The organism is Pirellulaceae bacterium, from assembly GCA_019636385.1.
Lineage (GTDB): Bacteria > Planctomycetota > Planctomycetia > Pirellulales > Pirellulaceae > Aureliella.
On sequence record JAHBXT010000001.1, the window covers coordinates 230,687 to 288,357 of the forward strand.

The following is a 57,671-nucleotide window of genomic DNA, read 5'->3' on the forward strand; positions in this document are numbered from 1 at the left end:
TTCGAGCTAATTCGATTCAAAACGCAGGTAATCAAACGTTGTATCGACGCGGATCACTGTGGATAGCCGACAATGCCACCGATATCGACCCGGAGCGCGAGCAGTCCAAGATTCAGACGGTTGAGCGTTTCAGCGACGACTACTTCAAGTTGGTTGCTGCCAACAGCCCCGATGAAAATGCTGTACTGGCTCGCCAGCTTCCCGGCGAGGAAATGCTGATTAAACTTCGAGGTCAGTATTTTAGGATTCGATAGCTGCTCACATGAGATTTCGGTAGACGCTGATGGCCGTTTACGGACAGGACTTAGCCTATGCTCACGACACCGGCTTTGGCCAGTTGGCCAAAGCCGGTGGCCAAGTGTCGGTCGATTTACTGCGGCGCGGCGGTCAGCAGCCAAGCATGGTGCTGGACATTGGCTGCGGTAGTAGCATTGCCAGCCAGGTGCTGTCTCAGAACACCCATGCGGTGTGCGGCGTTGATCTCTCCGAGGCACCGACGAGATGGCTCGTCGGGCGTGTTCCTGCTGGCCGGAGTTGTCGTAGGCCGAAACGCTAGAGCTTCTTTAAGCGGACATGCTTGAACTGAATGACCATGGGAGGACCGGTGTGAATCTGGAAAGCCAGTACACCGCGTTCGGCCGCCTTGGTTGCTTGATCATCGATCGTTTCTGACATGAGTACGTCGTTAATGTAGTGGCTCAGTTGGTTGCCTTTGGCCACGATGCGATATCGATTCCATTGACCAGCGTGAATCTTTTTTCCGAGTTCAGCCGCATCACCAATCGACTCGACAGTCTTCTCGCCATCGGAAGCGATCCGAACTCGCTCGCCGCGTTGAGCCAGAATACCGCGGCCGCGCTCCTCGTAGTTGATGCCCGAGTAAGTCAAATTGAGGTCAATGTCGGCCTGATATCCGCCAACAATGAATTTCTCTTCATTCACGACGCGGCTGCGGTACTGGATGCCCGAATTGCCGCCGGGATTTTTTTCGTCGCCAGCGGTCAGTCGATATTCGAGTTCCAATTGAAAATCGGCTACTTCGCCAGCCTTCCAAATCAGAAATGTATTGGACTTGATCGGTTGCTCAGCCGAAGTACGACCCGTGATGGCACCATCTTCTACGCTCCATAGGCTCGGGTCGCCCGCCCAACCGCTGAGGTCTTTTCCGTTGAACAGTTCACGAAATGCTTCTTGACCTCGTAGAACTGGACATAAGCACAATGCAAGTAATGTGGAAGGCAGTACCCGTCGCATTAATAAAAATCCTTAAGCTAGTTTAGCCAAAAAGGTGATGTCGGCTTCGGAAATCTGGTCGCATATCCAGTCTGCTCATTGTAAACCAGCGAAGGCGGTTTCCAAGCCAGCCAATGTCGTTACGGGATGAATTGTCGCGGCATTTGACAGTCGTGACACGCGGCAGCCGGTTTGCACAGTTGTCGTGAGAATCTTAGAATAGAGGGTTAAGCGTTCTATGGTTGGCTCGCAATGTGCCTTGCCGTGTGCCGTATGCAGCAGCGGATGGTGATTGCAGGCATGGCACAGAGAGGAGCTGTGCTGCAAACCGCTAGCGGAGCGAATACGCGCAGCCTTTAGTGCAACTTAAGAGAGTAAGTAGGTAGCTTCATGTCGGATCACTGCGAAATTGACTCGGTCATGGTGGAGAAGCGGCTGTTCGCACCGTCTGCGGAATTCAGCGCTCGGGCACGTATCAAGAGCAGTCAGGAATACCAACTGCTTTACGATCGCGCGGCGGCCGATATCGAACTGTTCTGGGCCGAGGAAGCCAAGCAATATCTACACTGGTTCAAGCCGTTCACGCAAACATTGGATTGGCAGATTCCGCTGGCCAAGTGGTTTGTGGATGGGAAGACCAATGCCAGCTTCAACTGTTTGGACGCCAACTTGGCGGCGGGCAAAGGTGATAAGATCGCCATCCTATATGAAGGAGAACCGGGCGACACGCGGCAACTGACCTATCGCCAACTGCACGCTGAAGTGTGTCGTTTTGCCAATGTGCTCAAGGGGTTAGGCGTTGGCCAGGGCGATGTCGTCAGCATTTACATGCCGATGACGCCCGAGTTAGTCATTGCCATGCTGGCCTGCGCGCGCATCGGCGCGGTTCACTCGGTGATCTTCGCCGGGTTTTCTGCCGAAGCTATCGCCGATCGCAATAATGATGCGCAGGCCAAAATACAGTTGACCAGCGATGGCTTGTATCGCCGTGGCAAAGTGCTACCGCTGAAGGAGACGGTAGACGAGGCCCTGGCCAAGAGTCCTACGGTGGAAAAATGTGTCGTGCTGCGCCGCGTAGGCAACACGGTCAGCATGCAGTCGGGTCGCGACTTATGGTGGCATGACTTAATTCGCCAGGCCAGCGACAATTGCCCTGCCTCCGAACTGGATAGCGAAACGCCGTTGTTCATTCTATACACCTCAGGATCGACGGGAAAACCGAAAGGCATTCGTCATACGACCGCTGGATATAACCTCTACGCGCGGCGCACATTCGAATGGGTCTTTGATCATCGTGACGAAGATATCTTTTGGTGTACGGCTGATTGTGGTTGGATTACTGGACACAGCTACGTGGTCTACGGACCATTGACGGCAGGTGCCACGATTCTGATGTACGAAGGGGCTCCCAACTTTCCTGCCGAGGATCGCTTTTGGGCGTTGATCGAAAAATATCGCGTGACCATCTTGTACACCGCACCCACCGCCATTCGCGCCTTCATTAAATGGGGCGACCAGCACGTGGACAAGCATGACCTGAGCAGTCTGCGCTTGCTGGGCAGTGTTGGAGAGGGTATTAATCCCGAGGCGTGGATGTGGTATCACGAAAAGATTGGCGGTGGACGGTGCCCAATCGTCGATACGTGGTGGCAGACAGAGACCGGCGGCATCATGATGTCGCCGTTGCCAGGTGCGATTGCAACCAAGCCCGGCAGTTGTACCAAGCCACTGCCGGGCATTAGTCCCAAGATCGTTTCCGAAGATGGTCAAGCGCTGCCACAGGGTCGAGGCGGGATGTTGTGCATCGATCAACCATGGCCCGGAATGTTGCGCGGCATTTGGGGCGACGAAGAGCGCTATCAACAGCAATACTGGAGCAAGGTTCCCGGCATGTATCTGACCGGCGATAACGCCAGGCTGGATAGCGACGGTTACTACTGGATCATGGGGCGTATTGACGATGTAATTAATGTCTCTGGCCATCGTCTTAGCACAATTGAAGTCGAAAGCGCGCTGGTCTCGCACCCCGCTGTTGCTGAAGCTGCCGTGGTGGGCAAGCCCGACGAAATTAAGGGACAAGCCATCGCGGCTTTTGTAACCCTGCGCGGCCAAGCGTCCGAAGAGATTCGTGCTGAACTAAAGAGACACGTTCGCAAAGAGATCGGAGCCTTGGCACAGCCAGACGACATTCGCTTTACCAATGCGCTTCCCAAAACCCGCAGCGGCAAAATCATGCGGCGATTGTTACGCGATATTGCTGCTGGCAAGACGCAGACCGGTGACACATCGACGCTCGAGGATTACACGGTACTAGCTAAGCTGCGCGGCGATGAAGGCTGACGGCACGGTCGTGCGGTCCTGTCGGCGAATCGTTTGCCAACCAGCGGATTGTCACCATGGGATACGAAAGACGGAGTAGAAAGTGAAGAATCGCGGTTGGATTGCTGTTTTGATTTGGCTGGTTGCCTGTAGCAGTGGCCAGGGCGATGAGGTCAGTCAAGCTCGGGCGCTGTCGCGCGCGTTTCGTGCTTCCGCAGAGAAGGCCTTGCCCAGCGTGGTGACTATATTGACGCGCTCACGGTCAAGCGGTGGCGAGGACAGTCCGCTGCTAAACCTGATCGGTGGCGCGGATGCCCAAGTATACGACTCAGTGGGGTCTGGCGTGATCATCAGTCCCGACGGCTGGATACTTACCAATCATCACGTGATCGCTGACGCCATACGATTGGAAGTACGATTGCCCGACGGACGCCGTTTTTTTCCTGAGAAGACTTTATCGGATGAAAGCAGCGATGTGGCCTTGGTAAAGATCGAGTCGACCGAAGATGTTCCGGCTGCGGAGATAGGCAATTCCAATGAACTGGCAGTCGGGGATTGGGTGATCGCGATTGGCAGCCCGTTCACGTTGGAGTCTTCGGTCAGTGCTGGCATCATTTCCGGCATCAATCGTCGTCGCAGTTTGTCGCGCGGCGTCGAAGGTCAATTCTTGCAGACCGACGCCGCCGTGAATCCCGGCAACTCGGGCGGTCCGCTGTTGGATTTGGAAGGGCGCGTAGTAGGAATCAATACAGCCATCTCCTCGCTGTCTGGGGGCTTTCAAGGTATCGGCTTTGCCATCCCCATCGCGCGGGCCATGTGGATCAAACAAGAGCTGCAGACGTACGGCAAGGTTCGGCAAGCACTGGCCGGCATCCGCGTGGCGACAGTGTCTTACGACGATGCCAAACAGTTGAATTTACCACAATTGTCCGGCGTGACTGTCGTTTCAACGGTGCCGGGGCGCCCCGGCGAGGCGGCCGGCATTTTGGCTGGCGACGTGATTTTGACTTTCGCTGGTCACAAAGTGGGCAGCGATACGGAGTTTGCCAGTTTGGTCCAGCAGTCGCCCATCGACCAACCGCTGACGCTTGAAGTATTTCGCAACGGCGAGAAGTTGGAATTGACCATTCAATTGCAAGAAAAACCATAGATGCTCACAAATCTAGCGCGGCAGAGGCGAACTTCAGTTGAGTGCCTGGTGGGTCTACTGTTCCTGCTGGGCAGTACGATCTGTGGCACCGGCGCTTATGGACAATTCCAAGCGCGCGCCGTGACGGAAGACTTGTTTCTGACCGCACCGCGATCGCTGCAGCGTTTGCTGGCCGAGGGACGCTCAGCCATCGCCGACGGACGCTATGCCGAGGGCATCGGTGCTTTGGGAGCCATCCTGCAAGATGACGACCAAACGCTGCCCGAAGACTTGCGCGGGCGCGATTTTTTTCTGGGTCGAGCCACCAATGGCATCTACGCGCAAAGCCTGAAGGGCGAGGTGATTCGAGAATTAAACAAGCTGTCCCCAGAAGCGCGCCAAATCCTGGAGGTGCAGTTTGGCGTGCAGGCACGACAATTATTAGATGCTGGAGTCGCAGCCGGTGATCTGGTGGCGATTGCCAGTGTGGCACGGCGGTTCGTGCATACCCAGGCCGGCTACGACGCGATGGTCTTGCTGGCTCAGTTCAATCTCAGCCACGGATTTCCATTGGCAGCGGCCGATACGCTGCAATCACTGTTGGATTATCCTGCCGCGCGAGAACGCTACGGAGTTCGATTGGCCTTTCATGCCGCTTTGGCTTGGCAACAGTCGGGCAAGACGAGTCGCGCCGAAAAAACACTGGAGTTGGCCGGGCGTGATTTTGCTGGCCAAAGTCTTCAACTGGCCGGGCGGCAAATTCCCATTGAAAACGTTGGCGAAATTATCAAGGTCATCGGCAACGATGGCCAAACTGGAATTACCGACAATAGCACCCCGGATTGGCTTACCACTGGCGGTTCGGCGGCTCGCAACGCTACATCAAAGATCGGGTTGCCACTGCCCAACGAGCGCTGGGAGTGGTTTATCCACAGTAGCCGTCCTGAAGGCCAAGCGCTGCGGGAAGCGGAAGAGACGATGCGCAAGGCCGGTGCCGTATTGCTGCCCAAGCTGGAATTGCGAGCCCTGGATAATACTATCGTATGTCGGAACAATGACGCAACAATCGTTGGGCTGGATTTTGAATCGGGATTGTTGGTTTGGAGACGTCCTTCCAGCGCCGGTGTCGCGCCGCTGAAGCGCGGAGCTTGGGAGAGCGGTGATCAATCGCTGTCAACCGATTTACTGAGCCGAGTTTGGGGAGCCACTTCTTTCGGCAGAATCACCTGCGATGCTCATCGATGCTATCACGTGGTACATCTGCAAGACGAAATGGAATCGACCCGTGGCATGGGCGGCATGATGAGCCTGGCGACCAGTCGCCTAGAAGGCATTAGCTTGGCGCGACAAGGAGCGATCTTGTGGAGTATCGGGGGCAGCGATAGCGACGAACCGCAGTTGTCGACGGCATTCTTTTTGGGGCCTCCGCTACCCTATGCTGGCCAGTTGTACTCGATCGTCGAAAACAATGGTGAAACGGAGCTTGTCGTGCTCGACCCTGAGACAGGCAAGTTGCAGTGGCGGCAACAATTGGCAAGCGCTGCCATGATGCCCATCGGCTTGGACCGCGCACGCCAATCACAAGCACTGACTCCCAGTATTGCCGATGGAGTCATCATCTGCCCCACCGGCGTGGGAGGCATCGTAGCTATCGACTTGCTGACCCGCAGCCTGCGCTGGGGAGCGACTTACGCGGTGCGTGGTGCAATGGGCAATTTTAATAGTCCACTGCTCGGGCAAGATTACCAGCCTCTGCAAAGCCGCTGGTTCGACGAAGGGTTGATCATCGAAAATGGCTTAGTGGTCTTCACTCCGCCCGAATCTGATCTGGTAGTGTGCTACGACCTGCTGACTGGCGAAAAGCTGCTGGAGCGCAAACGCGGCAATGCCTGCTATGCGGCCGGCGTGGATAGCAACAACTTGATTATCGTTGGACCAGATCGCACCGTGGCTTATGACATTCGCAAACGCGAGCCGCGTTGGGAGGTCGCCTACCCCGATGGATTGACTTTGGCGGGTAGAGGCATCTGGCAGGACGGGCAATTGATGCTGCCGCTTACCGGTCAGCGCGTGATCGAGTTGGATCTGCGACAGGGCAAAATCTCAGGCGCCTCCACGGTGGCGCAGCCGCTAGGCAATCTGTTCGCGCATCGGGGCCAGTTGCTGTCCATTGGTCCCAGTAGCGTTGTTGCCTACTATACGCGAGAAGCGCTCGAGCAACAGATCGAGCAACGTCTTGCCCAAAATCCACAAGACGTTTGGGGGCTGAACTACCGTTCCCAGCTCTTACTGTCGCAAGGCGACACGCTCGCAGCCCTGCAACAACTGCTTGACGCCTACGCCGTCAATCCGGAGGACGATGAAACGCGATACTTTTTGGCTGATGCGATGCTAACAGGCTTGCAACATGACTTTGAACAGTTTGCCGCCTATGCCGAACAACTGGATCGTGTCCTGCTAACCGCACCACAACGCATGCGCTACCTGCAACTGCTAGCGCAGGGTTTGTCGCGACGAGGAGATTTCCCAGCAGCCTTTAAGCGACTGTGGGAGATCATGCGTGAGCAGCAGTCGGCATACATCGCAGGTGTCCTGTCGCGCTCGGATCGCATCGAGTTGTCATGGCAACACTGGGTAAATCTGGATACTTGGCTGGCCACTGAATTGGCGCGTTGTTATCAATCGTGTAACGACCAACAACGACAGGAAGTCCAGTCGCTAATCGACGCTGAAATTGGTCGCATCCGCGGAACTGTTTTGCCGGTACGACGGCAGTTGCTGCGCAACATGGCTCAGTTGCCTATGACGGACAACGATAACCTTGAATTGGCTCGAGCCTTGCTTAACCGCGGTGAACAGACGCAAGCCGAACAGTTGCTGTGTTGGTTGGCCCGCAGCCAGGATGCCGATAGTCGCCGGTCTGCTCTCGAACTGCTCGGCCTTAAAAACCAATACGACCAAGCTCTTGTGCGCTCGCCGTCTGGCGACTTCACAAATTCGGATTGGCGGACAGGTGTTGTGCAACGAGATGTCGAAAGGGTTGACACGGCCATCTATTCTGTTGGCCGCCCGATCGAAATGATTGCCAGGCGTTTTGGAAGACCGCCGGTGGCGATTGGTGTATCCGAGGGTGCTCTAGCGCTGTCAGATGTGGATGGAAATCCTTTAGTCAACTTGGTCTATCGAGCCGCGACCTCTGATTTAACCGGCAACTTCATGACAGCGGAGCTGCGTGGCGGATTGCTGTTACTGGAAACAATGTCCGAACTGATGGCCTTCGATATCTATCGCGGCTTTCAGCGTTCGCCGGGACAGGCGTTGCTGTGGCGCAGCTCGTTGGACACGGCCGGTCCTCAGGAAGCATTTCAGCCAGCCCAAATGATGGTATCTGCCGACGAACCACTAGGAATTCAAACTAGGCGGCGCAAAGGCGATGGCCGCAAGTACGTGGAACTAGGTCCGTGGCTGGCGACGGTCAAGATTATGCAGAATGGTCAATCGGTAATAGGATTGGACCCCTACACGGGACGGCAACTCTGGTCGCGCGATGGTTACTCCGATCAGGTGCGATTTGCCGGACATTGGGAGAGCGATCAATTGGCAGTGGTCAATCCGGCCAACGGTAAGACCGATGTACTGGACGCACGCGATGGCACGCTGCTACGACAAAGTGAATTTTTGGTCGGCGAGATGCACCAGCGGCTACTCGATGATCGCCTCGGTCGCTGGAATGCTTGGTTTGACTCTGGCAACTGGCTGGTCGACTATCGTAGCGATGATGCCAGTTCGCGTGTTTGGCTTCGTGTGTGGAACCCGCTGACCGAGACGGTGTTACTGGAAAGCAAGCTTCCTAAGTCTGCGCGTGCTACACACTGTGATCGACGGCTGTTGGTCGTTTTGGAACCACCCGAAAGCCTGGTTGTCGTCGACTTGGAATCGGGAACTGTCCAACGGCATCAAGTTCCTATTGAGCGCGATTTGGCCAGCGTCGGTGTGATGCGATTTGCCGATCAGTGGGTTGTCATATCCAGTCGCAATGCACTGTCTCAACGGGTTCACCTGGGCCAGCCTGAGTTGCAGGCCAATGGCAGCCTGTATGCTCTTAATGCCGACGATTTACAGCTCAGTTGGAACCAGCCCGGGCGGCTGATGAATTTTGCGATACCATTGCAACAACCGCGCAATTCTCCGTTCCTGGTTGCCTATCGCTTTGCAGCTCAACAGGAAGCACCAATGTCGGCCGCTCTGGTTTTATTGGACCTGCGCAGCGGCCAGCTAGCACAGGTTGTGGATGGACTTAACGTCAGTGGCAGAACATTCGGCATGCGGCTTCGACCCGAAGAACAACAGATTGTCGTAGCAGTTGGCGAGCAAAACTTACGATTTCATGTTACTGACCAGCCGCCGCCACCCGAGCCTGTAGCGCACTTCGGCGGCGTCTACGAAAAGCCTCGGATCATCAAACGCGACGAGGCCACGTTGTTCAAATAGCAGACGTGCATCCTTGATGCGCTAGTTTGCCAAACAGCGTCGCACCGTCTGGCAAATGGTAGGCTACATCCAGCATGAGATACCAAGAACCTCAGCGAATAGTCGTCGCTTTCTTGGCGGTTTTGTGCGTCGCGGCTAAGTAGCGGTTTTGAACTACCGAGCCAGGAGCCTCCTGGAGCCACATGCCGGAATCGCTCGGGCTAGGTTCAATCTCGATCAGCTCACCTTCGCCTATCTGCTCTGACGACGGTGCCTCAGGCGGACGTGTTTCCAGATAAGGCCTGATCCAGGCTGGAGGCGGTGCAACAGGTTTCGCAGGTGGTGGCTTTCGAACGACTTCTGGTTTGTTTTGGTTCTTGGTTGGCTCCACGTCGGTGGGCGAGGCCTGTCCAGCTCCTTGCAGCGAACGATTCAGAATGCTTTCAGAATGAGGCACGCCTGGAGTCAGTTGCAGAAACTGTGCTCGCTGATGAACAGATTCCGGAGGATGGTTGACATAGTCTGCCGCATAGGGATACAGCAGTCCTTGGCTGGGATAGCGACTGGACGGATGACGGTGCGCGACAATACTGAACCTAGCGTCATGATGACTGTGATAGCTATGGTGTGACCAACCAACGCCCCAATACCTGCCAATAGTATTGGCCATTGGGAAACCATAATCCACCGCTTGGGCCGTAGCGCCATGCATGGCAAGACCCAACGCAATTACCTTGACAAGCTTGTTATACATGGAATCCATTCCCATATGACAGCGACTTGGTGACACACGCAGCGCATTGAGAATCCATCGACCAGCGCCCCTGCCATCCAGCAGAAAATTGCTGGAACTCGGGTAACGAATCCTGTGCTGGTTGCTTGAACTCAGCAGGCACATTGGTTTGTTTGGGAGTTTTGTATCGGTTGTAATGGCCACAACGCACTAATACCCCGCTACGCCAATTGACCAATCTGCTGAAATGTCTGACGCAGCGCGGGATAAAGTCCCTGATAGATCGGGAACAATTGATCGTACGTCCGCACCGCAGATTTTTTTGGCGGAGTTCGTTTGACAACTTCGATAGTCGCCTTACAGGCTTCTTCAATATTCTTGAATCTGCCAATTCCCACTGCCGCTAGCAAGGCGACGCCATAGGCCGGACCTTGTTCGGCGTTGATGGAACACGCCGGTTGGTCCATCACATCAGCAAATATCTGTCGCCACAATTGGCTTTTTGCTCCGCCACCGCTGAGCCGCATTTCTTTGATAGGCACGCCCAATTGCTGAATGATCTCCAGGCTCTCCCGCAGGCTCATTGCCACACCTTCCATGACGGCCCGGGCCAGATGTCCGCGATGATGTTTGCTCGTCAGTCCCACAAAACAGCCGCGTGCCAATGGATCGGCATGTGGTGTTCGCTCACCTGCCAGGTAGGGCGCGAACAACAAACCTTCACTTCCTGGTGGCACCGACAGTGCTTCAGCGCTGATGGTTTGATAGGCATCGCTGCCACGTCGCGTGGCTAATTCGCGACATACATTTTCTACCAGCCATTGCAGCGACCCCGCAGCCGACAGAGTCACTCCCATCAGATGCCACTTGCCATTTACTGCGTGACAGAAGGTATGCAACCGACCGAGCTGATCAAATTGCGGCTGGTCCGAGTGCACGAACATCACCCCGGAGGTACCCAATGAAGCCGTCATGATGCCGCGTTGCACGATACCGTTTCCGATGGCTCCGGCTGCACAGTCACCAGCACCGCCAACCACTTGGCAGTCGCTAGTCAAACCTAGCTTCTCGGCTACTTCTGGAAGTAGACTGCCCGTAACCTGCTCCGATTCGTAAACTGTACCCAACATACCGACATCTAGTTGTAATTTCCCCAACAGCTCTTGTGACCATTTTCGATTGCGAACATCTAGCAGCAACATTCCGCTGGCATCGCTGACGTCGGTTGCCAATTCTCCAGTTAGTCGCCGACGAATCTCGTCCTTCGGCAACAGCACGTGCGTTAGCTTTTCGTACTTGCGCGGCTCGTGATTGCGTAACCAAAGGATCTTGGGGGCGGTGAAGCCGGTCAGTGCCGGATTGGCCACCATGCGAATGAGTTCGTCACGGCCCCCGGCCAGCGTGGTAATTTGGTCGCACTCACTAGCGGTGCGCTGGTCGTTCCATAGCAGAGCCGGACGCAATACTTTGCCGGCCTTGTCCAAGAACACCGAGCCGTGCATTTGCCCGGACAGCCCGATACACTTGACCTGTCCACGAGCGACTCTGGCTTGCTTGATAACCGCGCGAATGGTCTTTTGCGTTGCCAGCCACCAGTCTTCTGGATCTTGTTCGGTCCACAGCGGCTTAGGCATGGATAGACCATAGCTGGCGGAGGCTTCAGCTAGAATATTTCCGTCGGGGTCGATCAACAGACTCTTCGTCCCGGACGTACCAATATCCACGCCAATGGTAAAACTCATCGCCGTATCTCCGCTGAAGTTTTCCGACTGAATCTTAGTTCGGAGCGTACAGCGCATCCTCACCCTGCATTCCCCGCCTGATTATGACAGTTTTCTCGTACGTCTACTACCGGCCTGACTACCCACGCGGGTCAAGGAATTGAAAAGCCGCTGGAGTCTGCTGCGGTGCGCTGGCTAGAAGTTTGACGTCGAGTAGAATATCGTTCTACCAACTGAGCCAACCATCAGTCCGTCCAGCTGAAGTCTGTCGTCAAATGTCTATCACTCGCAATCCCACTCGATCCGTTCGCATCGGTAGCATCCACGTTGGTGCTGCCCACCCGATAGCGGTGCAAAGCATGACTGCCACCTCCACGCAAGATGTCGCTGCCACTGCGGCGCAAGTCAACGATTTGCATGCCGCTGGAGCTGACATTGTGCGGATTGCCGTAGATAGCGAGCGCGACGCGCTGGCCTTGGCAGAAATTCGCCGTATGACAAAGGCTAACTTGAGCATCGATCTGCAAGAGAATTATCGGCTGGCCGAAAAAGTTGCTGCCCACGTAGACAAAGTTCGTTACAACCCAGGGCACTTGTACCATCACGAAAAGAACCGAACCTGGCAAGACAAAATCAAGTATCTGGCGGATGTTGTGGGCCAACATGATTGTGCAATTCGCATTGGTGTGAACTGCGGCAGTGTCGATCCTGCCGTGAAGGCCCGTTTTGATCGCCATGACGATGTCGGCCCTATTCTGGCTAGCGGCCTGGAGCATGCCGAGCAATGGGAGCGGCTGGGGTTTACCCGATTTGTGGTTTCGCTAAAGGACAGTAACCCCTCAACCGTCGTGAAAATCAATCAAGCCTTCGCTGCGCAGCGCCCAGATATTCCGCTGCACTTGGGAGTCACCGAGGCCGGCTTGCCGCCAGATGGAGTCATCAAGACGCGCATTGCCTTCGAGCAACTGATTGGTCGTGGCATTGGCGATACACTGCGTGTATCGTTGACCGTTCCCAACTCGCGCAAGTCGGAAGAGATTCAGGCTGGTCGGCAGATCATCGAAGACATCTACGCTGGTCGCCTGCGAAGCGTGGTGGCTCTGGACCCAACGAAGCTCAACATCATCTCTTGTCCGAGTTGTTCGCGCGTCGAAAATGAAGCTTTCGTCGAACTGGCCCAACAGGTGAAGGAGATGACACGCTATGCACAAGACTACGCGATCACCATTGCGGTCATGGGATGCCGGGTTAATGGTCCTGGCGAAACCGACGAAGCCGACTTGGGACTGTGGTGCGGTCCAACGCGAGTCAACTTAAAGAGAGGAGAAGAGTCATTGGGTTCATTTGCCTACGATGAAATTCTCGGGCGCTTGCGCAGCGAATTGGACGCACTGATTGCACAAAACTCGTGACTCAACTTGCCTGCAATTTCTAGGATGCCTCAGGCGCGCCCGAGGCAACTTGTTTGCTAATGCCAACATCATGCAGCAGGCGACCAAGATCGTTTAACAGCAAATTGTATGAGCCCGCGCCAGCCCTCGACTTGTGTAAGCAGAGCAAGGCCTGAGCGGCTGCAATCTTACATCTACCAGTATCAATGCCTGTACCGAATGAAATCAACATGAGCAAACAATTCAGCACAATTCCCAGCGATGCAGAGTTACAAAGTTTAAACCGCGACCTGAGCTTTCACCCGGTCCACAACGACCGACCTGTTCGACTGACCGCCCAGCAGATCGACACTTACAATAGGTTGGGCTACGTGGCACCGCTGACAGCCTTTGGCTCCTCAGAAATCGCTGCGATTCGTAGCTATTTCGATCAACTCTTACAGCGCGTTGTCCAGCAAGGGGGAAACAGTTACTCGATTAGTTCAGCGCATCTCAAATATGGCCCGGTGTACGACATTTTGACCAACAAACAGATTGTCGATCACGTAGCGGATTTATTGGGCCAGTCGGTGATCGCATGGGGCTCACATTTCTTTTGTAAGATGCCGCATGATGGCCAGTCGGTTGCCTGGCACCAAGACGCCAGTTACTGGCCGTTGTCACCCTCCAAAGCGTTGACCGTCTGGCTGGCGATTGATGATGCCGATCAAGAGAATGCCTGCATGAAATTTGTGACCGGTTCGCATCATTTTGGTCACATGACCTTCCGCCCGAGTTCTCCTGACGAACACAACGTGCTCAATCAGACGATTGACAACCCTGAGCAGTACGGCAGCATCGTCTTAGACGAACTGCAGGCCGGGCAGTTTTCGATTCACAGCGACTTATTGCTGCACGGCTCTGAGGCCAACAACTCGGATCGCCGCCGCTGTGGGCTCACGCTGCGCTACTGCAGCGCCGATGTTCGCGCGGCCCTGGGTTGGAATGAAAAGGGAGTCCACGTTCGAGGGTCCGACCCCAGCGGCCACTGGAGCAACAACCCCAGGCCAACTGCTTCGTAAAACATGATTCGCGGCTGACCACCCCGCCCGGCCTACCCGACGATCTGGCGCTATAAGCGACAATTGCCGATGGAGGTTTCCAAGATAGCCGAGGCGCCGATGGCTTCTAAGCGTTCCATAGCTTCAATGACTTCTTTGCGACGGACCATGACGCGGACGCTGCACCACTGTGGATCCTCCAGCGCGCTGATGGTCGGTGATTTGAAACCGGGTGTGACCTGTTCGGCGTCGGCCAAACGCTGCCGCGGCACGTTGTATTCCAGCAATGAATAGTCTCTGGCGATGACCACACCTTCCAAACGGCGAATGATGCGCTCGGCCATTTCCGGCTGACGTCGTTGACGGTTCTGAATCAGTACTGTTTCGTAGGATCCGATATCGGCCAACACTCTCAACCGATTAGCGGCTAACGTACTGCCGGTCTCGACTAGGTCAACGATGGCTTCGGCCACTCCCAGCGAAATCATGATTTCGACTGAACCTGACAATTCCACCAGGTGCGCTGCGACGCCGTGACCTTTCAAATACTCGCGCGTGACATTCGGAAAGCTCGTAGCGACTCGCTTACCTGCCAGATCACTGAGCGAGCGCGTTGGGCCTCCATCCGGTACACACAGACTGAGCTTACATCGGCCAACGCCTAACGTCATCCGAACTTCATTGTCTGTCTGGCTCTCCTGGACCAAATCGCTGCCGGTAATGCCCAAATCAATCGCACCTTCGGCGCACAGCACAGGAATGTCGTCGGTCCGCAGGAAGATGATATCGATTGGCAATTGCTTCACAAGCGCGAATAGTGTTCGTTCTTGGCGGCGGAATTGAAGTCCGGCTTGGTTGAGCAATTCCGAGGCCTGCTCGCTCAATCGTCCTTTACTAGGAATGCCAATTCGCAAATTCTGGTTCATCGTGGAATCTGTCAATGAAAAAAACGCAAAATGAATTCAAGAGCGGTGGTCAGGAGGTTGTTGTGGGCAAATCTGCGGGTGTTCGCTGCACAGCTAACTTGTCACCCGTGACTCGATTTGGTGCGTTGACGCTTTTCTTCCAGTCCGGATTTCCCCTCACGGCGGGCCAACTCGGTGCGCAGCTGGTCCAGGGTAATGCCACGACTGGCAAGAAGAACCCACACATGGTAGATCAAATCGCATGCCTCGTAAATCAAATGACCATTGTCTGGGGGAGTGGTTCGCTGAGCAGCATCGACAACTTCCGTCGCCTCCTCGGTGATCTTGGCCCCCATTTTTGCGACGCCGCCTTGGACCAGCGTGGTTGTATAAGAACCTTGTGGCAGTTCATGCACTCGACGGTGAAGCTCCGCCATCAGCCGATCTAACACGTCCCGATCCGTAGTTTCTGTCATCGCCCAACCAGCACCTTGCCTACGTGAATGAAAGCATAGATTATAACCTCACAAGCCAACTTTGACACTTCGCTCCAAGCAAGATATCTTTTCTAGCCCAAACGCGAGATCGCGTGACACGCGCAAACAACCTCCCTGGCCAGTCCAACCCGCAGTTCTATGAAAACGCCATCGTCTGACTCCTCGACTACAGCTGCATCGGCAGCCCAAGAATTTCGGCATTGGGTATTACCTCGGCTGGCCAATTGTTGGTATTTGACTGGACCGACTTCCAGTGGCAAGAGTTCGTTGGCTGTGGCCATTGCCCAGCGTTTAAACGCAGAAATCATCTCCATGGATTCGATGGCCATCTACTGTGGCATGGATATTGGGACCGCTAAACCGTCGCCGGAACAGCGTCGGGCTGTGCCTCACCATCAGCTTGATATCGTCGCTCCAACCGAGATGTTCAGCGTCTCGAGCTACGTATCCAGCACGCATCAAGTGGCCTCACAAATCCACGCTCGCGGTCGCAACGTATTGATATGTGGCGGAACGCCGCTGTACCTCAAAAGTCTACTACGCGGATTATTTCTGGGGCCCGCAGCCGACTGGCAGTTTCGTCAGGCCATCGAGGACGACTTGGCCATTCACGGAATGGAAGCTCTTCGCGATCGCTTAAAGCAAGTCGATCCGCTGATGGTATACAAACTGCATCCGAACGACAAACGACGGATGATCCGCGCCTTAGAGGTTGCTCGAACCACCGGCCAGCCCCTGAGCCACTGGCAGCAGCAGTTTGATATCCCGGCGCCGGTCCAACAGTGCCCCACATTGGTACTTCGATTAGAACGGAGCTGGCTGCATGAGTTGATTAACCAACGCGTGCAGCGGATGATTGACGGGGGTTTACAGGCCGAAGTCGATGGGCTGTTGGATCGCTACGGCCAACTAAGTCGCACCGCCGCTCAGGCGGTTGGCTATCGCGAAATGCTGGATCGGCGAGAAGTTCCCGTGCCGATCGACGAAACGATCCAGCAGATTCGCGCGCATACTCGACAGTTCGCGCGGCGACAAGAAATCTGGTTTCGCGGGCTCAGCGAACTCCAGTCACTGCCGGTCACGCCCGAAAGTCAGCTTGAAGAACTCGTACAACAAGCCGTACAGTTCTATACCAGTTTTCCTCAACAGCCCACGTGACGACTCAGCGGGCAGAGTGTCACTACGCCCGTCAAAACGTGGAGGATAAGGCTACCCAGGCAATTCCAGCGTTTCTATGTTCCACAATTCACTCGCCGACTGGCGGCTCAGTTGTTCAATGGCTTGGCTTGTCCGCCACAACGGGTCACCGGCCAACCGCCAGTATTCGGGGACAGGTGCTGTGCCAGACGTGTGCACGGCGGATTGTGGATGCCGAAACTCGATGCGCACAGCATGCAGACCAAGCGGTTGTTGGCGTCGTTGGTTCAAATTCTGTGATTGGACTTCATCAAATTTCGCTTCGGCCCAATGCAGTGGACGCTCACACAGGTGACCGACGCTGGACGTTGCTCCATAGAGCCAGTCCCCAGCGACCGGCCAGCCGCGTTGCGACAGCTGCAGGCGAATTTGATGCATCCTGCCGGTCAATAAGTGGATCAACGCCAAACTGTGGCCATTGCTGCTCACCATCGGCCTGATGGTGAGTTCGGCCAATCGTGCCCCGTCCGAACCAGCAGCCACTATCTGTCCGCGCGGTTCGTCTTTAACTTTGGTTACGTAATCAGACCAACGCTGTACTGGCCCCGTCAGGTCGCCTTCGACCCACGCTAAATAGTACTTTTGTACCAACCGATGCTGGAACTGCGTGCCGAAACGCTTTAGTGCCCTTTGGTTACGGGCCACCAAGACCACTCCGGAAGTCCCACGATCCAGGCGGTGGGGCAGCCCGACAAATGGAACCCCCGCATGGCAGTCTCGGGCTTTGATTTGTGCTTCAAGCAACGATTGCAACGACTCAATCCCCTCGACAGCCTGTGTCAGCAAACCAGCCGGCTTGCTTACCAGCATAAAATGTTGCTCGTCGTGGAGGATCGGAATCATAGCTTGGATCGTCGGCGCGATTCGAAAATGGTCGCGATAGCTGACTGACTAGGTTGCAACGCCTGGCGATTGAATGAGCGCGAAAAAAAACGAGGAGCCCCGGCCATGAGAACAAAAAGGACGACGACTTGTTCTCAGTGAGCTCCTCGTTAACCATGGTTTTAGTATGCTGATCGAATCGGTCAAGTCGCTCTCAAGATTTTTTTGCAAGTCGTTGCCGCTGCCAGTAAGCCAGCGGACGCGATTCGTGTCGACAACCTGGCGCGCTACGACACATTAAACTATGATGATGGTTGTGGAGACATGGTCGCCAACGCGTGAGAGCAGCATGTAATTTGTCGTGCATGTCGCTTGATGTTTGTGCGTCATCCGTTGTCAGTGGAATCGTTGCAAGAGGTTGAACCGTTAGTGACAGAATTCGATGCAGATTCTGAAGCCGCTGCTGAGGCCAGCTTGGACCCAGCGCAGCACGCAGCACTGTCGCTTGGATTTCGGCGAGCTGCCGAGAAGGTCCGGTCGTTTCCGACCTCGCCCGGTGTGTATTTGATGAAGAATCATTCGGGAACCGTCATTTACGTCGGCAAAGCCAAGAATTTGCGGAGTCGGGCGGGGAGCTATTTTCTAAAAGCTGCGCAGCTCGAAGCGCGCACCGCCGACTGGATTCACGAAATCTGTGATATCGACTACTTGGAGTGCGATAGCGAGGTCGATGCCCTCATGGCCGAAAGCCGACTGATTAAGGATATTCAGCCTAAGCACAACAAGGAGCAGAAGGACGACAAGAGCTTCCCGTACCTGATGATTACGACTCGCGAGGACTTCCCGCGCGTCGAGATTACTCGGCAACCACCGCCGAGCGGCGTGAAGTTGTATGGGCCGTTCGCGAGTGCTGGGGCGCTGCGTGGTGCTGTTCAGGTATTACAAAGAATCTTCAAATTCCGCACCTGCTCGCTGGATATTGAAGCGGCAGACCCGCGTTGGGAATGGTTTCGGCCCTGCCTACTGGCTTCGATCGCACAGTGTACTGCCCCCTGCAATCTGCGCATCACCAAAGACGAATATCGCCAAGACATTCGCCGTTTGCAGACGTTTTTAGAGGGCGGCAAACGCAAATTGCTGAAAGAGTTACTGAACGACATGCAAGCGGCGGCTGCGTCACTACATTTCGAGCAGGCGGCGCGATTACGTGACGAAATTCAGATGTTGGAACGACTAGACGAACGTGGTGAGCTGGACACGCATGCTCAGCCCCAAGTGTTCTACATCGACCCCAAGAAAGGCTTAATTGGACTACAAAAGATACTAAAACTGCCCAATCCACCACGGGTCATTGAAGGTGTGGACATCGCGCATTTGGGGGGACAAGATACGGTGGCCAGTCTGGTTCAATTCCTGGACGGCCTGCCTTTCAAACCGGGATACCGCCGCTACAAAATCCGCGAAGTTCAAGGCGTAGACGACTACAAGTCGATTCATGAAGTTGTCTCGCGACGATTTCGGCGTTTGAGCGACGCTCAGGAGGTGTTTCCTGATCTGCTGTTGATCGATGGCGGCAAAGGTCAACTGGCTGCCGCTCTGGCCGCATTCCGCGATCAAAATATCGAGCCGCCGGTGCTGCTGTCGTTGGCCAAGCAGGACGAAGAACTGTACCTGCCCGGCGACCGCCAACCGCTACGGCTGAGCCGCCATGCCTTCGCGCTGCGGCTGCTACAATATGTCCGTGACGAAGCACATCGCTTCGCACAGCATTATCATCACATCTTGCGGCATAAGAACCAGTTTGACTCTTAACAGTCTATTCACTACGGTTGGCAATACTTTGCTGGCGATTGGCTTGTGCCTGGCGATTGCTATTCCCCTGGGGCTCGGACTGGCCATGCTGATCGGGCGCAGTGACGTATGCGGACGTCGATGGGCGACGATCTGTCTGGCTAGTCAGTTGGCGGTTCCGCTGTACGTGGTAGCCGGTGGATGGAGTGCTGGAGTTGGCTTGCAAGGCTGGCTGCGTCTGGCTGATTGGTTGGGTCCCACCGGGGTAGGTTGGATGCAGGGTTGGTTGGGCAGTCTACTAGCGGTAGCCATCATTCATGCTCTGGCCGCTGTGCCAGGTGTGTGCTTGATTCTGCTACTTGGATTATCGACCAGCGATTCCAGCCAAGAGCAGGTCGCTCTGTTGGAAGGTGGCCCGCTGACGGTAGTTCGTCACGTGTGGCTGCCGAAGATCAGAGTTTGGATAGCTGTGGCAGCCGCCTGGTGTGGGCTGGGGTTGCTGACAGAAATGGTAGTTTCCAATCTGTATATGTTTCCCACGGTGACCGAGCAGGTCTACTTGGACTTTAGTCGCGATACGATTTCGCCTGTGACCTACGTTGCCTCCGTCGGACTGTGCATGTTGCCGTTGCTGCTGGCCGGGCTGGCAATTGGGCGGCGCTTACCGGCTTTGAACGATGTGCTGCAACGTCCACAATACTTCCCAGCCATGACGATAGCCCTCAGGCACTGGAGACTACCGCTAAGCCTGCTGATGTGGGGCACGTTGTTGGGATTGGTTGGAATTCCGCTGTTGAATCTGGCGATCAAAGCCGGCTGGCAACCTAGAACGTCGCCCAATGGGCTAGTGAGCTATGGTTGGAGCGGTGTGCGGTTTTGGCAGACCGTAGTAGAGTCGGTGACACTATTTCGTAGCGAATTCTATTGGTCCATACTTTTGGCCACTGCGTCAACACTCATGGCCGCCAGCGTCGCCTGTTCGCTGTATCTGCTGACCAGTTATTTGGACAATCCTGTGGCGGAGAGTGCCGCCGGTGGTCGCCGGTGGACCTCGCGCGTGATCGTGCATGGAATCATGTTGTTACTGATCACGATTCCTGGACCCTTGGTCGGCGTTTTGGTTACCCAGTCCCTGAACGGCTCGTCCTGGCCGTGGCTCGGACAGCTCTACAGTACGACGCTGATTGCACCCATTTTAGCGCAACAGTTCCGATTGTTGCCCGTAGCTTGGCTGATGATCTGCGGGCTGGTTGGCAGCACGGCGCGACGCACCTGGGAACTGGCTGGCAGCGACGGACTGGGCTCAATGGCAACACTGCGCCGTGTGGTTTGGCCGCATGCGCGCCGTCCGGCGCTTGCACTGGGATTGTTGCTGGCTCTACTGAGCATTGGTGAACTGAGTTGTTCGATTGGCGTTTTGCCGCCTGGCGTTAGCACGCTGTCGATGCGTCTATTCGAGATTTTGCACTTTGGCATGCGCCATCAAGATTCAGGACTATGCGGAATTCTGATACTGTTGGGCTGGCTGTCCGCCACGGTGATTGCCCGAACGGTGTTGCGAACACCAGCATAGTATTGGGCTTGTGCCTGGCAGTGGATTCTGAATGACTATTGCATGCCGCTGATCGTGGCGGTGACTCATGATTCGACAAGCTGACTATTGAAAATCGCTGCAACATGGTATCTTAGCTGCGCCCAATTCGCGCCAGGGCAAGTAGACGCGGCCTCATCGAAGCTACGGACGCCAGATGGAGGAATTTGGCTCACCCACCGTCTGGCCACGGTGGCTACGGGAGTGATAGTATTGGCCACGCGTCACTGGCCTTGGACATCATCTAACCGATTAGCGCATTGATGCAACATTCGATTGACATTCGCGTCCAGTACCACGAAACCGATGGCCAAGGTCGAGTGCATCACGCTCAGTATTTGAACTATTTGGAGCGCGGGCGCGTTGAGTTTTTGCGCAGCGTGGGCTACAGCTATCGCGACTTTGAGGCAAGTGGATTGATGTTGGTAGTCAGCGAACTGAACATTCGCTACCACGGAGCTGCGTGCTTTGACGACCTGCTAAGATTAACCATTCGACTCGTGCGTTCGCGAGGTGTCAGAATCGATCATGCATATGAGTTAAAGCGAGTGGAACCGGCAGAAGCAGTGGAGCCGATGATTATTGCGGCAACAACGACTGTAGCCTGCGTTGATCGACAGGGCAAAGTAGCTCGACTACCCCATTTTTTACGAGCGTTTTCCAAATAACCCTGCGGTGACTGGTCGTCGGCGTCGCGGGTTCAGTCCTAGGCAATTCATGGCACAGGAAGTACCAGTATGAAACGTCCGCGACCGCACCTCAACGATGCCCGCTCGAAAATCGTAGCTACCATTGGCCCAGCCTGCAATAGCGTTGAAGTTCTGAGCGAATTGGTTAATAGTGGAGCGGATATCTTTCGCATCAATGCAGCTCATGGTGGTCAAGCTGACTTCGAGCAAACGATGCAGAAAATCCGGCAAGTTCGCGAGTCTACCGGGTTTCAAGTAGCTACGCTGCTGGACTTGGCTGGTCCTAAAATCCGACTTGGCAAAATCGCCCAAGATCCGTTGGAAGTCGAACCGGGTATGGAGTTGACTTTCGTACGTGGTCAGCAATCGACCTCGGCTCACGAGCTGTGCAGCAACTATGAACAATTGGTCGATGAATTGATGGTAGGGAACTCGGTGATGCTGGCCGACGGTACGATCGCTTTGCAAGCCGTCAGCAAGCAGCACGACCGAGTGACCTGCAAAGTATTGACCGGCGGCACCATCCGTAGCCGCCAAGGGATCAATTTACCCGGTGTGACGCTGAGCGTCAGTGCGATGATGCCAGCCGATGTCCAAAACGCGTTGTGGGCGGCCAACAACGAAATCGACTTCCTGAGCCTCAGCTTCGTTCGCAGCTCGCAGGATGTCTTGTCGCTGAAGAACCTAGTCGCATCGCTCAACTCCAAGGCGCTGGTCATCGCCAAAATTGAAAAGCGCGAAGCTCTGCAACATTTGGAAGCCATTGTCGACGCAGCCGACGGCATCATGGTGGCTCGTGGCGATCTAGGAGTCGAAATCGACGTTGCTGAAACTCCGGTAGCACAGAAGCGGATTATTGAGGTCTGTCGCCAGAAGCTCAAACCGGTGATTGTGGCGACGCAGATGCTCGAGAGCATGCACGAGAACCGCCGACCGACGCGGGCCGAAGCCAGCGATGTGGCCAACGCCATCTTGGACGGAGCCGATGCCTGTATGCTGAGCGGTGAAACGGCGATCGGCAAATATCCAGTGCAGTCTGTCGAAACGATGAATCGCATCATGGTCTATACCGAGCAGATGCTGAAGGATCAGACGCCGGATTTTTCCGCCAAATTCCAACCGATCGATGCGGTGGATCCGATTACCAGTTCAGTCACATTTCGCGCATCGAATATTGCGCAGGACATCGGTGCCAAGTTGATTGTCGTGGCCAGCAAGAGCGGCAGCACGGCGTGGGTCAAAGCCAAGCAGCGCAACTGCATTCACACGCTGGGCATTAGCGACAATCAGGCGACCCTGCGCCGCATGTGCCTATTCTGGGGAATCATGCCGTTGTACATCGAGTCGATGGCCAAGCCGCAGGTGCTAATTGAGCATGTCATCCGCTGGGGCAAGCAATCGGGCTTGTTGGTCGATGGTGACTGCGTCGTCTTTGTCGGCGGCTCGGGGATTTACGAAAAAACCCATAATCTGCTGGTGGTCCACAAAGTTTAAACCCTGTCGCCATGACCAGCGTTCAGCGCCCACGACCGCCCGGTGGTGACCTTGAGAGATATGCGATTGCCGCAGCCACCGGACATGGCCACACGAGAAGATTCAAGGGTCGGCGTCCCGCATTCCTTCGCGACGCGGGACGCCTTGGACCTTGAATCAAAATGCTTGCCGCTGAGGGGACCAGGTTATCCCGCCGCCTTGCAAACGCTACTGTAGGATCCAGGAGGATCAGATCGGTGACAACCTAGCTCCGCAACGGGCCTCGGTGGTGTGCCACTGATCCAGTTGGATTGCACACAGCGTGCCACAAATTATCGGGCCGTAAATATTGACCGAATCCCCTTCACAACAGTCAGCCTAGGGGGAATAGAGGCTTTGGGAGGCCGACGTTCCGAGTCGGCTCGCTGAAATTCTTTGTAAGAATTACAATTCGTAGCGGATTTTTCCAATCGCATTTGCACTTCGGTTGGGGGACGCACAATACTTGGCAAGGGTACGAACGGGAATGGACGCAGCAGGAGCCGAACCGCAGTCGTTGGCGAATCAATACTCGCTACATTCTCCGCGTTTTTGGCACGGCATGAAGACGGAGATATGGTGGCGTTTGGTGGCCGCCAACGGCTTCCGGATTTACCCTCGTCGTTCCCACATCGCGCTGGGCGTGTCGACCATAGGTCCCATCAACAACCTGCTGGCTGCAGTGCAGCATTGGCGATACGGGGCGAGGATCCAAGCCACCGGCATCGAGCAGCCGCCTATCTTTATATTGGGACATTGGCGCAGCGGCACGACGTTACTGCACGAGTTGTTGGTCTCCAATCCGGATTTCGCCTCCCCGACAACCTACCAATGCTTCGCGCCATCTCATTTTCTGATTAGTTCCTGGGTCGCGCGCTTTGGAGGCTTTTTAATCCCCGCCAAGCGACCGATGGACAACATGGCGGCTGGATGGTACCTGCCTCAAGAAGACGAATTCGCACTGATGAACTTGGGCCTACCGTCGCCTTACCTGCGCATCGCCTTCCCTCAGACTCAGCGACTGCATCTGGAGTATTTAGATATGGTGGGACTGACCGATGGCGAGCTGAATCGCTGGCAGAGTGGTCTGGAGTGGTTTCTCAAGGCCGTCACGGTAGCCAATGATGGTCGCCGCTTGGTGCTCAAGAGCCCCACGCATACTGGACGCATCGCGCTCTTGCACAAGATGTTTCCCGGCGCCCGCTTCATTCATTTAACGCGCGACCCGCGCCAGCTTTACGCTTCCACGATGCGATTGTGGTGGTCATTGGATCAAGTGCAATCGCTGCAAAACAGTTACACTCATCCGGAAATGAAGCGTTACGTCAAACTGTGCATAGATCGCATGTACGGTGGCCACTGGGCTGGCCGCAGCCAGGTACCTGACACGCATTTGATTGATGTACGCTACGAAGACCTGGTTGCCAGCCCGTTGGAGACGCTCCGCGAAATCTACTCGCGATTAGGACTTGGCGACTTTCAGCCCGTCGCCGCATCCGCTGAAAATCTCATGGCTGGCTACAAGGACTATCAAACCAACCGCCATCGAACCGACTCGGCCTGGGAGCGCGAAGTCATGGAGCTATGCGCCGACTACGCGCAGCGGTATGGGTACTGATCTGTCGGGTAATCTGCTAGGCCGATGGTCATGACGCGTATAGAGCGACTGTCTGCGCTCCAGTGCATCAATCTGATTGTCGTGTGGTTGTTTCGTCTACGTAGTCAACCTACGAGTATTGCCAATGCAGAGATGATGATACACTGGAGTGGTCTGCTATTGCTATTGAACGGCCGCGTAACTTGCCAGTGCGATTATCGAAACAATACAACTGAGCACAACACAACTGAGCCGAACTATGGAATTGTCTGAATTTACAAATGTGCCTATAGTCGATGTCGGCGGGCTGGTGGGCCAGGGTGGAGATGCAGTGGCCGTTGCCGAGCAGTTGGGTAGGGCCTGCCGCGATGTGGGCTTCTTTTACATTGTCAACCATGGTGTCGCTCAGTCGCTGATCGACCGACTGGAGAATCTGAGTCGCCAGTTTTTCCGGCTTGACCGACAGGAAAAAATGAAGATTGCCATGGTTCATGGTGGGCGTGCGTGGCGCGGCTACTTTCCAGTGGGCGACGAGTTAACTTCGGGCAAGCCCGACTGGAAAGAAGGTATCTACTTCGGCAGTCAGTTGCCACCGGATCATCCCGAAGTGCGCGCAGGAACTCCGCTACACGGCCCCAATCTATTTCCCGATATTGATGGCTTTCGCGAAACAGTGTTAGAGTACATCACCGCCACCACGCAGCTCGGTCACTCGCTGATGTCCGGGATGGCGCTGAGCTTAGGACTTGCGGCCGAACATTTCCAGAGGCATTACACCGGCAATCCGTTGATTCTGTTTCGCGTTTTCAACTACCCGCAGGTACCAACTGCCGCGCAAGATACACAGCCTACCTGGGGGGTAGGGGAGCATACCGATTATGGGTTGTTGACCATTTTGAAACAGGATGACAGCGGTGGATTGCAAGTCAAAAGCCGATCGCGATGGATTGATGCGCCGCCCATTCCAGAATCATTTGTTTGTAATATCGGCGACATGTTGCAGCGATTGACTCATGGCATCTATCGCTCGACACCTCATCGAGTAGTCAATCGTGCTCAGCGTGATCGACTGTCATTTCCGCTGTTCTTTGATCCCGGGTTTCACAGCGACATTCGGCCCATTGAGCAATTAAGAATGGCGGCTCGTGAAGATGATCGCGCGGAGCGTTGGGATCAAGCCAGCGTGCATGAATTTTCTGGCACCTACGGCGATTATTTGCTAAACAAAGTCTCCAAGGTATTTCCTCAATTGCGGCGCGAGGTATTGTAGGAATCATCCCAGGCACGTGCGCAAGTGGTTCTTTGTTTAACCACATCGAAGTTGACCCGGGGCAGGGGGTGATGATCAGAGTTTGACTGCGTCGACGCCAGCCTTCACTTGGATGAACTGCGGTTGCCAATTGCTGATTTACTCGATTCCCTAGCATTTAAACAAAGTTGCCGGCCTGTCTGGAATTTGGAGGATTCTGGTGCAGCGCGCTGGTGGTGGGACCAAAGGTGTCCGACCACTGGCGATCTTGGTGGGTTGCTCGGAGGCAAACGCCGTAAGCGGCGATCGTGTTGAATGCAGGAGAAGCAACGATGGCGGTACCAGCTCGAACGACTCAGGTTACTCCCAAAGTCAATCGCCGGAATCGACAGGACATCTTGGCCAAGCTGGCTGGCCAAGTACGACAATTGGAATTGCCTGGTCGGTGCCTGAGTAAAGCATCGGCAATCAGTACGGGTTGCCCTGCCATGGACAATTGCTTGCCCACTGGCGGTTATGCTCCCGGCAGCATGATCGAATATTTGCGCAGTGCACCGGGATGCGGAGCCAGTTATCTGGCGCTGATGGCGGCGGCATCGGCGCTGCGCGCGGGCAGTGAAAAACATCTAGTCATCGTCGATACGTACCACCAGTTGTATCCGCCAGCCGTCAGTAGTCAGCAGATCGACTTGCAGCAAGTCATTTGGGTTCGCCCACAGTCCATGGCGGATGCGATTTGGGCTACCGATCAAGCGCTCCGCAATCCAGCCGTAGCCGCAGTGGTAGCCGATCTGGAAACATTGGATGCGCGCCAAGCACGGCGATTGCAACTGGCGGCTCAGCGCGGCGGCGGTCTAGGGCTGCTGCTGCGTGGCTTGTCTGCGCGGCGTCTACCCAGTTGGGCCGAAGTCCAGTGGATCGTGCGCAGTCTGCTGCCGCCATCAGTTCAGACCAACACTGCCGCGCTGGCCTCACCACCACTACGACGGCTGGAAGTAGTCTTGGCTCGACTTCGCGGCGGCACAGCCGGGGCGCGACTGCTGCTGGAACACAAGGTTATGGAAACCGGCCTGCAACTGGTACCGCCAACCAGTCCTCGCGCATGGCGGCAGAGCGCACAGAGCCATACTCCATGAATGTTCAACCGATACACGCCCAGCCCACCCAAGCACCGTCCGTGGCGATACCAATGCACCCGACCAGCGGCAAGCACTGGCTGTGCGTTTGGCTACCCAATTGGCCGATCCAGCGCGTTCAAGCCATCGAGCCGGCACTGGTTGGCAAGCCGTTGGTACTGAGCGCTCGCGATCCACGGCGCGGGTTAGTCGTAGCTACCGCCAATCTACCGGCGCGATCACTGGGAGTGCGCCCCGGTATGAGGCTGGTGGAGGCTACAGGGCTAGCCGCGCTGGAGGTCCGATCACATGATCCGGCGGAAGACTTGGAAGCTCTCTGTGGATTAGCCGAACAATCCCAGTGCTTCAGCCCGCTGGTGGGACTCGAACAGTTGGATCGGCACCTATGGGCTGGACGTTGTTTGCATCAGCCCGAGTGTTTATTGCTGGATATCAGTGGACTGGATGGTCTGTTTGGTGGTCAAGCCAATCTATTGTGGCGCGTTGGCGATTGGCTCCGTCAGCAGCACTATTTTGGCTGTTTGGCTGTAGGTAGTAGCGTGGGAGCCGCTTGGGCTTTGGCCAACTATGCTCTAAGATCACCCGCTCTACTGGTGGACAGTCCAGGTGTGGACCTTGGCCAGCAGCCCGTGCCGTCATCACCAAACAGTGCGTCCAACCCAAACTTGGCCTGCCAACAAAGCTTGGTGCCAGCTTCGCGTTATCTGCTGTTAGAGCCTCAGCAGCAAGCCGCGCTGGTGGAACGCTTGCCGCTAGCCGGCCTGCGCATCGACTCGGCGACCATCGCCACGTTGTGGCGTCTAGGACTAAATCGTATCGGGCAACTGAACAATCTACCTCGTGCCGGCCTAGCCAGTCGATTGGGAGAGCAATTGCTGTTACGTTGGGATCAGGCGCGCGGGGCAATCCAAGAATCAATCGCCAGCGTGCATTGTCAGCCTCAGTGGAGCGTCCAGCAGGATTTGGAACTGCCAACCGATCGCATGCAGACGATTGCTGAATTGGTGCGACGATCGGTAGTGTGTTTGTCGGAGCGTTTGCAAAATCGCGGCCAGGGTGCACTGCGTATCACCTGCCGTTTGGACCTCGTCCAACAGCCGTCGCAGGTTCTGCAATTAAGTCTGTTTCGACCGACCTGCGACGGTCAACATTTGCTTGACCTATTGATGGGGCAGCTGGAACAACAGTTGCCGCGCTGCCTGCAAGCACCGCTGTGGCGATTATCATTGACGGCTACCTTAACGGCACCATTGGTATGGCGACAGTTCGATCTGTTTGACAGTGGTCAGACTGCCCAGCGGCATCAGTTAGCCCAACTGGTCGATACGCTCAGCGCTCGACTTGGGCGAAAGCAGGTACTGCAAGCGCGAGTGCAGCGACAATGGCAACCCGAGTTGGCCTACACGCTTCAGCCGCTAACCGGCATCCAGCCCAATGGCACAACACACTACAAGCCTAACCTACGACAACACTCTGCCAATCAACGGCGGCGTGTTCATAGTCCACAACACGCGGCTAGCCAACCGTCCCGAACAACACCGCCTTCACTCTTTGATCCTTCGGACAATCCACGCGAGACGCTGCGCCTCGCCGAGCCGGTGAGCCAGGATCCGCTACGACGGCCACTGCAACTGCTATCACCTCCTGTGACTATCCAAGTCAGCGGCATTTGGCAACTCGCGCGTTCAGCCGCTTCTTCGACTGCTGCCCCAGCCGCACAGCTCAAGTTAGCCGGACAATGGCAGCGGATCATCGTCGCCTGCGGGCCCGAGCGTTTAGAGAGTGGCTGGTGGAAAGGCCCCAGCTCGCGCCGCGACTACTATCGCCTGCTCACCCAGCGAGGCTGCTGGTACTGGATCTATCGCGACCTCTCAACCGGTCACTGGTTTTTACACGGCCTGTTTGACTAGATGCATTGCGTCTCGTAACAAGCGACTATGGCCACAGGTATATTCACTCTTTTCTAACGCTTGGCTGGTGAGGAAAGAGCATGCGACTGGCGCTTGTATCTACTATAATTGTGATGATCGACCGAATGGCAAAGGAACCGATCGGATGTCAACCGTAGCTAAACATTACATTGCAGCTGACGAGTACCTTCAACGCGAGAGGCAGGCCGAATTTCGCTGCGAGTATTATCGGGGCCAGATGTTTGCCACGGCAGGGGTCTCCGCCAACCACAATCTGATTGTTCTGAACGCTGGTGCCAGTGTGCGTGAGCAGCTCAAGAACAAGTCTTGCCGCGCTTACCCGAGTGACTTAAAGCTGCGCGTTGAAGCGACTGGATTGTATACCTACCCGGACCATTCGGTCGTGTGTGGCGAGCCGCAATTGGAATCCGACGCTGCGATGTACTGCTAAATCCAGTCGTGTTGGTCGAAGTTCTTTCGGATTCGACCCAGGCCTATGATCGTGGCAAAAAGTTTGAGCACTATCGAACGATTCCAAGCTTGCAGCATTACGTGCTGAGCGCCCAGGATCGACCTTCTATCGACTGCTTCCCACGCCAGTCCGCTGGCAGTTGAGGATTGACTAGCTGTCAGGCTTTGGATGAAAAGGTTGAGCTGGCAGCTATTGCTTGCCAACTTGCTACCGACGAAGTCTATGACAAGCTAGCCTGTGGTAACGTCGATCGCGAGCTGCATATTCAACTGCCGCACTGGAACTGCATCATCCACGGATTAGCTTAGGCCAGGCTACCTTGCTCCAGCCCCACTTTAACAGTTCAGCGCTTAACAACTGGCCGGTCCAACTCTTGCGATCGACGGCGTAATTATTCCAGACCGTCTCCAAGTACGGCTCGCTGGCCTGAGCTAAAGCCTTCAGTAATCCCTGCTGCTCGATGGCTCGCAGACCTTCCCAATAGTGGTCGATGATGTGCTGCTGATACATATTTCCAGATACTTCCAGACTAACCAGTTCCCCAGGCTCGATGGATTGAATTTTGTTCAATGCCACTAGGCTGATCGTCGCAGAAAGATCCCAAATGGAAGCCTGCTGCTGTTGGGCAGCAAGTTCCATCTGACGCAACAATTGATCGACCTCAATGGGCGACAACAGTTTGTACGGATTTAATTGTGCCACCGTCGCCCGCGTTTGAGCGATTGTCTGTTGCAATCCGGCAATCGAAATAAGAGGCAACTCACAAGTGGCAGCCGCCGTGTGGAGCGCCTGCTGCAACGCCTGAACAAGCAGGTCGGCGGACGGCTGTGCGGGAGTGTGACTAACAATCTGCTGTTGGCGCAGTAGACCGAATAGCTGCTGCATGTGCAGATGTGAGTCGTAGGCAACTTCGCTGAAGATCGCCAATACTGTCAGAGGCGACACATGGAAGGTAGCCAGCGCCGTCATATCTAATAAACTGCCAAACGTGTGCTGGGCTACGAAGACTTGATCGTACGGGCGCTGGCCAGTCGCATCGCTCGGCTCGGCAGCAACGTTCACTGAATCTCCCATGACGTAATCCAGCATCTGCCGCATGAAGATCGAATATGATCGCGAGTTCCGAAAGGCAGATGGCACTAGCCAGTTGGCTGAACCTCGGACCAGTTCGCTGGCATAGGCCCCGGCATTGCGCAGCGTATCAGGCAGACCGGATGAGTACTGATACAATAGCTGCAGCCTACTGAAGGCTTCCCCCAGCGTATGCTGTTCCATGTCGATAGCGGCTGGCAAAGAATCGACCGGGGGCTGATCTGGTACATCCGTCGTCGGCTTGTCCAATTCGCTCATCGCACTCTGTAGCTCTCGTTCCATCCTGGGCTGCGCAAACGTGTTGGCTCCAGAAAAATCAGGCTGATGCTGCGAACCTTTAGATGCCGCCCGCTGTCGATGTTAATCGACGAGCGCACTCGATCAGTCGCTCCATGGGAAACGGCTTGTGTAAATACTGGCTGACACCTAACAACTCGGCATATTGGCGGTGTCGATCGCCTTCGTTGGCCGTAACCATGATGACGGGCAAATCCTCTAGCCCCAATCGGCGAATCTGTTCCAATACCAAAAAACCGCTGCGTTTGGGCATCATCATGTCCAACACCAGCAGATTTGGCGAGATCGTCTCCAGCAGAGCGATGCCAGCATTGCCGTCGTTGGCCATGGAAACTTGGAATCCAGCACTCTCCAGTGCATAACGCATGGATTGGATAATTTCTAAGTCGTCGTCTACCAACAACACATGCGGGCGATCTGGCGGTTGCTGAGGCGACGCCAATTGTGACGTGTGATCGGGTAATCTTGTATTCATTCGATAGAATTTGACCTGTGATCGCCTCGCCTTGCGAAGCCTGGTTTGCGGTGAATTAAAATATTCTAACTGGAAGTCCGAATGGTTGATACTCGGCAAAATGCAGCTCGCTCAGACCTACCCTATTTTTCAACTCTTAAACGCCCAGCCAATCATTGTAGAGTACTGATGGGACAAGGATACTATCGTGAACCAACCTGACTCCACCACCCTGCGGCAGCAGATACTGGATTTCGTGTTCCATCCCAACTATCGACCTAGCAAGGCCAAGGCGATTTGCGCCGGGCTCAAACTACCTGAGGACGATTATCCACATGTTCGCATGACCATTAAACGCATGGTAACCGAAGGGCAACTGGCGTACAGCGCCGGACATTTGGTTGTCGCACCCCATGACGTCAGAGGCAAAGAGAAGCTGACTCGAGGAACCTTTCGGCAAGCGTCGGCCGGCTTTGGGTTTGTCCGGCCCGTTCCCACGGGACAACTGGGGGCGGTAGACGACATCTTTATACCCGCTTCGGCCACCGGATCGGCCATGGAAGGCGACTTGGTTCAAGTCCGGCTGCGCATTGGACGGCGCGGCTCGCCCGAAGGTGAAGTTCTGGAAGTCCTGCAACGCGCCCGCCGGCAATTCACCGGTACCCTGCTGATGGAAAGTGGTCGAGCTGCCGTGCGTCTGGATGGTGTCAACTTTGGTTCTCCAGTCTCCATTGGTGATGTCCGAGGCTTGCCGGTTAATGCCGACGATAAAGTAGTGGTCGAGCTGGTCAAATTCCCTGACGGCCTTCAACCTGGCGAGGGCGTGCTGCTGGAGGTGTTGGGTTCCAGCAAGAATCCAGCTGTTGATACGTTGGCAGTCATGCGCCAGTACGGACTGCAAGAGCAGTTTCCCGAAGCGGTCATGGAGGCGGCTCGTCAGCAGGCAGACCAATTCGTCGAGGGAGACATCTCGTCGGATCGGCGAGATTTGACGCAGCTGCCCACGCTGACCATCGATCCAGCCGATGCGCGCGACTTTGACGACGCCATATCGCTCAACCGCAACGACAAAGGAAATTGGGAATTATCAGTTCACATCGCCGATGTAGCCCAGTTTGTTCCCATTGGTTCAGTGCTCGACCAAGAAGCTCGACAGCGGGCAACTAGCGTCTATCTACCCGATCGCGTAATTCCGATGCTGCCGGAAATCATCAGCAATCACCTGGCCAGCCTGCAACCGGATCGAGTCCGACTGACCAAGACCGTCCTGATGGAGATGACCGATTCCGGCACACTACTCCATCAGGAAGTTTTCAATTCCGCGATTCGCAATCAACAGCGACTGAACTACGAACAAGTCGATCAGTATTTGGCAGACCCCGAACCTTGGCGCGGGCGATTGGCTCCAGCCATCTGGCAGATGCTGAGGGACATGCACTCGCTGGCCATGACGCTGCGACGCAACCGTAACAAGGCAGGGTCGATCGAGTTGTATCTGCCTGAAATCAAAATCGACCTGGACAAATCGGGTAAAGTCAAGGGTGCGCGAATCATCGAGCATACCGAGAGTCATCAGGTTATTGAAGAGTTCATGTTGGCCGCGAATCAAGCTGTGGCCACCTGGTTAGACGACTTGCAAATCCCGTTTCTGCGACGGGTTCACGCTCCACCGGAACGCCGCAAGCTACAAAAATTGACCGAATTCGTCCGCGATCTGGAAATTTCAACTGAGGATCTGCAAAGCCGCTTCGAGATTCAAAAGCTAGTGCACAAGGTACGCGGTAAGCCCACTGAGTACGCAGTGAACTACGCCATCCTCAAGTCGATGAGCAAGGCGGTCTATCAGCCCGATCTGGAGGTACACTACGCGCTGAACTTTGAACACTACTGTCACTTCACTAGCCCGATTCGCCGATATCCCGATCTACAAGTTCACCGCACCATCAATCGACTGCTGGCCGGCCGTCAACCCGTTGGCGATCCGCTTTCAGTGCTGATGACATTAGGCCACCATTGTTCCGATCAAGAGCAGAATGCTGAATGGGCTGAACGTGAAGTCACCAAGATTAAACTGCTGCATTTTCTGAATAAGAAACTGGGACAGACGATGCCAGGCGTCATTACTGGCGTCGTCCCAGATGGCTTCTATGTTCGTGGAATCAAGATTCCGGCCGATGGTTTTGTGCCGCTAGGCAGTCTGCCCCATGATCGCTATCGCTTCGAGCGACATGGGCACGTCATCCAAGGCTTTCGTAGCGGCAATCGCTTTCGATTGGGTGATCAATTGACGGTCAAAATCGAACAAGTCGATCTACCTCGACGAACTCTGTTGCTATCGGTAGTCGCCAATCATACTACGGGTCCGCTAAGTCAGTCCGGCGATCTGGCAGGACGCACAACGGAGCGCCAGCGGCCTGGTGCCGGACGCCGTACAATCCGCTCATCGCGCGGCAAGCAGCACTCAGACGCTTCGGAGTGGGCCTCACGTTCTGGCCGTAAAAAGAAATCGCCATATCCTGCGACTGATCACCCTAGATCAAAAAAGAAAGGCTTCCGAAAGAAGAAAGGCAAGATGTAGGGTGGGACCAGCAGGACAGTCGGTCATGCTGAAACCATGTACCTTCGTGACCTGATGCGCAGCCCAGGAACACCAATACACGGTTGTACTGCCTGGCGCCGGCCCACAACGCGAACTCAGAATCTGGTAGTCTTACACTGCCGGTATTTTTGGGCTACTAGCTACCTTGGTAACACCGCCTTCGTGCTTTGATGCAGTTAGGACCAGCGCGTTGAAGTTAGCGGTTGTAGCCCATTTGCTGTTTCACCAGAATTTGTTGGAGGGTTGATCCGATGAGTCGAACTGCAATTTCTTTGAAAACTGCCTTCGCAACGACACTGGCCCTGGCAGCCAGCTGCCTGCCGCATTGTCAAGCCGAATACGTAACGTTTGGGCAGGGGTACGGATCGAAGTGGGGCGCACCGGAACACGGCACTATCAGCGAGGTGATCACCTGGTCGTTCATGACCGACGGCACACCGCTGCATGCAAGCCATCCGCTACTGGGCGAGGTCACTGGCACCAGCAACATTTCAAACTTAAGTAGCAGGTTCGACGCTGGAGTTTTCGAGCAGCTAATTCAGAATGCCTTCAACACATGGTCGGCTGCCTCGCAAGGCAGAATAACGTTTCTCCAAGTGACGGATAATGGAGCTCCAGCTGGCGGTAATAGCCTCAACAATGACCATCCTGGCTCCTGGGAGATCGATATTCGCGTCGGTGCTTTTACCGCTGCGCCAGATTCCGATTTTGCGTGGCTGGGCGCAGTTGGTTATGGTCCGCCAGGCAACGATCATTTTCCGTTTTTCAAAGACGGCCTGGCCGGAGATATTATTTTTAATTTGAGCCAGCAGTTCTTTGTGGCTCCCGGCAATGAAGGAGATATTTTTTACGATGGTACTGGGCCTTACATCAATGATCTGGAAGGCCTGATGTTGCACGAACTGGGACATGCCGCCATAGGCCTAGGTCATCCCAGCGCGGGAGTTGGCGATGTAATGTTCGTCGATGACTTTCCAGATTGCTGCAATTTTGTCAACCGGCAACTCTCGCCAGACGACATCGCGGGAGCGCGAGCGGTTTACGGTGTGCCGGAACCAGATATCATCAATTATTGGCCCTATCACGTTGCCTACTCCGGTTCCGGAACGCCACCCTGGCATCGCCTTGACGCCGGCAAGACGCTATTCCAAGAGAGCAGCCATCCACAATTGCTAACTTACAACAACTTGATCAACTCGAAGCAGGGCATCAACGGCATACTATTTGACATCAATAATCTGGCAAACGCTGACCACCTGGGCACCAATGATTTCAGCTTTCAGGTGAGCCCAGCTTATGTGTTCAATCAGGCCGATCATCCGCCGGTTGACTGGCAGGCCATAGCGACCGCACCCACGATCAGTGTCAGTGGCAGCGCACCGCATCGAGTGCTGATCAATTGGCCTGACGAGACGATCATGAATCGCTGGCTTCGAGTAACGATCAAAGCCACCTCCAACACCGGCTTGGCACAACCAGCCGTCTTCTACCTGGGACACCTACTAGGGGAGACCACCGGACCGGTAAACGGCGTCTTCACCGTATCGTTCGCCGACATTAGCCCGATCCGCGATGCAGTTAGTGGAATCGTAGATGCCAGCAGTGTGTATGATATTGATAAAAACGGCACGATTTCCTTTGCCGACATTACCGCCATGCGCGCCAATGTGAGCGCCCAGCTAAGACAAATCACCGTACCATGAGACAGCGTCTTGGTATGGTGCAGAGGCTGGGGCGACGTGGGCCTATCGCCGACTGTTCTCAAATTTGATAGTTCGCTTCCGGGCGCAGTTCATCGGGCAGTCCACTGCGAACCCGTAGATTGGGTTTTTCCAGCAGAATGGTCGATTTTGGGGCGACGCTATTGGTGATCCAAACCGAGGATCCCACCACACTGTGCTCACCGATGACTGTCTTGCCTCCCAAGATCGTAGCGTTTGCATAAATCACCACGTAGTCTTCGATCGTGGGATGTCGCTTTTGACCACGTATCAACTGCCCATCAGAATCCGTGGGAAAGCTGAGTGCACCCAGGGTCACGCCTTGATAGATTTTTACGTAAGAACCGATATTGCATGTTTCACCAATCACCACTCCGGTTCCGTGATCGATGAAGAAGTGGTGACCGATCGAAGCGCCTGGGTGAATATCGATTCCCGTTCTGGCGTGCGCTTGTTCGGTCATCATTCGTGGTATGAAAGGCACGCCAAGTTGTCGTAATTGGTGCGCAATGCGGTAAATGGTGATCGCCTCCAGACCTGGGTAACAAAAAATGATTTCATCGCGACTGCTAACCGCCGGATCGCCCTCATAGGCCGCCTCGACATCCATAGATAGCAATTGGCGCAAATTAGGTATCTGCTCCAAAAACGCGATGGCGATGGCCTGTCCCTTGGCCTCGTAGTCAGTTTGGCTTTCGCAATCACCTGTGCGGTTCTTAATGCGGTCATCATGGCGCAGTGCTCGGGCAATCTGTGTGGTCAACTTGTCGTGCAAACCGTCAATCAGATCGCCGACATGGTACATCACGTTGCCACGATGCAGTCCTTCACGACGTCGATAACCTGGATAAAAGATATCCTTCAGATCATCCAGGATTGATTCGATCACCTCATAGTTCGGCAGCGGGCAATGCCCCAAGTGGTTAATTCGATCTTCCGCCGTATAAGTGGCGACAATCGAGGCAGTTAGGTTGGGCAGTTTTTCTTTGAGCCTAAAGTCAGAGGCCATGATCGAGTTCTCTATCTGTCGACAATCTGTAATGACCCATTGCACGTCACTCAAAATCGAGCCGTTGTCCTGCTACCGAAGCGGACTTGACCATGTTCAGCATCGACGGCGCACGACTGGCAAATTGAATAGCTTCACGACAACTGGCCAAGTCACCCCATTCTACCCCGGCGTCCCCATCGCCGCAGTCGCTCGGCCAAGATCTAATAGCAATTCGCGTGTTCTCGTAACCAAAGCCCGCAGTTTACATAGTGCCAAGCTTTCATAAACCGTGAACGTCGTAATTCATTCTGAAACGATGCAGCGTCGTGTTGGAGTTTGACGATTACTTTCCTAAGCGAACTTTCCGTAGCTGGCCCGATCCCATGCTGGCATTTTACTGACAAGACATCGGACCGAAGCAGTAGTTCATGGCAATCAATCCATTAGTGGCAACACTTGGCATACCGCTAGCCGCACAAGTTGCTCTGCCAGTGGCGCGAGCTGCAGGAAAGGGTGTTCAACACGTCGGTCAAACATTCTCCGAACTGCTGGGAGGATTGGGATCGGCAAGTGAATCGGCGGCCGAAAGCCAGGGCTCCATCAGCTTGACGTTCGGCCAGAAGTTGAGCGCTGTGGCTGACGAGCTAAGGGGTTGGTTGGAAACCCAGGGAGTCAGTTCGCCGTTTGCGATAGAAATTCGATCGGGCGGCCACGATTTCGTAAACAGCCAGCAATTGAACATCCAAGGACCGCAGCGCGACCGGATCGAACAGCTGTTGCAAGCAAACGAACCTTTGCTCAACAAACTGCGTCAATTGATCGATGATGCCTCGTCAGCAACCACATTAGGCGCTTCCCCAACGTCGGTGACCATCACCGATTCTCACGCCATGGTCAACAGCTAGCCTATTTCTGTTGACACTGATATAGCTAGGATTTTCGAATTGTCCTAGATTGTCGGCCATGCGTTTAGCACTCATTGTCGCCGTACCACTGTTTGGAGCCCTGTTGCCAATGCTGTTGGCCAGGGCGAGTCGAAAAATCTGCGCTGTTGGAACGGCCATCACAACGCTGATTGCGTTGACATTGTTGGTGACCTACACCCCAGAAGTCCTGGACGGCCAGTTGATCGAGGTCGGATGGGACTGGGTTCCCCAGTTAGGTCTGAGCCTGGACTTCAAGTTGGATGGTCTGGGCCTGTTGATGTCGGGCTTAATTTTGGGAATAGGTTTGCTGGTAATTCTGTACGCAAACGCGTATTTGGAACCCCACGAGCCGGTGGGGGTTTTCTACACCTACCTATTAGTATTCCAAGCAGCCATGTTAGGCATCGCGTTGTCAGACAACGCCCTGTCGCTGGTGGTATTTTGGGAATTAACCAGCGTTGCCTCATTCCTGCTAATTGGATTTTGGAATCATTTGCCAGAAGGTCGCCAGGGTGCGCGTATGGCCTTGGTGGTGACCGGGGGAGGTGGTTTGGCGCTGACTGCGGGCATGTTGTTACTTGGCGGAATTGCAGGCACATATGACATAACGGAAATCATTGCGCATCGGCAGCTCGTGCAAGACTCGCCCTGGTACCCGCTGATGTTGGCCTGCATCTTGCTGGGTTGTTTTACGAAAAGTGCTCAGTTTCCATTCCATTTTTGGCTGCCGCGAGCGATGGCCGCGCCCACGCCAGTTTCGGCCTATCTGCACTCGGCGACGATGGTCAAGGCAGGGGTCTTCTTGCTGGCACGATTGTGGCCCGTACTTTCAGGGAACGAGTATTGGTTCTACACGGTAACGACGGTTGGTGTGTTAACAATGCTGTTAGGCGCAGCCCTGGCTACCTTTCAGACCGATCTCAAAGCTCTCATGGCTTACTCGACGGTCAGTCATCTGGGCCTGATGACGATGCTGCTTGGCCTACAGACTCAAGCCGGCGTTGTGGCCTGCATGTTTCACCTGCTGAACCATGCAGTATTTAAAGCCGCGTTGTTCATGAATGTGGGCATCATCGACCACGGTGCTGGGACGCGCGATATCAATCGGCTTGGGGGACTGGTTCGTTGGATGCCGATTACGGCAGTCGCTGGACTCCTGGCCGCTGCTGCGAATGCGGGCCTACCGCCACTCAACGGATTCTTGTCCAAAGAGATGATGTTGGAAGAGGTCTGGAACATCAGTTACTTGGGACAGCCAGGTGTGGTTGCTGTCGTCGCGACAGTGGCGGGAGCGTTGGCGTTTGCGTACTCCATGAGATTCGTCATAAATGTTTACTTTGGTGATCGCCAAAAACTACTTCATGAACCACATGGTCCCAGTCCAGGATTGGCCTTTGCGCCAACCTTGCTGGCGCTGGCGGCGTTAGTGTTTGGGATTTTTCCAGGGCCCATTGGCGAGCCGCTCGTGGAATCAGCCGTCCAAGCGAGCACGGCGGCTGAGCCTCCGCATTTGCACTTTCATCTGTGGCATGGAATGACGCCCGCCGTGTACTCGTCGATTGCAGCAGTAATGGTCGGCCTACTAGTGTTCGGGCGCCACGGTGAACTCGCGAACATCTGGAAGCGCGTGGCTGTGGTTGATGGCAACCGAGCCTTTCATGCCACTATCGACTTGATTGTCACCAGCTGTCGACGGCTCACAGAACTTCTCCAATCCGGTTCATTGCCTAATTACCTAGTTATCATGCTAGTCGCCACGCTGTGCGGCGGCGGCGTGTCATTGCTGACCTCCACTTGGCAGTTGGGTACACGACCTCTGCTGCCGGTCAATTCGCTCAGCCTGTTGATGGGTGTAGTTCTACTGGTCGCAACAGTGGCAGCCGTTGTCTACCACAAGCAGCGTATCATCTGTTTATTAGCGACCAACGTCGTGGGCTTGCTGACTTGTATTGGCTTTGTCTATCTTTCCGCCCCCGACCTGGCGTTGACTCAAATCGCCGTCGAAGTCGTAACGCTGATTTTAATTTTGTTGGCCATGTTTTTCTTGCCCAAACAAACATCCAACGAAACCCAGGTATGGCGGCGATGGCGCGATGGAATTCTGAGCGTCATGGGTGGGCTGGGAATGGCTGCACTCAGTTGGGCGGTGATGCGACTAGATATCCAACGCGATTTAGCAAACTACTTTATCGACCATTCGTTGTCGAAGGCAGGTGGCGCTAACGTCGTCAATGTGATTCTAGTTGACTTTCGAGGCTTTGACACCTTCAGCGAGGTTGCCGTATTGAGCATCGCTGCGCTAACCATTTATTCGTTGTTGGATCGCGCTCGGCATGGCATCTCGGGGAACAAGCTGAATCATTGGGTTGCCGATCAACCACGAACTTTGGAGAAACATCCCAAACTGATGATGCTGCCCACGCGCTTGATGTTACCGATGACCATGTTGGCTGCTGCCTACCTGTTTCTGCGCGGGCACAATGATCCCGGTGGTGGATTTGTGGCCGGGCTGATGGCCTCGATCGCGCTGATTATGCAATACATGATCAGCGGTTACAAATGGGCCGATCAGCGGATTCATATTGACGCTCATGCCTGGATTGCCACAGGTCTGCTGTTAGTGGCCGGTACTAGCACGGCATCCATCGTCATGGGCTATCCGTTTCTCACTAATGCTCATGGGCACATCCATTTGCCGGTTCTAGGGGATCTGGCTTGGTCAAGCGCCATGGCGTTCGACGCCGGCGTGTTAATGGCTGTAGTGGGTGCGCTCATGCTCACACTGGCGAATCTGGCACGTATGGGAAGACAAGCCGAAAAATCAGCTTCCCAAGCCAATGCTGTCGCTGGTGCAATTGCAGAATCATCAACATCAACAAGCCCGCCACCAACCGCCCGTGGCGTCAATCCGCCGTATGGTGGCTCAAACGCGATGGCAACTTTGCTCCCACCCAATCTTGAAGCATCTGCGTTGGATTGGCCTTCGGCAAATCGAGGAATCTAGAAGCATGGAAGTCATCGTCGCTCTATCCGTAGGTCTCATGACTGCTGCTGGTATCTATCTATTGCTCCGCAATCGCACCTTTCCGGTAATTATGGGGCTGGTGATGATGACTTACGCAATCAATCTATTTTTATTCTGCACAGGCGGCATCGCCATCGATCAGGCGCCAATCATTCGCGCCGATGCAGCCAGTTATACCGATCCAGTACCTCAAGCTCTCGTATTAACGGCCATCGTCATCTCCTTTGGCACAACCGCTCTGATTGTGGTGCTAGCGCTGTGTGCGTTTCTGGAGACTGGCAACGACGAAGTCACCCTGCGTAGTTGGTCGAAGGAGCGCAACGAGCACTCATGAATCATTGGGTTATTTTCCCGATACTTATCCCGGCAGTGGTAGCACCGCTGATCGTGCTCACATCGCGGCGTGATGAAGTTCTTGCACGTGTATTTAGTGTCGCTGCAACTCTGTTCATGTTGGTAGTATCCTGCTGGTTGTGGCATGCCAGCAGCCAGGGTCATGTGGTGCGTTATGAATTAGGGCAATGGCCAAGTCCGTTTGGCATTGTCTTTGTGTTGGACCGTCTATCAGCCACGATGCTGGTTCTGTCAGGCGTTCTGGGATTCGTTGTCTCGCTGGCCGCCATCGATGGATGGGACCAACGCGGGCGAAATTTTCATGCACTGTTGCTGCTTCAATTGGGCGGCATCAATGGGGCATTCTTAACCGGTGACCTGTTTAATCTGTTTGTGTACTTTGAAGTGATGCTCATAGCCTCGTACGGTCTGATGGTTCACGGCGGTGGAGCCGATCGGTTACGAGCTGGCATTCAATTTGTCGTCATTAACTTGTGCGGCTCGTCGCTATTCCTGGTGGCCCTAGGTTTGATCTACGGCACCTGCGGTGGCCTACAAATGAGCGACGTGGGCCAGAAAATCGGCCTGCTGCCAGAAGGTAATCGAGCGTTGATGAGTTGCGGAATTACGTTGTTAATGATGGTCTTTGCGGTCAAGGCGGCGCTGGTGCCCTTGCATTTCTGGCTACCAAGTGCCTATGGCCATGCTCCACCGCTGATAGCCGCATTGTTCGCCATCGCCACCAAAGTTGGCATCTATTGTATGATTCGCGTACATGGCCAGGTGATCTCCGGTAACGAAGGTGTCTTATCCCAGTGGACCACCAACTGGCTACAGCCAGCCGGACTAGTGACGATCGTAGTCGGCATGGTTGGAGTTTTGGCATCACGAACGTTGTGCCAAATGGGCAGCTACGCTACTTTGGCTTCCAGCGGCACGATCGTATCCTGTGTTGCCCTGCTGAACTCAGACTCGCTTGCCGCTGGATTGTACTATTTGGCGCATTCGACGTTGGCTGGCGCGGTTTTGTTCTTGATAGCTGACGCTATCGCTTGCCGCCGAGGTGCAGATGCCGATCAACTGGTTACTTCTGGACCGATGTCCCAGCGCGCTTTGCTGGGTGGATTGTTCTTGATAGCGGCTCTAGCAATTACCGGCATGCCGCCGCTATCCGGCTTCATAGGCAAGCTATTGATCCTGGATGCCATGCGCCAGTCGGACTGGGGCGGCTGGATGTGGGTAATCATCCTGGCCACCTCGCTGCTGGGAATCCTGGGATTTGCTCGCGCTGGCAGTACGCTGTTTTGGAAATGCACCGCCAACTCGAACATTCCACCGACCTCTCATGAGCACAATTACACCATCATGACGCTGGTGGCCGGCGGTTCACTCATGCTGGGGTTGATCGCGTTGACTGCCGCTGCGGGAGTAACGCTGGCTGAACTGGAATCGGTTGCGGTGCAGGTCTGGAGCATGAGGTAATACACATGGACAGCAGCCATCACGATCAACGAACCTGGCAACAACGCTGGTTGCCGCATCCCCTCATTTCGATCGGCCTGATCTATCTATGGATGGCGTTGCAAAACAACTTCGCTATCAGCTCTCTGGTGACAGGTGTCATCCTAGGGATCGTTATCCCCATTCAGACTCGCAGTATTTGGGACGTTAAGCCACACATTGGGGCCGTCGGCCCAATGATTATGTTCGCTGTCGTGCTGCTGTGGGATATTGTTGTGGCCAACGTACAGGTCGCACTGATCGTAGTTTTCAAACCGCTCGATCGACTGCAACCCAAATGGTTCACGGTGCCGTTGGATTTAGTCTCGCCAGAGGCCATCGCCATCCTGTCAAGCGCCATTACACTGACACCGGGTACCGTTAGTTGTGATCTGTCTGCCAACGGTCGCAGCCTGTTGATTCACGCTATGGACACCGGCGATGCCGAAGCTGAAGCTGCCAAGATCAAGCAGCGTTACGAGGCTCGATTAATGAGGATTTTCGAATGATCTGGGGTGCGTTGGTCTTTGGTTTGACGGCGGCCGTGGCTGGGCTGCTCATGAACTCCTGGCGATTGGCCAAGGGACCCGATGCCACGGACCGTATCTTAGCCTCCGACACCATGGTCGTGAATACAATCGCGTTGATCATCTTGTATGGCATGCTCCAAGGAACAACAACTTATTTTGAATCCGCACTGCTATTTGCTATGTTCGGCTTCACGTCCACCGTGGCCTATTGTCGCTTTTTACTGCGCGGCGACATCATTGAGTGAGAGGCGTACTATCGAACCATATTCAGCCACTCTACGTAAGGAAGTCCCAAGGGAACGCTTCAATGACCAATTCCGTTGAAATCGTGATCGCCATGTGTATCATCGTGGGCAGCGTGTTTCTGCTCGTCGGGTCTTATGGTCTATTACGCATGCCCGACTTAATGTCGCGTCTGCATGCGCCCACCAAGGCAACGACATTGGGCGTTGGCGCCATCTTAGTAGGTTCGATGTTACACACATTCATCACGCAAGGCATCCTTTCGGTACACGAACTGCTGATCGTTTTCTTCTTGTTCGGAACGGCACCGATATCAGCTCACTTTATTGCGCGAGCCTACTTGCTGATTCATCGTGACAAGCTGGAATCAACCTTGCCGGATACTTGCTGCCAATGCGGCTGGAGCATGTACGACAAACCAGCCGAGGATCATGTAGAGAGTTCCGGCGGGCAGGCAATTCCTGCCAGTTCGCAATTGCCAGCTAGCCATTGATAGTCTGAGTTAATTGCTACGCAGACTCATTGGCCAGTGCATCTAGCCAGTCGGCGTCTAGCTCTCCCGTAGCCGTCAGAGCATCTGACTGGTCGAGCAGTTGCTGCAGTGCTGCATCGGTCGTTTCCGAGTGGTTGACTGACAGCGATTGTTGATTAGAACTCAAAAGCAGTTTTAGTGCCGAAGTAGAAGTCATAGGCTCCGGCCCTCCACTCGTGAGCTGCTCGTCATCGACCGTGTTCATGTCCGCTACATCGCTGGCACGAGAACTTCCGCTCCGTACGGCAGTAGCACTGTTCCCAGACGCCAGAGACGCAACCGCTGTGATCGGCTGCGAGTTCGCGTGACCGGTACTGCTGGACGATATGTCCGAGCTGGATTCGCCTTCAGCGATTGTTGAAGTGGGCGTGACAGGGGCTAGTTGAAATCTGCTAGTATCACCGTGCAGCTTTATCAGCGAGCGCCCTTGGGAATTGGTGCGACTGAGCAGCGCGTGAGTTAACGGAATCGTGGCAGAGACGTTCTGTTGGCTCGTATTAACGCCGCTTACCAACAGGTTGCTAGTGTGCAGTTGGAAATTGACACCCGACAAGCCGGCCCAAGTGCCATTGGGTGCCATCCAACTGGCACTGCCATTTTGATCGACCACAGCGGTGAGCATACGTTTAAACGTCGAGCCCAAGAAGTCGCGGATATTGATGTGCCGGGCATGAAGTGTACCTGAGACGATCAAATTCTGCGTCAAATCCCCCCCGTCAATGGCAGACTGGATTGCAATGGTTTGGCCTACGTCATTGAAGAAAGGAATCGCCTGCCGTGTCAGTTGATACTGGCCTGGGGCCAAATTGCTGAAGCTGAAACTGCCATCATTGGCAATGGTGGCTGTGGTATTGACGGTGCTTCCAGTCAGGCTGGTACCGGTCAACTGCAGGGGCGCGGAGCTCAGTACATAAAAGCTGGTTGCCTGATCGAACATCACTTTGCCGGAAATTGACCGAGGCATAAAATTCCGCACGGTCAGCGTGACGCTGGCCGAATCCGTTCGATTGGTCGAATCGGTAATTGTGTAGCTGAATGTTGCAGTTCCCTCGAAGCTATTCGTAGGCGGCGTATAGCTGATCGAGCGGCCATTATTGGAAATGACAACCGTTCCCGTACCGGCTGCTGGCTGAGTCACACTGGTAATCGTAAAAGTGTCTCCCGTATCCACATCAAAATCATTGGTCAGCACGTCTAACTGGCTTTGACCCTGAGGTGACAGAACCGTGAGCACGTCATCAACGGCTGTAGGCGGATCGGCCACCGGCGTGATTGTAAAGGTGACGCGTCCCGTCGCGGTGCCGCCATTACTACTCTCAACTACATAGGTAACAACTTCAGGTCGATCGAGGTTTGCTGCGGGGCGATACACCAGTCGCGTACCATCGGCCGATACCGCTACAGTGCTACCGAATGTCGAACTGCCCACTGATTTGATTTTAAGCGTGTCACCGACTTGGGCAGGGCTGTCGTTAGCCAATACATCATGCTCGGCCAATGCCGAGTCCTCTAATACTGTGAAGCTGTCATCGCGCGCCGTCGGGGGAGGAACATTCGGCTTGACGAGCACAGTGACTTGGGCGGTATCGGTTCCGCCCCGTCCATCGCTGAGCGTGTAGGTGAATGTCTCGGTGCCTACGAAACCGGTCATAGGTGAATAGCGGATATTCAGTCCGCTGGGACCGATAGTCACTGCGCCACCTTGCGATCCAGCAGTCACACTAATGACTGTTAATGACTCGACCGTTCCCGCATCAACCCCTTGATGGTCATTGGCGAGCACATCCAGTACGTTCAGCGAGCTGTTCTGAATTACCTCAAGCGCATCATCAACTGCTGCTGGCGGATCGTTGACCTCTGTTATCTGCAAGGTGACGGTGGCGGTCTGTCGAATTCCTTGCGCGTTAGCAACGGTGTAGGTCAGAGTCTCCGCGCCATGGAAGTTCGCAGCGGACGTGTACAGCAGTGACTTGCCGCCACTGGCGATCGTTACACTTCCACCACCGCTAGGCGTCGAGACTTCGACGATCGTCAGCACAACTCCGGACTGCGCAGTGTCATTGGCCAACACATTCAGCGTCTTTTGTCCCGAATCTTCATCGAAATTAAATGTGTCGTTGGCGACAGTGTAATCCAGTCCTACGGCGAAGCTGCTGCTTCCGAAATTGACTTCGCTGGCAGTAACGTCCTCGTTGCGGCCGTACAGTCCCGTATCATCAACGTTCGACATGGCGGTGCGCAGACCGGCATTCCCCACGGCTAGAGCAGTAAAAGTCACTTCGGCTAGAAGCCTTTCGTTGGGGCCCAGCGGTGACGTACCGGCCAGTCCTCCTATTCCATTAACGACTCCAGTGCCGACCGCACCTTTGGTACTGCCCACGTAGGGATCAACATGGGAAATCGGCGAAGTAGCAATTGGCTGAACGATGGCCGGATCAAACAACAAATCCACATACGCCGAGAACACCCCGATGCGTTCCGCGACTGGACGCTGATCCTGGACGTAGATCTGCACCTTGAAGTTCTGCCCTACGCCAATGGTGTTCACCGCAGTGCCTGTCGGGGTCACGGTTGCCAATCGAACTCCCATCACCGGCTCTTGGCCAACCTGAATGGAAAACGTCTGTCGCCGTTCATTGCCCGCCAAGTCAGTCAGTACCAGAGTCAGGCTTTGCGCTCCCGACTGCCCTGAGGCTGGAGTCCAACCGACTGTGCCGTTGGTGGGATGAATGGTCAGGCCTGCTGGAGCATTCTCCACGGCATATCGTAAACCCTGCCCTTCCTCCGCATGGTTTAGATTTACCGCCATGCCTATTCCAATGAACGCAGAGCTAGGAAAGGCGGAGGCGGGTAATTCAATCGGCGCTGTACGATCCAGCATTACCGTCAGCGTATTGGAAGTTGATGTTACTTGATTGTTTACCTTTTGCCGGGCAGTGAACACGGTGTTGCCCTGAGCAATGCCTCCCACGTTTTGCACAGTGACTTGTGTATTCGCGGAGCTAGCCGTCGCTACGCCAACCACTTCACCATCCACCACCATCTCAACTGTGGCACCTACGGTGGTGCCCGTTATGTTGAATGTCAGGACGGTAGCGTTGGTAATTCGATCTGAATTAGATTGGCCGGAATCGCTGGCAGCCGACAAAGACAGGCCCAGTGTCGCCGCAGGAGTAACCTGCACAGTGACCAATTGACTGTCGAATGTATCCTGAGTGGTCGAAGGCGCTGACTGCCGCACTCGGGCCAAGAATTGAAGCTGCCCTGAGAAATTGGCTGGCGGAGTTAAGGTAACAACCCCAGTCTGACTGTTGACACTCAAATCGTACAGCACACTGCCCACGCGTTCGACGCTGTATACTACCGTGTCGCCTTCAGCGTCTTGGCTGGTGAGCGTGTGATTCAGAGTGACTCCGGCCTGTCCCTGCAGTGTGGGAATGTCATTTAGGAAGGGGGCTCCATTGGCCGTGTCGGCAATGGCGGTGGCTACAAAAGTGCGACTGGTGGTATTACCCAAGGCATCGGTGGCGGTAACTGTAATGTTGGCCGATCCCGTGCCGCTGCCAACCCGCTTCAGCAGTATCAATCCGTTTTCGGTGTCGTTGAACACCGTCACTTCATTCATTTTGACGTCATTAATTGGCCGATCGCTCGCGTTGGTGGGGGTGCCGTTGATGGCTGCGCGGGTCGCGTCACCCTCGATCAGTTGTCCGAAGACAGAATGATTGAAGTCCAAATGCCGAGTCGGTCCGGCGGTAATGAAGAACTGCGAATTGTTGGTATCGTCGCCAGCCTTGGCAAACGACAGGACACCCGACCGATTGTGCTGCAAATCCAAATGGAATTGATCGTTGAAATTCCCTGGCTCTGTACCACCGATTGTGGCTGATGTTCCGCCTTGGATCATGAAGCCATCGATCACCCGATGGAATGGGGAATTGGTGTAGAAGCCACTTTGAGCCAACTCAATTACGCGGCTGGTTGCGCGCGGGGCCTTGTCTTCAAACAGCTGAAACACCATATCGCCGAAATCGGTACTGATCTTCAGGCTGCGATTATTGGTGACCATTTGAGCCGAAATCAGGTTTGGATTGGAGGATGTTACCGTATAGGTAATGGCGCTACCGTTTGGCGTATAGGAATCGACGGGCACATGCAGTGGGGAACCGGTGGCGACATTAACATTGGCGATTGGCACCATGTCAACATTCGAGGTCTTCGGAATGGCCACGCCCGAGCGTTGGCTAATCGTGGCTAGTGATTGAACGCCAGTTAGCCGACTGCCATCCGGGAAGACCCAGGTGGGATAGGTTGTAATGTTGTTGTCCAACGCAATTTGATTGGGGGTGCGATCCGGATTAGTCACTTCGATATACGGCAGGTATTTCGCACCATCTTCGAATAGCCGCTTCTGCTCAGAACAGAATCTGCACCAGGCTCCTCCGTAGAATTTGGTGCTCGTAGCAGCCAGCGCTTTGGCGAAAGCCACCAAATCATCTGCCGCTTCGCCCTCGGGCTGCAGCAAATTGGACATTACAACTGGCGGGGCTGCTACCAATTCAGGGGCCAGCAACGACTGATCAATCGCGGTATTTTGAGCAGACCCCAAGAGTTGCAAAAAGGCATCGGCCGCCATCAACTCGCGTCGCTCCAACGGCTCAAGCCAGATTGGTCGACAACATAAGCCTCGGCGAGCCGGCAAACTGTCCCACAGCCATTGCCGTAGCCAAATCAAAAACTGTCTCTGCTTGTGTCGCACTCTACGCTGCCTGTCACGTTGTTTCATAAGCCTGTTCCTCTGGTTAACTAGCAGTTGCTAGTTTCATTCCTGCTCCTTAGAAGTTCTATAAAGTAGCCTTAGCGCAGTGCCATTTCCTCAGTTCCGCAGCCTCAACCTCGCTACAACCGTCACAAAGCAGCGATGTGAGCCGGGCCTGTGCCCGCCCCCTTACGAGAGATTGTTCGCAGTTTCGCCGTTTTAGGCCACTTGCGGCGCTACCAACGTTTCAAATTTGTTTACCGCAGTGAACGTCATGGCAACGTGCAACCAGGTTTGATGCAAAAACGAAGCGCGTAGTTCCCCTGACCTGAACAAACGAACACCATTTCGAGCGACGGATGCCCCACGCCGGACCATTCACGGTCGAAACTCAATGGCCGCAGGACGTTCGCCGCCGAATGCGAAACGTGACACGCCGCTCAATCGTCTGGCAACAGATCAGACTCATTGAGCGTCGTAAAGCCCTTTGCGTTTAGAACTTCCAGAGCCATTTCGGTGTTATCCACCATGATTGCCACCGCCGCCTGAGAACCATGGTGCGGCAGAATAGGATAGGCCTGGACTATATTGATTTCCGCTGACAGAAGCGCAGAGCAGATCTGCAGCAGCGGTTGAGGACTGTCGGGCAATTGGACTCCGATCAAATCGCTTTCGATGATCGCCAGACCTGCGCGCTCCAGGATTTCCCGGCCTCGCTCCGGATGACTGACCAGGAAACGTCCAAATGCGCACTCGGCAGAATCGGTAATTGAAAGAGCCACGATGCGAATTCCAGTCCCTTCAAACCGACGAACCACCTCCAATAACTGCCCAACGCGGTTTTCCAGGAACACCGTAAATTGGCGAATCGTTGGGTAATCTCGACCTCGGGCCGTCAGGAATTCTGGCGTTGCGCCTTTTCCGCTGCTCATGAAATCTCACTTTCAGTGTTCATTGCCAATCGGACCCGCCAGGCAGTCTCTAGGCAGCCAAGTTTCGCCTAGGGTCAGCAAATCCTGTGTAGTTATAACGGCCAGTCAGTCTGTTGACAAAAGGTGTTGCGCTAACAAGCAGAGCAAACCGTAGATTGACTGCGATTCAACGAAAGGGTCGGCACGAATCGCGTCAGGCAAGTAAAGTGCGGCAAAAGCGAGTGAAAAAGGGGCCTGCGAATTGCCTGAATATCGCCCTGGGTGGCCGCTGGACGTGTGCCGGCGTGTCGGTCTTGTGACTGAGCATACAATTCTGGAGTTTCCTAGGCCTTGAGCGAGCTGCGAAGCGTTTGCAATTCTCAGACTTAGATTTATGATACTGAAACTCTACGGCCAACCGACTTCGCCCGAGGCCTGACAATTGCGCGACAATGATTTCGACGAGCAATGGAATCGCCTGATTGACCGATTGCAGTGGTGCGGTCACATGCTATTGGTACCGGTGTGGTTCGCGATTGAGACTGTCGAGCTGGCGTGGCAGTGGCTGTATGATCTAGTCACGGGGTCGATCAACCGCGACGCCCATCGCCTGGATTTAGACGAAGAGCCGTCGGCAGCCCAGCATCCACTTGATGCTGACGTTCCAGGCAATCCAGCAGAGGTCGCCGGCGCTGGCTTGGAGTCGGCTCGTCCAGTGTTCGATGTTTCGCTGCTGGAACCAGTTCGATTCTTATCCGCTTTGGCCGGCATCCTACCAACTTGGCTCATCACCAGGGAATGGCTAGGCATTCTAATCTGGTCGATCCCGACAGGAATGCTGTTGGTGACCACGGGACTGGTATTGCAATCCAGCTGGATGGATCGTGCAAAACTGTCTCAAGAATATATCAAGATGGGATTACGACAGCTGCCTGGCGACGACGGCATAATCGAGGTGCCGTCCGACACAACTCCTCAGACAGATTCAGCCCAACTAGGTGCTCGTGACCTGGCGGCAATTGCCCAAGATGCTTCCGGCCAGTCAAAGTCGAATTTAGCCTACGCCCAGTTACTGTTTCGCCGCGCCCTGATGCTTCATCCCCAACAGCAGAGCCTACTGGTAATCGGGACTGCGTTAATTCAAAGTGGTTCCGTTCGCGACGGCCGCAATCTTCTGCGAAAAATCTCGCCTGACCATGCCAAGGGACTGGTGAGGGGGCATGCCGTATTGGCGACCAGCTATTTGGTGGAGTACTCCGCATCCGGAAACCAGCAGTTGTTGGCCGTGTTTGAACATCACGCCAACATCGCGGCGCGACTGCCGGCAACGCCCGTCCGCGTACTGATGCTTGCCAGCGATCTGCACTGGCAGGCCGGGCGGCATGAGCTTGCCATTGAACTTTTGGAACTGGCTTCCAAGCGATCGCCAACCGCCAGTTTACGACTGGCCGCTCGTGCCAGCCAATTGGGTGACCAGCGACTGTTGCTCACCGCGCGCAAGACGGCTCTGGCGAACCTGCTTCAGCGCTTGCAAGTCGAGCCGCTGAACGTAGCGTTACGAATTGAAGTGGCTCAGTTGTTAGGAGGCACTCCTGAAGAACTCGCCCAAGCCGAGAAACTGTTATTACAAGGACTGGAATTGGGAGAAAGTCCTAGGCTTTCCCGCGCCCTGTCGGAAGTCATCCGTGTTCAGTTTGTCAGGCAGTTGCTTGCCTCTAATTTGAAGATCGTAGATTTGGGGTTATTAGACAGGAGCATCAAAGCAGATCCAACCAATCCACTTGTGGGCGATGTCATTCTTGATCTTGTCACCAAATCCTATAAGGATTCGTCGCAACTCCAGGCCGAATTCTACCGAATTTTGGCAACCGGAGAGGCAACTCTGGCCACCCATGCGGTGCTGGCAGAACTGCATTTGTCGCAGCAACGATCGCAGGAAGCTGTCACGCATTTGGAGCAGGTGTATGCGCTGGTTCCGTCGGCGATTAAGTATACGTGGTTGTTGGCTCGATCGTACGCCGAACAACACCGCCTGGAGGAGGCCGAGAAAGTTGCCACGACGACGCTGGAAATAATCGAATCCAGAGAGTTGATTAACGAACGTTATGCTGGCGACCTATTGGAGACTCTGGCGAGCATCTACGAACTCACTCAGCGTCGAGCCAAAGCTGTCGCAGCGCTAAACCGATTACTAGTCGCCCAGCCCAAGCGCGTTTCCGCACGGCAGATGTTGGCTCGTCTATACAGTTACATGGGTGAACAGGCTCAGGCCCAGGAGCAGCAATTAGAAATCGATCGCATTCAGCAAGAAGCCAAGCAAGCAACTGCATCGTAATTGGCTAGAGCGTGCCAGGGAGCCTCAGCCAACTGGCCCCAAGGCATTGGTAGCGAGAAGCGGACAACAACCATGCCCCAACCATGCCCCCCTAATGGACAAATGATCTCGTGGAGAATTAGGCGAGGTGGGCAATATTTCGCAATTTACAGCTTGGACACTCGACACCACTTTTCTTTATAACATCCGCGACTATGCTTCTCGGTTGGTAACTGTAATTGTTCACGGCGGTTGGCGCGGTGAATGTCGTGAGATGGGTAATTGTAAGGTGACATTGTTGTAGCGGAGTTTCAATATGAATAAACCTTTCCTCTGGTTAAGCTCAGTCGTTTTGGGGTACAGCCTGCTTGCCGCTCCGGCTAGCGCGGGCGTTGTGGCTTATTATAGGTTCGAGAATTCAGGTAGTTTGGGCGACGACCAAACTGCCAATCACCCTGGTACACCAACCAATGGTCCGACTGCATCTAGCTCAGTGGGACAGAACCCAGTCAAGCGAACCGGTGCTGCTAATATTGGTTCGATGAATCTGGACTTTACAGCTCCCGCAGATCACTTGGAGATCGCTCATCATGCCGATCTCAGTTTTGGCTTGAATCCATGGACGATTGAGGCTTATGTTAGTTTCGACTCGGTTCCTAGTACTTCAACCGGCGGCATGTACATCGCTCAAAAGAAGGCCAGTGGAGTCACCGACAACTTTACTGACTATGCTTTTTTGATTTCTGGTAATCGAGGTGGGATCGGTGCCGGGATATCTTATTACGATAACGGTAGTTATAGCGCAACAGGTCGCAATTTGCACGTTGAATTTGGCGACGGCTCGCAGATTGTTGCTTTCCGCAGTAACTTGAATGTACCAACCAGTGGCTGGGCTCACATTAGCGCTGCATTCGACGGTTCTCAGACGGTTCGATTTACTCTGGATACGGACTTGACGGACAACGTCATTGGCGCAATTGAGACCATTGTAGCTGGATCATCTTTCACCACCTCCACGAACACTGGCACGTTAATCATCGGCGCGAAGAAAAACAATGCGGGGGCCATTGCTCAAGCCTTTGATGGCTTGCTGGATGAAGTTCGAATCAGCAACAACATGGTTTGGCACACTAATCTACTTGCCGTTCCAGAGCCGTCTAGCGCTCTGTTAGCGGTCTGTGGAATTGGTGGCTTGTTGGCCCGCCGTCGCCGTCGGTAGCTGTGACAAAACCCAGTAGCAAGCTGTTTTGCGATTCAGTGATAGAACTCTGATCGCAGCATGCAAAGCAGTGAATGTGCTCGTGTAGAGGCGGTTGTACTGCGGGTAGCGGGAGTACCGCTTTTGACTAGGCCACCCTTTCTTACTAGCCATTGCAAAAATTTGCTCTTCCATACGGAATAACGGTGATGCTGCAATTTTGCAACCCAAGCGTTCGTCGGCTGTTGGCATTAGCTTTAGCTGTTGGTTGGTGCGGTCTCAATTTGCAGCCAGCTACAGCCGATCCACCGCGACCAAACGTCGTACTGATCGTGGCGGATGATTTTGGCTGGGGCGAGTTGAACGCGAACATAGGCGGCCGTCCGTTTGGGCGGACGATTTCAACCCCCAATTTAGACGCGCTGGCCGCCGGTGGATTGCGGTTCACCAACTTTTACTCGTGCGGCACGGTTTGCACGCCCTCAAGAATGGGTCTCTTGACTGGCTTAGACACCAGTCGTTCTCTTTCGCGTGGTAATGCCGAGACCGTCTTGCGTCCTGAAAGTGTCACGATCGGCAATGTGATGCAGGATGCTGGCTATTCGACGCACGCCTTCGGCAAATGGGGAGTAGGCGGAGTCCAACCCGGCACCGCTCCCTTCACCGATCCACCACCGGTTTTTCAGAACGCGTTTGCCTTGCCAACCGAGCGAGGCTTTGATTCCTATGCGGGAATCGTCGACACACTGCATGCCTGGAATTATTGGTCCAGCTACGTGTGGCAGGGAGATTCCGGCAATCCGATGAGTGCAGTAACCATTCCCGGCAATGTCGGTGTCGACCAAGCCACGGGACCCACGCCTGCGCAGCTGGCCGACGGTGCTATCAATGTTGAAGACATCTTCCGCAACGGGGCTGTGGATGTCATCAATAATTCGACTCCGGGTGGAGATCCGTTTTTTACCTATGTCCCATTCATTACACCTCACCGCACCATTGCCTCACTACCGATCGATCCACTGTATGCAACCGCTGGCACTCCCGGCGATGCGTTAAATCCCAACGGCGGAGCTTGGTCGACGATCGAAAAGCAGTACGCTTCGGCCATGACCGCCTTTGACCAACGGGTTGGTGATATCGTTCAGGCGCTCAGCGATAGGGGCATCCTGGACAACACGTTGATCTTGATCACCGGCGACAACGGTCCGCAGCAAACCGAGGGCCATCAAGTCGAATTCTTTGATTCCAATGGTGAACTGCGCGGCTTTAAGCGTTCGATGTACGACGGCGGTATACGCACTCCCATGGTGGCCTACTGGAACGGAACCGTTGCTCCAGGAGTTAGCGATTACGTGGGCACCCATGCCGATTTGATGCCGACCTTAGCGGCCCTTGCAGGTGGTGCTTCCCCGACCGATATCAACGGAATTTCATTTGCAGACCATCTGCTGGGCGGTACCGCTCCGACGCGCGGTAAGCCGTTGTATTTCGAATTCTACGAAGGCGGTTTTGTGCAGGCAGCGCGGCAAGATAATTGGAAGATGGTTCGCACGGCCGCTGGAAACTACGAACTGTATGACCTGAATACCGACCCTAGCGAGACCAATAATCTTGCGGCCAATCCCAGCTACTCCGCTGTTCGCGATCAATTGAAAACATTTCTGGAAGATTCACGCAACTACACGCTCCAATATCAGCCGCACTATTCTCAAACCACTTACAACACACTCGAGGATACAGGCGGTGTGGCTGGCGTGCGCGAATTTGAATTGCGGCTGGCCGGGGATGCCGTGAGAGTTGGCCCCGGCATGGGCGGCTCGGATGTCAGCCAGTACGATGCGCTCAGCCACGCCATTGAATTCTCTGGCAACGGAAAGGCTCATAGCAAAGGTGCCTCAGTTGGCGGAGAGCCAGGTGGGCTGACAATAGATAATCTTGCGTACGGCTCAAGCAGTGCGACTACCAACCCTGCCAGCTTTGAATTGTGGTTCAAGCCTAGCGATCTGGCTGGCCAAGAAATCGTGGCGGAGCTAGGTGGAGTCAGTCGTGGATTGTCGTTTTTGCTTGATGGAGATGAACTTAAGTTTCGCGTTAAAGACGGGGCCAATCTGGCTACCCTGTCAAAAGATTTGGGAAGTGGTGCTGGAGCGCCCGGCGAAGGAACGTTTGGCTTAGACAATTTCAATCAACTGGTTGGCGTTATCGACGTTCAAGGTAGCGGAGCCAACCTAGCACTGTTCCTGAATGGTGTCAAAGTTGACGATCAGTTCCTGGCGGGCCTGACCGATTGGGCCGGTGGCGATGGCGACGCACTAGGTGGCCTTCACAACTCGCTCGGGGGCAACAACGGTGATTTAAACCTGTTCGGCGGCTTCGATGGCCAGATAGCCCTGTTCCGCATCTATGAGTTCGCAATGCAGGATCATCAAGTCATGCAGCGCTACTGGCAAATCGCCGCGATTCCAGAACCTAGTTCCCTAGCCCTGATCTTATGTGCCGCCGCTGGCTGCTGCCGGAGTCGACGCCGCCGAGTCGCATGAAGCGGCTCTCATGTGGATTGGACTTCGCACGTTTGCGAGGATCGCAACCCGCTGCGTCAGCAAGGGACCGATTGCGATCCTTCGCTGACGCAGCGGATGGAGACATGCCGCTTCTGCGCTCTCGTATGTACAATCTCCCAGGATGTCGAACTGTATACATGATTACAGCCTGCTTGTGGCTGGTCTTAGCTGCCAGGTCCAGCTCGCATGCACAGTCAGTTCCACCGTTGACCGTCCAGCAGGCTGTCGGCGATCAGTCTGCCAAAGATGCTCCCACTGAACTGGTTGAGGCCGTTCGACATTATAACGCTGGCCAGTTTGAGGCCACTCTCAAGCTGCTAGATCAGGCAGCAGCGCGTAACACGGATTTCCATCCCGCTCGGCCTACCCTGGCCAGATTTCATCTGCTGACCGGCCGCGTTGCCGAAGCTCGCGCCGTGCTGGAGTTGTTTGGAGCCGAATCGCCTCAGGAACCGGAAGTGTACCGGCTGTTAGGGGAATTGGCATTCCGCGAGTTTCGGCTGGTCGAGGCAGAACTGCTGTTTCGTGAGCTATTGGACAAGTCGCACGCTTACGCTATCAGTCAGCATCGCAAGAAGCAGTATCAGATCGCTGGACATGCGGGCCTGGCCGCGGTGGCCGAGCGTAGAGCTCAATGGTCCGTGGCGGCTGGGCACTTGTCCGAATGGATTGCTCTGGACGCAACTAACAGCGGTGCCCACCAGCGGCTGGCCGAGGCGCAATTCGAATTAGGCAAGGTTCGCGAAGCCTATTCATCGTTGCAAATCGCGCAACAGAATAGCGTACCGACTTTCAGCGCCGAAGTCGCCATGGGCCTGATGTACGATCAAGCCGGCCAGCGAGAAACAGCCGAGAGCTGGATGAAGCAGGCGCTCAACACGGCTCCCGATCAACCTCACGTCCTCTTGGCCGTCGCCCAGTGGTACTGGGACAACGATCAGCCACAATCAGCCCAGCAGCCCATCGCGACCGCCTTACTGATTTCGCCGCAATCAGCTCAGGCTCGCCTGTTAGCCGCACTCGTTGCGTGGCAAGCCGGCAAACTGGAACTAGCCATCGAGCATTTTCATGTTGCCGCGCGGCTAGAACCCGGTAATGCCCTGATTGCTCATCAGTTGGCGCGAGCGCTGGTCGAGACCGGGGATGCCAAACATTTGCAAGACGCGCGAGTGTTGGCCGAAGCTAGCGTCAAGCAGATGCCGGCCGATTCAAACATAGCTGCCACGTTAGGGTGGGTCTACTTGAAGCTCGAACTCTTGCCAGAAGCCGAACAGATATTCAAGCGGATTGCCCTGGGCGGGCAAGTCCAACCTGATGCCGCCTACTTCTTAGCCTGTTTTGCCGAGCGAACTGGTAAGCGGGCGGCTGCGGTTAAAACGCTGCGAGCCTCGCTAGACACTCCTGGTCCCTACTTGTATCGTAAGCAAGCTGAGCAGTTACTCAAACAGATCGATCCCTAAGCCTTGTTCACCACGAAGGCTTGGTTTCGCATAGTTCAATGCTACCTGGGCAAGATAATCTGCTTTCGCTGCAGGCGAGCGGCTAACGCAAAGTCCCTCTTGACCATGAGCGCTTAGGTGAGCCGCAGAAATGTAGTTACCGTCGACAGTCGGTCGGAACCCAGAACCTCCACCGTCTGGCGACGGTGGCTTCGGTTAGTCTTTGACTGCCGCTCGCCTTAATACGATTCGTCCACAGATTTTTACACATGACATCTAGCGTCTACATAGTAGCGACGATGGATACAAAAGGCTATGAGTTGGCCTTTGTGCGTGATCGTTTGCGCGCTGTGGGAGTTCCCGTCAGAATGGTTGATGTGGGCACGCTGAATCCACCCAGCGTTCAGCCGGATGTCTGTCGCGAACAGGTGCAAGCTGCTTTAGCCGTGCCTGCCAGGCGTGCCAACGCAGCTCTCGATAACTCCGATCGAGGACAAGCCATCGCTCTCATGGCGGACGCGCTGCGGGATTACTTGCAGGCAGAAATGTCCCAGGGTCGCCTGTCGGGAGTGCTCGGCTTGGGAGGCAGCGGCGGAACCTCGCTGATCACTACGGCCATGCGCGCCTTGCCTATCGGACTACCCAAGTTGATGGTCTCAACCGTGGCTAGCGGGAATGTGGCTCCGTATGTCGATTGCAACGATATCACCATGATGTATTCGGTGGTCGATGTGGCAGGAATCAATGCCGTTTCTGAGATCGTTCTAGCAAATGCCGCCCATGCGATGGCCGGTATGTCTCAGCACGCTCGGCCACAGCGTCGCAATCGCCCTACAGTAGGA

Annotated in this window: 45 protein-coding genes (2 of these 45 running past the window's edge); 34 read left to right on the forward strand and 11 right to left on the reverse strand. The window is 54.8% G+C overall.

The window, feature by feature from the left end:
• Together KF752_00875 and KF752_00880 are read left to right on the forward strand one after the other, a co-directional pair.
• Positions 1 to 254: the end of a VWA domain-containing protein gene (locus tag KF752_00875; GenBank protein ID MBX3420085.1), read on the forward strand. 2,035 nt of this gene lie to the left of the window's left edge; the window shows 254 of its 2,289 coding nt (coding positions 2,036–2,289); the start codon falls outside the window, past its left edge; its stop codon occupies positions 252 to 254.
• Positions 255 to 283: 29 nt separating this feature from the next.
• Positions 284 to 556: a hypothetical protein gene (locus KF752_00880; GenBank protein MBX3420086.1), complete on the forward strand. Its 273-nt coding sequence runs from the start codon at positions 284 to 286 to the stop codon at positions 554 to 556.
• Here the strand turns inward: KF752_00880 and KF752_00885 are convergent.
• A complete protein-coding gene (locus KF752_00885; GenBank protein ID MBX3420087.1) occupies positions 553 to 1,254 on the reverse strand; it encodes a DUF1080 domain-containing protein in 702 nt (233 codons plus the stop codon). The two genes, KF752_00880 and KF752_00885, sit on opposite strands and share 4 nt — an antisense overlap.
• A 369-nt stretch (positions 1,255 to 1,623) precedes the next feature.
• Here KF752_00885 and acs point away from each other — a divergent pair, with 369 nt between their 5' ends.
• The 3 genes from acs to KF752_00900 all read left to right on the forward strand — a co-directional run bounded on the left by acs (position 1,624) and on the right by KF752_00900 (position 9,172).
• The gene (gene acs, locus KF752_00890; protein MBX3420088.1) at positions 1,624 to 3,573 is read left to right on the forward strand and encodes an acetate--CoA ligase; all 1,950 of its coding nucleotides are present in this window, start codon (positions 1,624 to 1,626) and stop codon (positions 3,571 to 3,573) included.
• Between the two features lie 82 nt (positions 3,574 to 3,655).
• Positions 3,656 to 4,702 carry a trypsin-like peptidase domain-containing protein gene (locus KF752_00895; GenBank protein ID MBX3420089.1) on the forward strand — a complete coding sequence of 349 codons (1,047 nt, stop codon included), beginning with the start codon at positions 3,656 to 3,658 and terminating at the stop codon, positions 4,700 to 4,702.
• Entirely contained in the window at positions 4,703 to 9,172 is a 4,470-nt protein-coding gene (locus tag KF752_00900; GenBank protein ID MBX3420090.1) for a PQQ-binding-like beta-propeller repeat protein, read from the forward strand.
• Positions 9,173 to 9,263: 91 nt separating this feature from the next.
• On the opposite strand, the gene KF752_00905 is transcribed toward KF752_00900, so the two are convergent.
• Both KF752_00905 and xylB read right to left on the reverse strand, forming a co-directional pair.
• Positions 9,264 to 9,905, reverse strand: a complete 642-nt coding sequence (locus KF752_00905) for a hypothetical protein (protein ID MBX3420091.1) — start codon at positions 9,903 to 9,905, stop codon at positions 9,264 to 9,266.
• Between the two features lie 200 nt (positions 9,906 to 10,105).
• Positions 10,106 to 11,626: a xylulokinase gene (xylB, locus tag KF752_00910; protein ID MBX3420092.1), complete on the reverse strand. Its 1,521-nt coding sequence runs from the start codon at positions 11,624 to 11,626 to the stop codon at positions 10,106 to 10,108.
• Between the two features lie 254 nt (positions 11,627 to 11,880).
• Here xylB and KF752_00915 point away from each other — a divergent pair, with 254 nt between their 5' ends.
• Together KF752_00915 and KF752_00920 are read left to right on the forward strand one after the other, a co-directional pair.
• A complete protein-coding gene (locus KF752_00915) occupies positions 11,881 to 13,017 on the forward strand; it encodes a flavodoxin-dependent (E)-4-hydroxy-3-methylbut-2-enyl-diphosphate synthase (protein MBX3420093.1) in 1,137 nt (378 codons plus the stop codon).
• A gap of 209 nt (positions 13,018 to 13,226) precedes the next feature.
• Positions 13,227 to 14,057: a phytanoyl-CoA dioxygenase family protein gene (locus KF752_00920; protein MBX3420094.1), complete on the forward strand. Its 831-nt coding sequence runs from the start codon at positions 13,227 to 13,229 to the stop codon at positions 14,055 to 14,057.
• Between the two features lie 50 nt (positions 14,058 to 14,107).
• Here KF752_00920 and hisG read toward each other — a convergent pair whose 3' ends face one another.
• Together hisG and hisE are read right to left on the reverse strand one after the other, a co-directional pair.
• The gene (hisG, locus tag KF752_00925; GenBank protein ID MBX3420095.1) at positions 14,108 to 14,962 is read right to left on the reverse strand and encodes an ATP phosphoribosyltransferase; all 855 of its coding nucleotides are present in this window, start codon (positions 14,960 to 14,962) and stop codon (positions 14,108 to 14,110) included.
• Positions 14,963 to 15,063: 101 nt separating this feature from the next.
• Entirely contained in the window at positions 15,064 to 15,417 is a 354-nt protein-coding gene (gene hisE, locus KF752_00930; protein MBX3420096.1) for a phosphoribosyl-ATP diphosphatase, read from the reverse strand.
• Between the two features lie 159 nt (positions 15,418 to 15,576).
• Here hisE and miaA point away from each other — a divergent pair, with 159 nt between their 5' ends.
• The gene (gene miaA, locus KF752_00935) at positions 15,577 to 16,596 is read left to right on the forward strand and encodes a tRNA (adenosine(37)-N6)-dimethylallyltransferase MiaA (protein ID MBX3420097.1); all 1,020 of its coding nucleotides are present in this window, start codon (positions 15,577 to 15,579) and stop codon (positions 16,594 to 16,596) included.
• Positions 16,597 to 16,647: 51 nt separating this feature from the next.
• On the opposite strand, the gene KF752_00940 is transcribed toward miaA, so the two are convergent.
• A complete protein-coding gene (locus KF752_00940) occupies positions 16,648 to 17,478 on the reverse strand; it encodes an RNA pseudouridine synthase (GenBank protein MBX3420098.1) in 831 nt (276 codons plus the stop codon).
• Positions 17,479 to 17,832: 354 nt separating this feature from the next.
• On the opposite strand from KF752_00940, the gene KF752_00945 reads away from it, so the two are divergent.
• From KF752_00945 to KF752_01000, 12 genes are all read left to right on the forward strand, one after another.
• Positions 17,833 to 19,269, forward strand: coding sequence for an excinuclease ABC subunit UvrC (locus KF752_00945; GenBank protein MBX3420099.1), 1,437 nt, complete (start codon positions 17,833 to 17,835; stop codon positions 19,267 to 19,269).
• On the forward strand, positions 19,259 to 20,821 hold the full coding sequence (locus KF752_00950) for an iron ABC transporter permease (protein MBX3420100.1): 1,563 nt from the start codon (positions 19,259 to 19,261) through the stop codon (positions 20,819 to 20,821). Before KF752_00945 ends, KF752_00950 begins: the two co-directional genes overlap by 11 nt.
• 281 nt (positions 20,822 to 21,102) lie before the next feature.
• Positions 21,103 to 21,507: an acyl-CoA thioesterase gene (locus KF752_00955; GenBank protein ID MBX3420101.1), complete on the forward strand. Its 405-nt coding sequence runs from the start codon at positions 21,103 to 21,105 to the stop codon at positions 21,505 to 21,507.
• Between the two features lie 69 nt (positions 21,508 to 21,576).
• Positions 21,577 to 23,022, forward strand: coding sequence for a pyruvate kinase (pyk, locus tag KF752_00960; GenBank protein ID MBX3420102.1), 1,446 nt, complete (start codon positions 21,577 to 21,579; stop codon positions 23,020 to 23,022).
• Positions 23,023 to 23,527: 505 nt separating this feature from the next.
• Positions 23,528 to 24,658, forward strand: a complete 1,131-nt coding sequence (locus tag KF752_00965) for a sulfotransferase (GenBank protein ID MBX3420103.1) — start codon at positions 23,528 to 23,530, stop codon at positions 24,656 to 24,658.
• Between the two features lie 30 nt (positions 24,659 to 24,688).
• Positions 24,689 to 24,910, forward strand: a complete 222-nt coding sequence (locus KF752_00970) for a hypothetical protein (GenBank protein MBX3420104.1) — start codon at positions 24,689 to 24,691, stop codon at positions 24,908 to 24,910.
• Positions 24,897 to 25,907 carry an isopenicillin N synthase family oxygenase gene (locus KF752_00975; protein MBX3420105.1) on the forward strand — a complete coding sequence of 337 codons (1,011 nt, stop codon included), beginning with the start codon at positions 24,897 to 24,899 and terminating at the stop codon, positions 25,905 to 25,907. The genes KF752_00970 and KF752_00975 overlap by 14 nt, the downstream gene beginning before the upstream one ends.
• A 311-nt stretch (positions 25,908 to 26,218) precedes the next feature.
• On the forward strand, positions 26,219 to 27,022 hold the full coding sequence (locus KF752_00980) for a hypothetical protein (protein ID MBX3420106.1): 804 nt from the start codon (positions 26,219 to 26,221) through the stop codon (positions 27,020 to 27,022).
• The gene (locus KF752_00985; protein ID MBX3420107.1) at positions 27,019 to 28,932 is read left to right on the forward strand and encodes a DNA polymerase Y family protein; all 1,914 of its coding nucleotides are present in this window, start codon (positions 27,019 to 27,021) and stop codon (positions 28,930 to 28,932) included. The genes KF752_00980 and KF752_00985 overlap by 4 nt, the downstream gene beginning before the upstream one ends.
• Before the next feature lie 145 nt (positions 28,933 to 29,077).
• Positions 29,078 to 29,383: a Uma2 family endonuclease gene (locus tag KF752_00990; GenBank protein ID MBX3420108.1), complete on the forward strand. Its 306-nt coding sequence runs from the start codon at positions 29,078 to 29,080 to the stop codon at positions 29,381 to 29,383.
• The gene (locus KF752_00995; protein ID MBX3420109.1) at positions 29,338 to 29,547 is read left to right on the forward strand and encodes a Uma2 family endonuclease; all 210 of its coding nucleotides are present in this window, start codon (positions 29,338 to 29,340) and stop codon (positions 29,545 to 29,547) included. Before KF752_00990 ends, KF752_00995 begins: the two co-directional genes overlap by 46 nt.
• Before the next feature lie 3 nt (positions 29,548 to 29,550).
• Entirely contained in the window at positions 29,551 to 29,712 is a 162-nt protein-coding gene (locus KF752_01000; protein MBX3420110.1) for a hypothetical protein, read from the forward strand.
• On the opposite strand, the gene KF752_01005 is transcribed toward KF752_01000, so the two are convergent.
• A complete protein-coding gene (locus KF752_01005; protein MBX3420111.1) occupies positions 29,693 to 30,754 on the reverse strand; it encodes a hypothetical protein in 1,062 nt (353 codons plus the stop codon). The genes KF752_01000 and KF752_01005 overlap by 20 nt on opposite strands.
• A 79-nt stretch (positions 30,755 to 30,833) precedes the next feature.
• Positions 30,834 to 31,268, reverse strand: coding sequence for a response regulator (locus KF752_01010; GenBank protein ID MBX3420112.1), 435 nt, complete (start codon positions 31,266 to 31,268; stop codon positions 30,834 to 30,836).
• Between the two features lie 187 nt (positions 31,269 to 31,455).
• On the opposite strand from KF752_01010, the gene rnr reads away from it, so the two are divergent.
• Both rnr and KF752_01020 read left to right on the forward strand, forming a co-directional pair.
• The gene (gene rnr, locus KF752_01015) at positions 31,456 to 33,825 is read left to right on the forward strand and encodes a ribonuclease R (protein ID MBX3420113.1); all 2,370 of its coding nucleotides are present in this window, start codon (positions 31,456 to 31,458) and stop codon (positions 33,823 to 33,825) included.
• Positions 33,826 to 34,097: 272 nt separating this feature from the next.
• Complete coding sequence (locus tag KF752_01020; protein ID MBX3420114.1) at positions 34,098 to 35,549, forward strand: matrixin family metalloprotease; 1,452 nt, start codon at positions 34,098 to 34,100, stop codon at positions 35,547 to 35,549.
• Positions 35,550 to 35,607: 58 nt separating this feature from the next.
• Here the strand turns inward: KF752_01020 and KF752_01025 are convergent, their stop codons facing one another.
• On the reverse strand, positions 35,608 to 36,576 hold the full coding sequence (locus KF752_01025; protein ID MBX3420115.1) for a serine acetyltransferase: 969 nt from the start codon (positions 36,574 to 36,576) through the stop codon (positions 35,608 to 35,610).
• A gap of 410 nt (positions 36,577 to 36,986) precedes the next feature.
• Between KF752_01025 and KF752_01030 the strand changes: the two genes are divergently transcribed.
• The 7 genes from KF752_01030 (at position 36,987) to KF752_01060 (ending at position 43,608) form a co-directional block, all read left to right on the forward strand.
• The gene (locus KF752_01030) at positions 36,987 to 37,463 is read left to right on the forward strand and encodes a hypothetical protein (protein ID MBX3420116.1); all 477 of its coding nucleotides are present in this window, start codon (positions 36,987 to 36,989) and stop codon (positions 37,461 to 37,463) included.
• Between the two features lie 58 nt (positions 37,464 to 37,521).
• Positions 37,522 to 40,488 (forward strand): monovalent cation/H+ antiporter subunit A, encoded by a 2,967-nt coding sequence (locus KF752_01035; GenBank protein ID MBX3420117.1) that lies wholly within the window; start codon positions 37,522 to 37,524, stop codon positions 40,486 to 40,488.
• Positions 40,489 to 40,492: 4 nt separating this feature from the next.
• Positions 40,493 to 40,843 (forward strand): Na+/H+ antiporter subunit C, encoded by a 351-nt coding sequence (locus KF752_01040; protein ID MBX3420118.1) that lies wholly within the window; start codon positions 40,493 to 40,495, stop codon positions 40,841 to 40,843.
• A complete protein-coding gene (locus tag KF752_01045) occupies positions 40,840 to 42,324 on the forward strand; it encodes a monovalent cation/H+ antiporter subunit D (GenBank protein ID MBX3420119.1) in 1,485 nt (494 codons plus the stop codon). Before KF752_01040 ends, KF752_01045 begins: the two co-directional genes overlap by 4 nt.
• Before the next feature lie 5 nt (positions 42,325 to 42,329).
• On the forward strand, positions 42,330 to 42,851 hold the full coding sequence (locus tag KF752_01050; GenBank protein MBX3420120.1) for a Na+/H+ antiporter subunit E: 522 nt from the start codon (positions 42,330 to 42,332) through the stop codon (positions 42,849 to 42,851).
• Complete coding sequence (locus KF752_01055) at positions 42,848 to 43,117, forward strand: K+/H+ antiporter subunit F (protein MBX3420121.1); 270 nt, start codon at positions 42,848 to 42,850, stop codon at positions 43,115 to 43,117. The genes KF752_01050 and KF752_01055 overlap by 4 nt, the downstream gene beginning before the upstream one ends.
• Before the next feature lie 62 nt (positions 43,118 to 43,179).
• Positions 43,180 to 43,608, forward strand: coding sequence for a Na+/H+ antiporter subunit G (locus KF752_01060; protein ID MBX3420122.1), 429 nt, complete (start codon positions 43,180 to 43,182; stop codon positions 43,606 to 43,608).
• A 16-nt stretch (positions 43,609 to 43,624) separates the two neighbouring features.
• On the opposite strand, the gene KF752_01065 is transcribed toward KF752_01060, so the two are convergent.
• Positions 43,625 to 48,433, reverse strand: a complete 4,809-nt coding sequence (locus KF752_01065; GenBank protein MBX3420123.1) for a tandem-95 repeat protein — start codon at positions 48,431 to 48,433, stop codon at positions 43,625 to 43,627.
• A gap of 413 nt (positions 48,434 to 48,846) precedes the next feature.
• Positions 48,847 to 49,338 (reverse strand): acetolactate synthase, encoded by a 492-nt coding sequence (locus tag KF752_01070; GenBank protein MBX3420124.1) that lies wholly within the window; start codon positions 49,336 to 49,338, stop codon positions 48,847 to 48,849.
• A 421-nt stretch (positions 49,339 to 49,759) separates the two neighbouring features.
• Between KF752_01070 and KF752_01075 the strand changes: the two genes are divergently transcribed.
• The 5 genes from KF752_01075 to KF752_01095 all read left to right on the forward strand — a co-directional run.
• On the forward strand, positions 49,760 to 51,652 hold the full coding sequence (locus KF752_01075) for a hypothetical protein (protein ID MBX3420125.1): 1,893 nt from the start codon (positions 49,760 to 49,762) through the stop codon (positions 51,650 to 51,652).
• 295 nt (positions 51,653 to 51,947) lie between these two features.
• Positions 51,948 to 52,850: a PEP-CTERM sorting domain-containing protein gene (locus KF752_01080; GenBank protein MBX3420126.1), complete on the forward strand. Its 903-nt coding sequence runs from the start codon at positions 51,948 to 51,950 to the stop codon at positions 52,848 to 52,850.
• A 188-nt stretch (positions 52,851 to 53,038) separates the two neighbouring features.
• Entirely contained in the window at positions 53,039 to 55,369 is a 2,331-nt protein-coding gene (locus KF752_01085; protein MBX3420127.1) for a sulfatase-like hydrolase/transferase, read from the forward strand.
• Between the two features lie 158 nt (positions 55,370 to 55,527).
• Positions 55,528 to 56,850 (forward strand): tetratricopeptide repeat protein, encoded by a 1,323-nt coding sequence (locus tag KF752_01090; protein MBX3420128.1) that lies wholly within the window; start codon positions 55,528 to 55,530, stop codon positions 56,848 to 56,850.
• 248 nt (positions 56,851 to 57,098) lie between these two features.
• Positions 57,099 to 57,671, forward strand: the 5' end (the start) of a protein-coding gene (locus KF752_01095; protein MBX3420129.1) for a Tm-1-like ATP-binding domain-containing protein. The gene runs 651 nt beyond the window's last position; the window shows 573 of its 1,224 coding nt (coding positions 1–573); it begins with the start codon at positions 57,099 to 57,101; its stop codon lies off the right edge, out of view.

Excerpts from the sequence above, each read along its gene's own strand:
- KF752_01090 (MBX3420128.1), top strand. The coding sequence starts at position 55,528 with ATGATTACAGCCTGCTTGTGGCTGGTCTTAGCTGCCAGGTCCAGCTCG.
- KF752_00940 (MBX3420098.1), bottom strand. The coding sequence starts at position 17,478 with ATGATTCCGATCCTCCACGACGAGCAACATTTTATGCTGGTAAGCAAG.
- KF752_00880 (MBX3420086.1), top strand. The coding sequence starts at position 284 with ATGGCCGTTTACGGACAGGACTTAGCCTATGCTCACGACACCGGCTTT.
- KF752_01045 (MBX3420119.1), top strand. The coding sequence starts at position 40,840 with ATGAATCATTGGGTTATTTTCCCGATACTTATCCCGGCAGTGGTAGCA.
- KF752_00990 (MBX3420108.1), top strand. The coding sequence starts at position 29,078 with ATGTCAACCGTAGCTAAACATTACATTGCAGCTGACGAGTACCTTCAA.
- KF752_01060 (MBX3420122.1), top strand. The coding sequence starts at position 43,180 with ATGACCAATTCCGTTGAAATCGTGATCGCCATGTGTATCATCGTGGGC.
- KF752_01040 (MBX3420118.1), top strand. The coding sequence starts at position 40,493 with ATGGAAGTCATCGTCGCTCTATCCGTAGGTCTCATGACTGCTGCTGGT.
- KF752_01055 (MBX3420121.1), top strand. The coding sequence starts at position 42,848 with ATGATCTGGGGTGCGTTGGTCTTTGGTTTGACGGCGGCCGTGGCTGGG.
- KF752_01070 (MBX3420124.1), bottom strand. The coding sequence starts at position 49,338 with ATGAGCAGCGGAAAAGGCGCAACGCCAGAATTCCTGACGGCCCGAGGT.
- KF752_01035 (MBX3420117.1), top strand. The coding sequence starts at position 37,522 with ATGCGTTTAGCACTCATTGTCGCCGTACCACTGTTTGGAGCCCTGTTG.
- KF752_00975 (MBX3420105.1), top strand. The coding sequence starts at position 24,897 with ATGGAATTGTCTGAATTTACAAATGTGCCTATAGTCGATGTCGGCGGG.
- KF752_01005 (MBX3420111.1), bottom strand. The coding sequence starts at position 30,754 with ATGAGCGAATTGGACAAGCCGACGACGGATGTACCAGATCAGCCCCCG.
- KF752_00980 (MBX3420106.1), top strand. The coding sequence starts at position 26,219 with ATGGCGGTACCAGCTCGAACGACTCAGGTTACTCCCAAAGTCAATCGC.
- KF752_00885 (MBX3420087.1), bottom strand. The coding sequence starts at position 1,254 with ATGCGACGGGTACTGCCTTCCACATTACTTGCATTGTGCTTATGTCCA.
- KF752_00985 (MBX3420107.1), top strand. The coding sequence starts at position 27,019 with ATGAATGTTCAACCGATACACGCCCAGCCCACCCAAGCACCGTCCGTG.
- KF752_00915 (MBX3420093.1), top strand. The coding sequence starts at position 11,881 with ATGTCTATCACTCGCAATCCCACTCGATCCGTTCGCATCGGTAGCATC.
- hisE (MBX3420096.1), bottom strand. The coding sequence starts at position 15,417 with ATGACAGAAACTACGGATCGGGACGTGTTAGATCGGCTGATGGCGGAG.
- acs (MBX3420088.1), top strand. The coding sequence starts at position 1,624 with ATGTCGGATCACTGCGAAATTGACTCGGTCATGGTGGAGAAGCGGCTG.
- xylB (MBX3420092.1), bottom strand. The coding sequence starts at position 11,626 with ATGAGTTTTACCATTGGCGTGGATATTGGTACGTCCGGGACGAAGAGT.
- KF752_01065 (MBX3420123.1), bottom strand. The coding sequence starts at position 48,433 with ATGAAACAACGTGACAGGCAGCGTAGAGTGCGACACAAGCAGAGACAG.
- KF752_00955 (MBX3420101.1), top strand. The coding sequence starts at position 21,103 with ATGCAACATTCGATTGACATTCGCGTCCAGTACCACGAAACCGATGGC.
- KF752_00965 (MBX3420103.1), top strand. The coding sequence starts at position 23,528 with ATGGACGCAGCAGGAGCCGAACCGCAGTCGTTGGCGAATCAATACTCG.
- KF752_00900 (MBX3420090.1), top strand. The coding sequence starts at position 4,703 with ATGCTCACAAATCTAGCGCGGCAGAGGCGAACTTCAGTTGAGTGCCTG.
- KF752_00920 (MBX3420094.1), top strand. The coding sequence starts at position 13,227 with ATGAGCAAACAATTCAGCACAATTCCCAGCGATGCAGAGTTACAAAGT.
- miaA (MBX3420097.1), top strand. The coding sequence starts at position 15,577 with ATGAAAACGCCATCGTCTGACTCCTCGACTACAGCTGCATCGGCAGCC.
- KF752_01025 (MBX3420115.1), bottom strand. The coding sequence starts at position 36,576 with ATGGCCTCTGACTTTAGGCTCAAAGAAAAACTGCCCAACCTAACTGCC.
- KF752_00970 (MBX3420104.1), top strand. The coding sequence starts at position 24,689 with ATGACGCGTATAGAGCGACTGTCTGCGCTCCAGTGCATCAATCTGATT.
- KF752_00945 (MBX3420099.1), top strand. The coding sequence starts at position 17,833 with ATGTTTGTGCGTCATCCGTTGTCAGTGGAATCGTTGCAAGAGGTTGAA.
- KF752_01030 (MBX3420116.1), top strand. The coding sequence starts at position 36,987 with ATGGCAATCAATCCATTAGTGGCAACACTTGGCATACCGCTAGCCGCA.
- KF752_01050 (MBX3420120.1), top strand. The coding sequence starts at position 42,330 with ATGGACAGCAGCCATCACGATCAACGAACCTGGCAACAACGCTGGTTG.
- KF752_01010 (MBX3420112.1), bottom strand. The coding sequence starts at position 31,268 with ATGAATACAAGATTACCCGATCACACGTCACAATTGGCGTCGCCTCAG.
- KF752_01080 (MBX3420126.1), top strand. The coding sequence starts at position 51,948 with ATGAATAAACCTTTCCTCTGGTTAAGCTCAGTCGTTTTGGGGTACAGC.
- pyk (MBX3420102.1), top strand. The coding sequence starts at position 21,577 with ATGAAACGTCCGCGACCGCACCTCAACGATGCCCGCTCGAAAATCGTA.
- hisG (MBX3420095.1), bottom strand. The coding sequence starts at position 14,962 with ATGAACCAGAATTTGCGAATTGGCATTCCTAGTAAAGGACGATTGAGC.
- KF752_00905 (MBX3420091.1), bottom strand. The coding sequence starts at position 9,905 with ATGTATAACAAGCTTGTCAAGGTAATTGCGTTGGGTCTTGCCATGCAT.
- KF752_01020 (MBX3420114.1), top strand. The coding sequence starts at position 34,098 with ATGAGTCGAACTGCAATTTCTTTGAAAACTGCCTTCGCAACGACACTG.
- KF752_01085 (MBX3420127.1), top strand. The coding sequence starts at position 53,039 with ATGCTGCAATTTTGCAACCCAAGCGTTCGTCGGCTGTTGGCATTAGCT.